The 57,671-nt window shown below is 68.1% G+C and carries 44 protein-coding genes (1 of these 44 running past the window's edge); 16 read left to right on the top strand and 28 right to left on the bottom strand.

What is annotated here, in order from left to right; all coding sequences use genetic code 11:
• The 6 genes from LQV16_RS07500 to LQV16_RS07475 form a co-directional block, all read left to right on the top strand.
• Positions 1 to 48, top strand: the 3' end of a protein-coding gene (locus LQV16_RS07500) for an SDR family oxidoreductase (RefSeq protein ID WP_229993281.1). 720 nt of this gene lie to the left of the window's left edge; the window shows 48 of its 768 coding nt (coding positions 721-768); its start codon lies off the left edge, out of view; it ends in the stop codon at positions 46 to 48.
• 111 nt (positions 49 to 159) lie between these two features.
• Complete coding sequence (locus LQV16_RS07495; RefSeq protein WP_229993292.1) at positions 160 to 1,248, top strand: low specificity L-threonine aldolase; 1,089 nt, start codon at positions 160 to 162, stop codon at positions 1,246 to 1,248.
• A 72-nt stretch (positions 1,249 to 1,320) separates the two neighbouring features.
• Positions 1,321 to 1,968 (top strand): DUF3000 domain-containing protein, encoded by a 648-nt coding sequence (locus LQV16_RS07490; RefSeq protein WP_229993280.1) that lies wholly within the window; start codon positions 1,321 to 1,323, stop codon positions 1,966 to 1,968.
• A 61-nt stretch (positions 1,969 to 2,029) separates the two neighbouring features.
• Entirely contained in the window at positions 2,030 to 3,388 is a 1,359-nt protein-coding gene (locus tag LQV16_RS07485) for an HRDC domain-containing protein (RefSeq protein WP_229993279.1), read from the top strand.
• 284 nt (positions 3,389 to 3,672) lie between these two features.
• Positions 3,673 to 4,935 carry an acetyl-CoA C-acyltransferase gene (locus tag LQV16_RS07480; protein ID WP_229993291.1) on the top strand — a complete coding sequence of 421 codons (1,263 nt, stop codon included), beginning with the start codon at positions 3,673 to 3,675 and terminating at the stop codon, positions 4,933 to 4,935.
• Complete coding sequence (locus LQV16_RS07475; RefSeq protein WP_229993278.1) at positions 4,932 to 7,109, top strand: 3-hydroxyacyl-CoA dehydrogenase NAD-binding domain-containing protein; 2,178 nt, start codon at positions 4,932 to 4,934, stop codon at positions 7,107 to 7,109. Before LQV16_RS07480 ends, LQV16_RS07475 begins: the two co-directional genes overlap by 4 nt.
• A 259-nt stretch (positions 7,110 to 7,368) precedes the next feature.
• Here LQV16_RS07475 and LQV16_RS07470 read toward each other — a convergent pair whose 3' ends face one another.
• The 5 genes from LQV16_RS07470 to LQV16_RS07450 form a co-directional block, all read right to left on the bottom strand.
• Positions 7,369 to 8,955 (bottom strand): ABC transporter ATP-binding protein, encoded by a 1,587-nt coding sequence (locus LQV16_RS07470; RefSeq protein WP_229993277.1) that lies wholly within the window; start codon positions 8,953 to 8,955, stop codon positions 7,369 to 7,371.
• Complete coding sequence (locus tag LQV16_RS07465) at positions 8,952 to 9,710, bottom strand: energy-coupling factor transporter transmembrane component T (RefSeq protein ID WP_229993276.1); 759 nt, start codon at positions 9,708 to 9,710, stop codon at positions 8,952 to 8,954. Before LQV16_RS07465 ends, LQV16_RS07470 begins: the two co-directional genes overlap by 4 nt.
• A 64-nt stretch (positions 9,711 to 9,774) precedes the next feature.
• Positions 9,775 to 10,596: an ECF transporter S component gene (locus LQV16_RS07460; RefSeq protein WP_229993275.1), complete on the bottom strand. Its 822-nt coding sequence runs from the start codon at positions 10,594 to 10,596 to the stop codon at positions 9,775 to 9,777.
• A gap of 144 nt (positions 10,597 to 10,740) precedes the next feature.
• A complete protein-coding gene (locus LQV16_RS07455; protein WP_229993274.1) occupies positions 10,741 to 11,769 on the bottom strand; it encodes a nucleoside hydrolase in 1,029 nt (342 codons plus the stop codon).
• Positions 11,770 to 11,840: 71 nt separating this feature from the next.
• Positions 11,841 to 12,818 (bottom strand): aldo/keto reductase, encoded by a 978-nt coding sequence (locus LQV16_RS07450; protein WP_229993273.1) that lies wholly within the window; start codon positions 12,816 to 12,818, stop codon positions 11,841 to 11,843.
• On the opposite strand from LQV16_RS07450, the gene LQV16_RS07445 reads away from it, so the two are divergent.
• Positions 12,817 to 13,128 carry a hypothetical protein gene (locus LQV16_RS07445; protein ID WP_229993272.1) on the top strand — a complete coding sequence of 104 codons (312 nt, stop codon included), beginning with the start codon at positions 12,817 to 12,819 and terminating at the stop codon, positions 13,126 to 13,128. The two genes, LQV16_RS07450 and LQV16_RS07445, sit on opposite strands and share 2 nt — an antisense overlap.
• A gap of 28 nt (positions 13,129 to 13,156) precedes the next feature.
• Here LQV16_RS07445 and LQV16_RS07440 read toward each other — a convergent pair whose 3' ends face one another.
• The 5 genes from LQV16_RS07440 to LQV16_RS07420 form a co-directional block, all read right to left on the bottom strand.
• A complete protein-coding gene (locus LQV16_RS07440) occupies positions 13,157 to 13,714 on the bottom strand; it encodes a hypothetical protein (protein ID WP_229993271.1) in 558 nt (185 codons plus the stop codon).
• Between the two features lie 74 nt (positions 13,715 to 13,788).
• Positions 13,789 to 15,762: a 1-deoxy-D-xylulose-5-phosphate synthase gene (gene dxs, locus LQV16_RS07435; RefSeq protein WP_229993270.1), complete on the bottom strand. Its 1,974-nt coding sequence runs from the start codon at positions 15,760 to 15,762 to the stop codon at positions 13,789 to 13,791.
• Between the two features lie 211 nt (positions 15,763 to 15,973).
• Entirely contained in the window at positions 15,974 to 18,787 is a 2,814-nt protein-coding gene (locus tag LQV16_RS07430) for an aconitate hydratase (RefSeq protein ID WP_229993269.1), read from the bottom strand.
• Positions 18,788 to 19,006: 219 nt separating this feature from the next.
• The gene (locus LQV16_RS07425; RefSeq protein ID WP_229993268.1) at positions 19,007 to 20,404 is read right to left on the bottom strand and encodes a TRAM domain-containing protein; all 1,398 of its coding nucleotides are present in this window, start codon (positions 20,402 to 20,404) and stop codon (positions 19,007 to 19,009) included.
• On the bottom strand, positions 20,401 to 22,377 hold the full coding sequence (locus tag LQV16_RS07420) for an APC family permease (RefSeq protein WP_229993290.1): 1,977 nt from the start codon (positions 22,375 to 22,377) through the stop codon (positions 20,401 to 20,403). The genes LQV16_RS07425 and LQV16_RS07420 overlap by 4 nt, the downstream gene beginning before the upstream one ends.
• Before the next feature lie 154 nt (positions 22,378 to 22,531).
• On the opposite strand from LQV16_RS07420, the gene LQV16_RS07415 reads away from it, so the two are divergent.
• Both LQV16_RS07415 and LQV16_RS07410 read left to right on the top strand, forming a co-directional pair.
• On the top strand, positions 22,532 to 23,203 hold the full coding sequence (locus LQV16_RS07415; protein WP_229993267.1) for a TrkA family potassium uptake protein: 672 nt from the start codon (positions 22,532 to 22,534) through the stop codon (positions 23,201 to 23,203).
• On the top strand, positions 23,204 to 23,947 hold the full coding sequence (locus tag LQV16_RS07410; RefSeq protein WP_229993266.1) for a TrkA family potassium uptake protein: 744 nt from the start codon (positions 23,204 to 23,206) through the stop codon (positions 23,945 to 23,947). It abuts the gene before it with no gap.
• Positions 23,948 to 24,030: 83 nt separating this feature from the next.
• Here LQV16_RS07410 and LQV16_RS07405 read toward each other — a convergent pair whose 3' ends face one another.
• The 4 genes from LQV16_RS07405 to dut form a co-directional block, all read right to left on the bottom strand.
• Positions 24,031 to 24,846 carry a DUF3159 domain-containing protein gene (locus LQV16_RS07405; protein ID WP_229993265.1) on the bottom strand — a complete coding sequence of 272 codons (816 nt, stop codon included), beginning with the start codon at positions 24,844 to 24,846 and terminating at the stop codon, positions 24,031 to 24,033.
• A complete protein-coding gene (locus tag LQV16_RS07400) occupies positions 24,843 to 25,298 on the bottom strand; it encodes a hypothetical protein (RefSeq protein WP_229993264.1) in 456 nt (151 codons plus the stop codon). The genes LQV16_RS07405 and LQV16_RS07400 overlap by 4 nt, the downstream gene beginning before the upstream one ends.
• Positions 25,291 to 26,022, bottom strand: a complete 732-nt coding sequence (locus LQV16_RS07395) for a DUF3710 domain-containing protein (RefSeq protein ID WP_229993263.1) — start codon at positions 26,020 to 26,022, stop codon at positions 25,291 to 25,293. Before LQV16_RS07395 ends, LQV16_RS07400 begins: the two co-directional genes overlap by 8 nt.
• Before the next feature lie 264 nt (positions 26,023 to 26,286).
• Positions 26,287 to 26,805, bottom strand: coding sequence for a dUTP diphosphatase (gene dut, locus LQV16_RS07390; protein WP_229993262.1), 519 nt, complete (start codon positions 26,803 to 26,805; stop codon positions 26,287 to 26,289).
• 155 nt (positions 26,806 to 26,960) lie between these two features.
• On the opposite strand from dut, the gene LQV16_RS07385 reads away from it, so the two are divergent.
• Positions 26,961 to 27,446, top strand: a complete 486-nt coding sequence (locus LQV16_RS07385; protein ID WP_229993261.1) for a DUF3093 domain-containing protein — start codon at positions 26,961 to 26,963, stop codon at positions 27,444 to 27,446.
• A gap of 71 nt (positions 27,447 to 27,517) precedes the next feature.
• Here LQV16_RS07385 and LQV16_RS07380 read toward each other — a convergent pair whose 3' ends face one another.
• Positions 27,518 to 27,817, bottom strand: a complete 300-nt coding sequence (locus LQV16_RS07380) for a DUF4193 domain-containing protein (RefSeq protein ID WP_229993260.1) — start codon at positions 27,815 to 27,817, stop codon at positions 27,518 to 27,520.
• Positions 27,818 to 28,149: 332 nt separating this feature from the next.
• On the opposite strand from LQV16_RS07380, the gene sepH reads away from it, so the two are divergent.
• Positions 28,150 to 29,574, top strand: a complete 1,425-nt coding sequence (sepH, locus tag LQV16_RS07375; RefSeq protein WP_229993259.1) for a septation protein SepH — start codon at positions 28,150 to 28,152, stop codon at positions 29,572 to 29,574.
• Between the two features lie 64 nt (positions 29,575 to 29,638).
• Here the strand turns inward: sepH and LQV16_RS07370 are convergent, their stop codons facing one another.
• The 3 genes from LQV16_RS07370 to LQV16_RS07360 all read right to left on the bottom strand — a co-directional run bounded on the left by LQV16_RS07370 (position 29,639) and on the right by LQV16_RS07360 (position 34,493).
• Complete coding sequence (locus tag LQV16_RS07370; RefSeq protein ID WP_229993258.1) at positions 29,639 to 30,934, bottom strand: nucleotide pyrophosphatase/phosphodiesterase family protein; 1,296 nt, start codon at positions 30,932 to 30,934, stop codon at positions 29,639 to 29,641.
• Between the two features lies 1 nt (position 30,935).
• On the bottom strand, positions 30,936 to 31,679 hold the full coding sequence (locus LQV16_RS07365) for a DUF5998 family protein (protein WP_229993257.1): 744 nt from the start codon (positions 31,677 to 31,679) through the stop codon (positions 30,936 to 30,938).
• Positions 31,680 to 31,781: 102 nt separating this feature from the next.
• Positions 31,782 to 34,493 (bottom strand): GNAT family N-acetyltransferase, encoded by a 2,712-nt coding sequence (locus tag LQV16_RS07360; protein WP_229993256.1) that lies wholly within the window; start codon positions 34,491 to 34,493, stop codon positions 31,782 to 31,784.
• Positions 34,494 to 34,560: 67 nt separating this feature from the next.
• Here LQV16_RS07360 and LQV16_RS07355 point away from each other — a divergent pair, with 67 nt between their 5' ends.
• Complete coding sequence (locus tag LQV16_RS07355) at positions 34,561 to 37,089, top strand: DNA topoisomerase IV subunit A (RefSeq protein WP_229993255.1); 2,529 nt, start codon at positions 34,561 to 34,563, stop codon at positions 37,087 to 37,089.
• A 223-nt stretch (positions 37,090 to 37,312) separates the two neighbouring features.
• Here the strand turns inward: LQV16_RS07355 and LQV16_RS07350 are convergent, their stop codons facing one another.
• Both LQV16_RS07350 and LQV16_RS07345 read right to left on the bottom strand, forming a co-directional pair.
• Positions 37,313 to 37,696 carry a VOC family protein gene (locus LQV16_RS07350; RefSeq protein ID WP_229993254.1) on the bottom strand — a complete coding sequence of 128 codons (384 nt, stop codon included), beginning with the start codon at positions 37,694 to 37,696 and terminating at the stop codon, positions 37,313 to 37,315.
• A gap of 242 nt (positions 37,697 to 37,938) precedes the next feature.
• Positions 37,939 to 40,047: a DUF222 domain-containing protein gene (locus LQV16_RS07345; protein WP_356815709.1), complete on the bottom strand. Its 2,109-nt coding sequence runs from the start codon at positions 40,045 to 40,047 to the stop codon at positions 37,939 to 37,941.
• 228 nt (positions 40,048 to 40,275) lie between these two features.
• Here LQV16_RS07345 and LQV16_RS07340 point away from each other — a divergent pair, with 228 nt between their 5' ends.
• On the top strand, positions 40,276 to 40,794 hold the full coding sequence (locus tag LQV16_RS07340) for a DinB family protein (protein WP_229993253.1): 519 nt from the start codon (positions 40,276 to 40,278) through the stop codon (positions 40,792 to 40,794).
• A 102-nt stretch (positions 40,795 to 40,896) separates the two neighbouring features.
• Here the strand turns inward: LQV16_RS07340 and LQV16_RS07335 are convergent, their stop codons facing one another.
• The 4 genes from LQV16_RS07335 to LQV16_RS07320 form a co-directional block, all read right to left on the bottom strand.
• Positions 40,897 to 41,949 carry a GNAT family N-acetyltransferase gene (locus LQV16_RS07335; protein ID WP_229993252.1) on the bottom strand — a complete coding sequence of 351 codons (1,053 nt, stop codon included), beginning with the start codon at positions 41,947 to 41,949 and terminating at the stop codon, positions 40,897 to 40,899.
• Positions 41,950 to 41,970: 21 nt separating this feature from the next.
• Positions 41,971 to 45,606, bottom strand: a complete 3,636-nt coding sequence (gene cydD, locus LQV16_RS07330) for a thiol reductant ABC exporter subunit CydD (RefSeq protein ID WP_229993251.1) — start codon at positions 45,604 to 45,606, stop codon at positions 41,971 to 41,973.
• A 7-nt stretch (positions 45,607 to 45,613) separates the two neighbouring features.
• Positions 45,614 to 46,663, bottom strand: a complete 1,050-nt coding sequence (gene cydB / locus LQV16_RS07325; protein WP_229993250.1) for a cytochrome d ubiquinol oxidase subunit II — start codon at positions 46,661 to 46,663, stop codon at positions 45,614 to 45,616.
• A gap of 62 nt (positions 46,664 to 46,725) precedes the next feature.
• Entirely contained in the window at positions 46,726 to 48,321 is a 1,596-nt protein-coding gene (locus LQV16_RS07320; RefSeq protein WP_229993249.1) for a cytochrome ubiquinol oxidase subunit I, read from the bottom strand.
• A 320-nt stretch (positions 48,322 to 48,641) separates the two neighbouring features.
• On the opposite strand from LQV16_RS07320, the gene LQV16_RS07315 reads away from it, so the two are divergent.
• Positions 48,642 to 49,028 carry a BlaI/MecI/CopY family transcriptional regulator gene (locus LQV16_RS07315; RefSeq protein ID WP_229993248.1) on the top strand — a complete coding sequence of 129 codons (387 nt, stop codon included), beginning with the start codon at positions 48,642 to 48,644 and terminating at the stop codon, positions 49,026 to 49,028.
• 6 nt (positions 49,029 to 49,034) lie between these two features.
• On the top strand, positions 49,035 to 50,024 hold the full coding sequence (locus tag LQV16_RS07310; protein ID WP_229993247.1) for a M56 family metallopeptidase: 990 nt from the start codon (positions 49,035 to 49,037) through the stop codon (positions 50,022 to 50,024).
• Positions 50,025 to 50,141: 117 nt separating this feature from the next.
• On the opposite strand, the gene LQV16_RS07305 is transcribed toward LQV16_RS07310, so the two are convergent.
• Together LQV16_RS07305 and LQV16_RS07300 are read right to left on the bottom strand one after the other, a co-directional pair.
• Entirely contained in the window at positions 50,142 to 51,668 is a 1,527-nt protein-coding gene (locus LQV16_RS07305) for a M20/M25/M40 family metallo-hydrolase (protein ID WP_229993246.1), read from the bottom strand.
• A 171-nt stretch (positions 51,669 to 51,839) separates the two neighbouring features.
• Positions 51,840 to 53,948, bottom strand: a complete 2,109-nt coding sequence (locus LQV16_RS07300) for a DNA topoisomerase IV subunit B (RefSeq protein WP_229993245.1) — start codon at positions 53,946 to 53,948, stop codon at positions 51,840 to 51,842.
• A 251-nt stretch (positions 53,949 to 54,199) separates the two neighbouring features.
• On the opposite strand from LQV16_RS07300, the gene LQV16_RS07295 reads away from it, so the two are divergent.
• A complete protein-coding gene (locus LQV16_RS07295) occupies positions 54,200 to 54,421 on the top strand; it encodes a hypothetical protein (RefSeq protein ID WP_026266251.1) in 222 nt (73 codons plus the stop codon).
• A gap of 272 nt (positions 54,422 to 54,693) precedes the next feature.
• Here LQV16_RS07295 and LQV16_RS07290 read toward each other — a convergent pair whose 3' ends face one another.
• The gene (locus LQV16_RS07290; RefSeq protein WP_229993244.1) at positions 54,694 to 56,031 is read right to left on the bottom strand and encodes an RNA polymerase sigma factor; all 1,338 of its coding nucleotides are present in this window, start codon (positions 56,029 to 56,031) and stop codon (positions 54,694 to 54,696) included.
• A 283-nt stretch (positions 56,032 to 56,314) separates the two neighbouring features.
• On the bottom strand, positions 56,315 to 57,671 hold a 1,357-nt coding region (locus LQV16_RS07285), incomplete at its 5' end, for a DUF4192 family protein (protein ID WP_229993243.1).

Below are 57,671 nucleotides of genomic sequence, written 5' to 3'. Positions count from 1 at the left end.
ACTCCTGCCGGCGAGCTGAACGGCCAGCGGCTGCTGCTCAGCCGCTGAACAGATCCGGATCCACTGACCCCGGCTCAGTGGCCCGGACTGCCGCCGGACTTAGCCCCTTGGCTTAGCCCTTGGGGCCCGACCTCTTAGACTGAAAGCGTGAGCAAAACGATGACCAGCACAGTTGAAACTGTCCCTGCCAGCACTTCGGTGCGGCTCCACGATCCTTCCGTCCGCGGCTTCGCCTCGGACAACTATTCCGGCGTGCACCCGGAGGTCCTCGCGGCCTTGGCCGCCGCGAACGAAGGCCACCAGGTCTCCTACGGCGAAGACGACTACACCGCGCGCCTGCAGCAGCTGATGGAAGGGCACTTCGGCGAAGGCATCGAGTGCTTCCCGGTGTTCAACGGCACCGGCGCTAACGTCCTGTCCCTGCAGTCCCTGCTGCCGCGCTGGGGCGCCGTCATTTGCGCCTCCACCGCCCACATCAACATGGACGAAAACGGTGCACCGGAGCGCATCGGCGGCATCAAACTGCTGCAGGTCCCCACCCATGACGGCAAACTCACGCCCGCGCTGATCGACCAGGAGGCCTGGGGCTGGGGCGACGAGCACCGCGCCCAGCCGCTGGCCGTCTCCATCACCCAGACTACCGAGCTGGGTACCTGCTACACCCCGGACGAGGTCCGGGCCATCGCGGAGCATGTCCACGCCAAGGGCATGAAACTGCACATGGACGGCGCCCGGCTGGCCAACGCCGCCGCGCACCTGGGCGTCCCGCTGCGGGCCTTCACCCGCGACGCCGGCGTGGACATCCTCTCCTTCGGCGGCACGAAGAACGGCCTGCTGTTCGGCGAGGTTGTGGTCGCGCTGAACCCCGAAGCCGCCCACGGCCTGGTCTACCTGCGCAAGATGAACATGCAGCTGGCGTCCAAGATGCGGTTCATGTCCGCCCAGTTCATTGCCCTCCTCGAGGGTGACCTGTGGCTGCGGTCGGCCTCGCACGCCAATGCCATGGCCGCCCGGCTGCGCGCCGGCGTCGAGGCGATCCCGGGCGTCGAACTGAGCCAGAAGACCGAGTCCAACGGCGTCTTCGCCGTCCTGCCTGCCGGTGTCGCGGACCGGCTGCGCACGTCCTTCCGCTTCTATGACTGGAACGAGGCTGCCCGCGAGGTCCGCTGGATGTGTTCCTTCGACACCACCGAGGAAGACGTTGATTCCTTCATTGCGGCCATCAAGCGCGAGCTCGCCGCGGCCTGAGCCCTGCACGGCTTCCCCTGCCCGGCGGCGAGTCTGCCGGGCGGGGGCCTGGCCGTTGCATAACCTTCCAAGGTGAGCTCCCTCGATCAGGTTCCGGCAGATTTCCTCTTCGCCTTGGGGACCCTTCGACATGCACGCTGCCGCAGCGAGCTGCACCTGGACGAAATTCCGGCCCCGTCGCGGCTGGCGCCGTTCGCGGTGGCCCTGGGTGCCGAGGTGATCGGACCGGGCGAGTCCCCCGCCGGCGGGCCGGTCCACGGCCCGGCTGCCGCGGCCCTGGAACGGGCGTCCGGCAGTGACGACGTCGAACTGGCCACCGGCCGCTTTATTCTGCTCCACGATCCCGACGGCTCCGCCGTGTGGGACGGGGAGTTCCGGATCGTCACCTACATCCGTGCCCAGCTGGAACCGGAGATGGGCAACGACGAACTCCTGGGGTCCGTGGCGTGGACGTGGCTGGTGGAGGCACTGGACAACCATCAGGCCCCGTACCGCTCCGCCGGCGGCACCGCCACGAGGGTGCTCTCGGAGAGCTTTGGAACATTGTCGGACCGGCCGAATTCAATCGACATTGAGCTCCGGGCCTCCTGGACCCCGGCCACTCCGGACATCACCTCGCACCTGGAGGCGTGGTCGGACATGGTCTGCACCTTCGCCGGACTGCCGCCGCTGCCCGAGGGCGTGACGCCCCTTCCCCGGCGCCCCCGCGGACACGCATGAGGCGCTTGTTCGGCCACGGTCACGGCCTTAGACGCCATGTTGTCGGTAAACTGTAGAGACCATGACCCCTCAGAATCCGGAAATCAGCACGGCCGCCGCCATTCGCAATACGGCCGAGGCTGCTGACACCACAGCCCACATCACCGTGGAAGGCTTCGACAGCCTGGTCCCTGAAGTGATCGACCTCGACGTTCCCCGCGATGGCGTGCCGCTGGTCATTGAAACCCAGTCCGGACTCGAACGCTGCGCCGCGGCCCTCGCCGCCGGCCACGGCCCTGCGGGCGTGGACGCGGAGCGGGCCTCAGGCTTCCGCTACGGCCAGCGCGCCTTCCTGGTCCAGATCCGGCGCGAAGGCTCCGGGACCTGGCTGATCGATCCAGAGCCCTTCGGGGACCTGAGCATCGTCAATGACGCATTGCGCGGCGTCGAATGGATCCTCCACGCCGCCAGCCAGGATCTGCCCTGCTTGTCCGAACTCGGGATGTGGCCGGACAAGCTCTTCGACACCGAGCTCGCCGCGCGCCTGGCCGGGCTGCCCCGGGTGGGCCTCGCCGCCGTCATTGAACAGCTCCTGGGCTTCGGCCTGGCGAAGGAACATTCCGCCGCCGACTGGTCCACCCGCCCGCTGCCGGAACCGTGGCTGCGCTATGCGGCCCTCGACGTCGAAGTCCTGACCGAGCTTCGCGAGGAACTGATCGAACTCCTCGTCGCGGACGAAAAGCTGGAATACGCCGAGCAGGAATTCGCCGCCATCCTCGAGGCCGGACAGGCCCCGCCACGCGTTGATCCGTGGCGCAAGACGTCCGGACTGCACCAGATCCGGGACCGCCGCCAGCTGGCCGCAGTCCGGGAGCTGTGGCTGGAACGCGATTCCCTGGCCCAGAAGCGCGACGTCGCCCCAGGCCGACTGATCCCTGACTCCGCCCTCGTCGCTGCCGCGAAGGCGATGCCCTCCACGGTTCCCCAGCTTCTGGGCACCAAGGGGTTCCACGGCCGCGCCGCCCAGCGCGAGGCGCCCCGCTGGCTGCGCTGCATCGGCATTGCCAGGGCCCTGGAAGACCTGCCGCCGCTGCACCTGCCCACCAACGCTCCCCCACCCCCGCGCGTCTGGGCAGACCGGGACCCGGAGGCGGCCGCCAGGCTTGCCACCGCACGTCCGAAACTCCAGGCCAGGGCCGAGGAGCTGAACCTGCCGGTGGAAAACCTGCTGACTCCGGACTATCTTCGGCGGGTCGCGTGGCGTCCGCCGGCAGAGCTCAGCGAGGAAGGCGTCGCCGAGGAACTGGCGAACCTCGGGGCGCGCCAGTGGCAGATCGAAATTACTGCCCCGCTCATTGCCGAGGCCTTCCTGCACCCCGAGCCGTTGCCCGTGAAGGAGCCCAAGGCCCCCGCAGAGGCGCCATCGGCTTCCACGCTCTAGCAGATCCTCCCGGGGCGGCACCCCTCCTCCTTGCCAGCTATGTTACTGACGAGTAACATAATTCATGATGTCGTTCGGATCCCTCCCGCCCGTGGCAAGCCCGGCCACCGGCGGGGTTCCGGCAACCATGTCTCAATGAGGAGTAACACGTGAGCCAAGCCCACAGCAGTGGAACCCCCGGCAGCGGAACAAACAAAAGCGGACAAAACAGCAGCGGAACAAACAGCGGCGCGAGTCCGCGCGCCGCACGTCCGCGCACCGCAGGTCCCCGCGCCGTCCGCGATATCGTCTTTGTCGACGGCGTCCGCACCCCCTTCGGCCGCGCGGGCGAAAAAGGCATCTACGCCGGCACCCGCGCCGATGACCTTGTGGTCAAGTGCATCCGCGAACTGATGCGCCGCAACCCCTCTCTACCTGCGGACCGGATCGACGAAGTCGCGATCGCCGCCACCACCCAGACCGGCGACCAGGGCCTGACCATCGGCCGCACCGCCGCGCTGCTGGCCGGACTCCCCCGGACCGTGCCCGGCTTCGCGATCGACCGCATGTGCGCCGGCGCCCTGACGGCGGTAACCACGACGGCGAGCGGCATCGGCTTCGGCGCGTACGACGTCGTCATCGCCGGAGGCGTCGAACACATGGGCAACCACCCGATGGGCGTCGGCGCGGACCCCAACCCGCGCTTCATGTCCGAACGGATCGTGGACCCCGCCGCCCTCAACATGGGCAACACGGCCGAGAACCTGCACGACCGCTTCCCGGCCATCACCAAGGACCGCACGGACGCCTACGCCGTCGCCTCGCAGGACAAGCTCGCCGCCGCCTACGCCAGCGGCCAGATCCAGCCCGACCTCGTGCCCGTCGCCACGATGAAGCCGGGCAGGGGCTGGACCGTCAACACCGTGGACGAACCCCCGCGCCCCGGAACCTCACTGCAGGACCTGGCGGCCCTCAAGACCCCGTTCCGCGCCCACGGCCGGGTCACGGCGGGCAACGCCGCGGGCCTGAACGATGGCGCAACGGCGGCCCTGCTGGCCTCCGCCGATGCCGCCGAGGAACTCGGGCTGCCGGTCAGGATGCGCCTGGTCGCCTACGCTTTCGCCGGCGTGGAACCCGAGGTCATGGGCATCGGCCCGGTCCCGGCGACCGAAAAGGCCCTCAAGAACGCCGGACTCGGCATCGGGGACATCGGCCTCTTCGAAATCAACGAGGCCTTCGCCGTCCAGGTCCTCAGCTTCCTGGACCACTTCGGGATCGCCGACAACGACCCCCGCGTCAACCGCTACGGCGGCGCGATCGCCGTCGGGCACCCGCTGGCGTCCTCGGGGGTCAGGCTGATGAACCAACTGGCCCGGCAGTTCGAGGAGGACCCCTCGGTCCGCTTTGGCATGACCACGATGTGCATCGGCCTGGGCATGGGCGCCACCATCATCTGGGAGAACCCGCATCACGCGGACTACGGCACCGACGCCCACAGCACCGAAACACACAGCACCGAAGCAGATCAGGCAGAGACTACGACCACCGAGACTGGAGCCACAGCATGAGCGCCGCTGATTTCCGCAAGCTTGCCGACCTCTTCCCGAACGAGACGGTCACCCACTCCTATGTCCAGGACATCGAACTGCCTCCCGTCGACGGCACAAGCCCCGGCACCTTCGCACTGGTCACCCTCGACAACGGCCTGGACCACTCCAAGCCCACCACCCTCGGACCCAACACCCTGATCGAGCTCGGCACGGTGCTCGAGGGGCTGAAGGAACGCGCCGCCCGCGGCGAGATTGCCGGCGTCGGCGTCACCGGCAAGCCGTACTTCCTCGTGGCCGGCGCAGACCTGTCAACGGTCAAGTCGGTCAGCGGACGCGAGCAAGGCAAGTGGATGGCCCAGCTCGGCCACGACGTCTACTCCACCCTGGCCACCCTGGGCGTGCCGAGCTTCGCGTTCATCAACGGCATTGCCCTGGGCGGCGGCCTGGAGATCGCACTCCAGTCCACCTACCGCACAGTCTCCACCGGCGCCGGAGCGCTGGCCCTTCCCGAGGCGTTCATCGGACTCATCCCGGGCTGGGGCGGGGTCTACATCCTGCCGAGGCTGATCGGGCCGGAGAACGCCCTCAAGGTCATGATCGAAAACCCGCTGACCAACAACCGCACCCTCACCGGGCCGCAGGCCTACCAGCTCGGCATGGCGGACGCGATGTTTGAACCGGCTGACTTCGTGGAACAGTCCCTCGCGTGGGCCGCGAAAGTCATTGCCGGCGCCGTGGCGCCGGAGCGGGCGAACGCCGTGGACCCGTCCGCCCCAGAGGTCGCCGCACGCTGGTCGGCCGCCGTCGCCAAGGGCCGGGCCTTCGTGGAGGCCAAGACCTCCAACGCCTCACCGGCGCCGGCCAAGGTCCTGGACGTCATGGAAGCCAACCGCACCCTGACCCAGGCGCAATCCGCCGGGCTCGAATGCGAGACACTGGCGGACCTCATGCAGACTGACGAGTTCCGCTCCACCGTCTACGCCTTCCTGGACCTCGTGCAGCGCCGCTCCAAGCGTCCCGCCGGCGCCCCGGACCGCAAGCTCGCACGCCCGGTCACGAAGATCGGCGTCGTGGGCGCCGGACTGATGGCGAGCCAGCTGGCACTGCTCTTCGCCCGCCAGCTCAAGGTTCCGGTTGTACTGACGGACATTGACCAGGCCCGCGTGGACAAGGGCGTGGGCTACGTCCACGCCGAGGTGGACAAGCTCCTTGCGAAGGGCCGGATCAGCCCCGACGCCGCCAACCGCACCCGCGCGCTCGTCACGGGATCCGTTTCCAAGGAGGCCTTTGCCGACGCCGACTTCGTCATTGAGGCCGTCTTCGAGGAACTCAACATCAAGAAGCAGGTCTTCAAGGAAGTCGAGGCGATCGTCTCGGCCAAGTGCATCCTCGCCACGAACACGTCCTCGCTGTCCGTCACCGCGATGGCGGAAGATCTGGAGCACCCGGAGCGCCTGGTGGGCTTCCACTTCTTCAACCCGGTGGCCGTGATGCCGCTGCTGGAGATCGTGCGCGCACCGAAGACCGACGACGCCGTGCTGGCCACCGCGTTCGAGCTCGCCAAGGGCCTCAAGAAGTCCGCCGTGCGGGTCTTGGACGCCCCGGCGTTCGTGGTCAACCGCGTCCTGCTGCGCCTCATGGGCGAAGTCACCGCGGCCTTCGACGAAGGCACGCCGGCCGAAGTGGCGGATAACGCGCTGCGGCCGATGGGCTTGCCCATGACTCCCTTTGTGCTCGGTGCCATGGTGGGCCTGCCCGTGGCCCAGCACGTCCAGGAATCGCTGCACGCGGCGTTCGGGGACCGCTTCAGGGTTTCGAGGAACCTGCAGGCGCTGATCGACAACGGTGTGACGTCCATTTGGGCCGTGCAGAATGGGGCGCCGGTGCCGGGCCCGGACGGCAAGCCATTCATCCCGGCCGAGACCCTGGCGCTGATGTCCTTTGGCAGCGCACCGTCCACCGGCGAGGAAGTGCTGCGCCGGACGCAGGACGCGCTGGCTGAGGAAATCGGACTCATGCTCGAGGAGGGCGTCGTGGCCGGCCCCGAGGACATCGACCTCTGCATGATCCTTGGCGCGGGCTGGCCGATGTTCCTGGGCGGCATTACGCCGTACCTGGACCGGGTGGGCGCCTCGGAGCGGGTCAACGGGAAGAAATTCCTGGCGCCGGGCGTGGCGTCCGAACCAGCCTAACTCCGGCGTTCGGCGGTCAGGCGCCAGCCTGAACCGGCCCTGCCTTATGGCGCCGCTGCCTGGACTTTGGTCCGGGCGGCGGCGCCGCTTTCGTTGGTGCCGCGCGTGTTCAGGCTGCGTGTGCCTGTGCCGCGTGATTGTCAGGTACGGCGATCATTTTCCGGGTGCCAGCGAGGCATCGATGCGCTGGCGGATCTGGTGGAGAGCGTGTGCAGCGATCGCTCCCTCGAACGCGAGTAGCGGAGAAACCCCGCCGGAGTCAGATCTCGCTCAGCCGGCCGTCCGTGAGTTCCAGGACGCGGTGCGCGTTCATCCGCGCGTAGGCCAGGTCATGGGTGACCATGACGACCGCGGCGCCCCGCGCGGCGGCGCGGACAACGGCGGCCTGCAGCGCCTCGAGCCCGTGCCGGTCCAGCCCGACGGTGGGCTCGTCCAGGGCCAACACTGCCGGTTCACGGGCCAGGACCGTGGCCAGGGCGAGCAGACGTTGCTGGGAGGCCGACAGTTCAGCCGGGTGGACCTCCCCGGTACCGGACAGCCCCACCGCCGCCAGCGCCGCCCGGGCCTTGCCCTCGGCTTCGGCTTTCCCGAACAGCTGCCGGAGTCCGAACGCGGCTTCGCGCAGGACGGTCCGTTCGAACAGCTGGTCCCGGGGGTGTTGGAACAACAGGCCTATGGAGGCCGCGACGGTTCCCACCGGCACGCCGGCAATACTGCGCCCGCAGACCCGCACGTCCCCGGCCGAGGGCCGGAGCAGTCCGTTGAAGTGACGCAGCAGTGTCGACTTGCCGGCGCCGTTGGGCCCGGTCACGGCGATGATCTCGCCCCGCTGCACGGCGAAGTCCACGTCCCGGAGGACCCGAGCCTGCGTAGCGGTGCCTGGCCGCCGCGGGTCCTGGCCGTAGCCGAACCCAACCCCGTGCAATTCCAGCGCTGCCGGCCCGGGGCCGGGCGCAGCGACAGGCACCGGACCGGGGCCGCGGGCTCCGGCGGTAACACCGGGCCCCAGAACGCCGGGACCAGATACAGCAGGACCAGATACGGGAGGGCCAAGAATGCCTGGGCCGCGCACGCCAATCACACCGGCCCGCTCCAGCTCGGCCGAGCCGGACAGCTGCGCCGGCGTTCCCGCAGCGGTGACCGTCCCGCCGTCGAGAACTGTCCAGTGCGTGGCCTCGCCGGCGAGGCGGTCCGCCGCCTGGCTCAGCAGGACGACGCCGGTCCCGGTGCCCCGGAGGCTGCGGACCAGATCCTCAACCTGTGCGGCTCCGGCCGCATCCAGCGATGCCAGCGGCTCGTCCAGAATGAGGATGTCCGGCTCCGCGATGACGGCGCAGCCCACGGCGAGCCTGCGCAGCTCTCCCCCGGAGAGCGTGGCCGGGTCCCGGTCCAGCAGGTCCGAGAGCCCAATGCGCGCAGCCGTCCGCCCCACCGCGCGGAGCATGTCGTCCCGCGGCGTCGCACGGTTTTCCAAGCCGAAGGCCAGCTCTTCGGCGACTGTGGCGCGAACCGAGGAGAGCATCGCGGCGGGGTCCTGCGGGACGAAGGCCACGCGGCGCGACCATTCGGCGGGGTTGATCCGGGGATCGTCAGGGGCGCCGCGGAATTCCAGCAGGGTGCCGTCAAGCTCCAGGCTGCCGCGGAATGCTCCCGCGTGACCAGCCCGGAGCCAGCCGGCCATGAGTTTGCCCAGCGTGGATTTTCCGCTCCCGGAGCCGCCCAGGACAGCGGTCAGGGAGCCGGGCGTGACCGAGACCGACGCACTGCTCAGCACCGGGGTGCCCTCGCCGTGGAACGTGAACGCCTCGATCCGGATCTGGAGCGCCGTTCGAGTGATGGCCGTCACGACGGCACCCCGGCAGGCCAGGAGGCCACAATCCGTCCGGCGACGGCGGCTGTCGCGAAGAGCAGTGCGGCAGTCCGGAAGCGACGCTGGCCGGGCGGGTCGGCGACTTCGCGGTAACTGGTGCGGGGTCCCGGGCTGCCGAAGCCGCGGGCGTCGAGCGCCTGGGCGCGGCTGCCGGCGTCGTCGATCAAGGCCAGGACCAGAGGCACCATCTGCAGGCGGAGCGCGCCGAGGCGGGACAGCAGGCCGCGCCGGACCACCATCCCGCGCGTTTCCTGGGCCTGCCGGATCCGGTCCAGGCGGACGGCAACGGCGGGCAGGAGGGTGAGGGTGGATGCCAGGACAAAGCCGAACTGCGGCGGGATCCCGCGCCCGGCGAGGGCTGAGACAAGGTCGGGAACGCTCACGGCGAAGGAAAAGAGCAGGAAAACCAGGACGCAGGCGGTGGTCCGCGTTCCGAGTTCCAGCGCGAAGCCCAGGCCCTCGGCCGTGACCCTGGCAGGGCCCCAGCGGGCCAGCACGGTCTGGCCTTCGGGGAAGAACAGGCCGTGCAGCACCAGCAGGGACAGGCACAGGGGCGTCAGGATCACCGCCGCGGCAGGCAGGACCCGGCCCGCAACTCCGCGACGCACCGCGAGAAACACCGCGGCGAGGGCCATGGCGACAGACAGCGGCCAGTAAGCAGCCGCCGTCGTGACGACGGCGGCACTGGCGGCGGCGGTCAGCGCGGTGAAAGGGTGGAGACGCGGTTTCATAGGCACGGTCTCATAGGCACGGTGTCAGGGTCTCACTGTCACGAGGTCACAGTGGTCACAGGGCTCAGGCCTCCGGCGCTGCCGGGGCCTTGCCGGCGAGCACCCGGTAGCGGCGCACGAAAGGGAACTGGAAGGTGGTGCGGCGGGGCAGGGCGTAGGCGAGCAGCGCCGCGATCGTGAAGACGATCGCCTTGTCCATGGGATCGGAAATCAGCGCCTGCTTGGTGATGGCGGCCAGGAGGGTGTCCCCCATGGCCCGGAAGGCGCTGACGATCGCCCCGGTGCCCAGGCCCGAGGTACCGCCAAAGACGAAGGCTGCGATCGGGGCGGAGACGACGCCGGCCAGGATGCCGGTGACGAACCCGGCGATGGGGGCGAAGTAGAAGCGGCGGAACAGGCCGCCGCGGGCGGCCATGCCGGCCAGGAAACCGATGAGCGCAGCACCGGCGGCGAAGGGCAGCACGGTGGGGTTGAAGAAGGACCAGACGATGCTGCTCAGCGCGCCCGTCGCGGCACCGGCCGCGGGGCCGGCGAGAACGGCGATCAGGACGGTGCCGATCGCGTCGAGGTAGAACGGCAGGCCAGTGCTGCCCATCAGCTGTCCGAGGACCACGTTCAGGACCAGCGCCACCGGGATCAGGACCACGGTGGAAGTGGGGAGAACGGGCAGGACGGCCACAATCAGCAGCACCGCGCCGAGCAGGAAGCCGCCGAGGGCCACGAGTGCGGAGAAACTGGCCGGGCCGTTGGCAATGTCCACAGGCTGGGTCAGCACCAGGAAGATGTACGTGGCGGCGATGGCGGCGGCGCCTGCGATTTCGAGCAGGCGGCGCCTGCGGCCGGCCGCCTGTCCAGGGGCAGTGACGGTGAGGGCTGGCTGTGACATGGGCGGTGTTCCTTTGGCTGGGTGCAACAAGTTCCGCCTCATGTCACCTCGGCGCAGCTACCATCCTAGCGAGCAGCGACGGTTCTAGCGATCTGCAGACCCGCCCGGGAACTCCCCGCGTTGACCCAGCAAAAATGTCCGGCGTCAGGGCGTCGGGGACCGGGGGCCCACCGCGCGGGCAAGGGCGCCGACCGAGGAAATCAGTTCGTCGAAGCAGTGCCCGGGGTTGTTGTCCGAGACAATCCTCGCGTTTGGCGGTAGCCCCCACAGCCCGCGGAAGTCGGCCACCGTGGTGCCGATCAGCAGCGGGGAGTCCGTTTCGACGTCGACCGTGGCCAGCCGGGTGGCGAACGGTGTGCGCCCCGCGGCAGCGCAGGCCGCGAAGGCGTCGTGCACGTGCGCCACATAGCCCTGGTCGTAGAGCCGGTGAAATTCCATATAGAAACGCAGGGCGTCGGACAGGCAGGCGACGAGGGGGTTGCCGGACTGGCTGCGCTGGCCTTCGGGCTGGTCCGGGAGGACGAGTTCAGGCTCCGGCGCGCCCGCGGCCTCGCCGAGGCGGCGCAGGTGCTCCGGGCGCATCTCAATCCGCTCCGTCATTTCCAGGGCACACAGGATCGGCAGTTTGTCCTCGGGCATCCCCCGGTAGGCGGCAAACACTTCCTTGGCGGCATGCGGGTCCACCGACGTGTTCCATTCGGCCGTCGGGGTCGTGTTGCCCTGGTAGTAGAAGCTGCCGCCCATGATGACGAGTCCCTTGAGCAGCCGCGGCAGCTCCGGCTCGCGGCGCAGGGCCAGGGCGAAATTGGTCAGCGGGCCGGTGATCAGCCCGGTGAGCTCCCCCGGGTGCGCCCGTACCTCCTCCACCCAGACGTCGACGGCGTGCCGCGCCGAGATCTGCTGGTGCGGCGGCGGCAGCTCGGCGTAGCCGATCCCCTGCGGCCCGTGGGTCTCCTCGGTGGTGACCAGCGGGATCTCCAGGGGGACCTCGGCGCCGATGGCCACCTCGATGCCCACGCGGCCGCACAGCTCCAGCAGGGCCAGGTTGTTCAGCGCCACCTGCCGGGCCCCGACATTCCCCGCGGTGCACGTGATTGCCTGGAGGCGGACCTCGGGCCGGGACAACAGGTAGACCAGGGCCAGGGCGTCGTCGATCCCGGTGTCGACGTCCATCAGGATCGAATGCGTGACCTCAGGACCGGCCCCGGGGGCGCCCAGGGCCGGCTCATTCAGGGGCGGACCGTTCAGAACAGTGCCACCTTGGGCGTGCGCGGGAAGAGGACGTCCAGCTCGGCGAGGTCGGCGTGGCTGGGGACCCAGGCCACGGCAGCGGCATTCTGGCGCACCTGCTCCGGCGTGGTGGCTCCGGCGATGACGCTGCTGACGGACGGCTGGGCGGCAAGCCAGGAGAACGCCACCTGGACTTCGTTGAGCCCGCGTTCGGCCGCGAACTTGCCGAAGGCACCCAACTGTTCCCAGTCGGCGTCGTGGACCAGATTGGTGCGGGTGTGGCTGAGCCGGGTTCCCTCAGGGGCCTGCCCGGACGAGTATTTGCCGGTCAGCAGGCCGTTGGCGAGCGGGAAGTACGGCAGGACGCCCAGGCCATAGGCCTCGGCCGCAGGGGTCACCTCGAGCTCGGCGCGTCGGTCCAGCAGGTTGTAGTGGTTCTGGCTGGAGATGAAGCGGGCTCCCCCGCGGGCGCGGGCCACGTACTCGGCCTCAGCGATCTGCCAGCCGGCCCGGTTGGAGTGGCCGATGTAGCGGACTTTGCCGCTGGTGACGAGGTCTTCGAGGGCCGAGAGCGTCTCATCGATGGGCGTGAGCGGGTCCGGGGTGTGGAACTGGTAGAGGTCGATCCAGTCCGTGCCGAGCCGGCGCAGCGAGGCTTCCGCAGCCTTGATGATATAGCGGCGGGATCCGCGCGCACCGAAGTCCTCGCCGTTGGCGCCGCGCATGTCCATGCCGAACTTGGTGCCGATGACGGCGTCATCCCGGCGGGCGCCGAGGGCCCTGCCGAGCATCGTCTCGCTGAGGCCCGGCTCCCGGCCGTAGGTGTCCGCGACGTCAAAGAAAGTGATCCCGGCGTCGAGGGCCGCATGGACGACGGCGTCCGTGCCTTCCTGCGATTCGGTCACGGTTCCGGGGCGGCCCAGGTTGTTGCAGCCAAGTCCCACGACCGAGACGGACAGTCCGGAATTTCCTACGCGGCGGTATTCAGTCATGGATTTAGCCTATATCGCCCGGGCGGGCGTGCCGGCCAAGGCCGCGGCAGCACTACCCTGCGGGCAATTCCAGCCCGTGCTCGTCCATGGCATCCTGGAGCTGCGCGACCGTGCGCGGGCAGACACCAGGCATCCCCGCAAGCCGGCGCTGGCCAAGCTGCACGAGGTTTTCGAGGGTTTCGACCCCCGCGTGTGCAAGCGACTTGCGCGCGGGCGCCGCCAGTCCTGCGGGGAGTGGAGTGCTGCCTGGTCGAGAGGATTTTCGCGTCACTGCGTTGCCTTCCAGTCGGTTGCCCCCAAACTGATGTGAGCCGTGCCCGGCTCCTTACCGGTGTGGCCTAGAGCGTGAAGCTGTTGGCCGGTTTCGGTGAGTGCTTGAGCTTATAAGTGTCCTCGCCAAACGGCGCGGCGCCAATGCTCAGCTTGGTAAAGTCCAGGTCCTCGCCGCGGATGCAGACCTTGATGGCGCTGACCGTCTTGTTGACGTCCGGGGTGAGGCAGAAGATATTGAGCCTGGAGTCGGAAAACTCGCTGCGGTCCACAATCCCCAGGCCACGCCAGGCCAGGTGGCTGATCAGGGCGTCCTTGGCTTTTTCCTCGAGGTAGCGGTCGCGGCTGGTTCCGTCCTTGGTCTTCAGCGCATACTGGGCCACCACCCAGAACTGTTCCTCCTCGGGGATTTCGGCGTACCCGTCCTCGGCGCACTGCACCGCGAAGGCGTCCATGAGGCGCTCGGCGGCTTCGGCATTTTCGACGTCGGTCTCGTCGGTGGTGCTCTGGTGTCCAACGACGCCGTGGTTCATCACGAACTGGCTGTAGTCCTCGTCAAACCAGGCTTCCCTAAACTGCAGGGCGCCCTCTTCGTCGCGCCTGTAAACCCGGATAATTCCACTCATATGCCAGTTCCTTCCTGGGCCGTCCCGCCGCCAAGGATGGCGCCGCACGGGGTAATGCTCAACAGATGTGCTGGCTACAGCGTCGGCAGGCTGCCGGTGCTGGGGTGTTCCTGGCCGGGCAAGGGGCGCGCAAACGGCACCTTTGTGCCCAGGACCTGGGCGACGACGTCGTGCGTGATCTTCTGGGCGGTCAGCCCGACGCGTTCGAGCACCTGGTTGCGGGTGCCGTGATCGAGGAACTCCACCGGGAGGCCGACCTCGTTGAGGGCGGTGTCCACGCCCGCGGCACGCATCTCCTGGCGGATCCGGGAGCCGACGCCGCCGGCCCGCACACCATCCTCGATGCAGATGACCAAGCGGTGGCGTGCGGCGAGATCGATGATGGAACGCCGGACCGGGAGGACCCAGCGCGGATCCACCACCGTGGAACTGATGCCTTGGGCACCGAGCCGGTTGGAGACGTCCAGCGCGAGTTCAGACATGGCGCCCACGCTGACGATCAGGACGTCGTTCTCGCTGGAGCCCGCGGGACGGCGTGCCAGCACGTCCACGCCGTCGTCCAGGCGTTCGACCGCCTCGATTTCGGCACCGACGCTGCCCTTGGAATAGCGGATCACGCTCGGGGCGTCTTCGATGGCCACGGCCTCGCGCAGTTCCTCCCGCAGCCGGGTGGCGTCGCGCGGTGCCGCGAGGTGCAGCCCGGGGACGATCTGGACCATGGCCATGTCCCACATGCCGTGGTGGCTCGCGCCGTCGGGTCCGGTGACGCCGGCCCGGTCCAGCACGATTGTGACGCCGGCTTTATGCAGGGCCACATCCATCAGCAACTGGTCGAACGCACGGTTCAGGAAGGTCGCGTAGACCGCGACCACCGGGTGCAGTCCCCCGAACGCCATGCCGGCAGCCGAGGTGAGGGCGTGCTGCTCGGCGATGCCGACGTCGAACACACGCTCCGGGTGCCGGGCGGCGAACTTGTGCAGCCCGACCGGAATCAGCATGGCACCGGTGATCCCGACGATGTCCTGGCGCTCGTCGGCGATGTCGGCGATCTCGTCGGCGAACACGGCGGTCCAGGATTTGGCGCCGCCGGCCTCGGTGGGTGCGCCGGTCTCCGGATCAATAATGCCCACGGCATGGAACTGGTCAGCTTCATGGGCGCGGGCCGGGGCGTAGCCGTGGCCCTTTTCCGTCATGGCGTGCACGATCACGGGGCCGGCGTAGTTCCTGGCTGTGGAGAGTGCGTTTTCCATGGCCTGGAGGTCATGGCCGTCGACGGGACCGATGTACTTCATGCCAAGGTCCTCGAACATGCCCTGCGGGGCCCACCAGTCCTTGAGGCCCTTCTTCATGGCGTGCAGGCTCTTGTAGGTGAACTGGCCCGCGGGGCCGCCGTTCTGCAGTTTGCGCTTCCACCACTCGAGGGTGCCCTCGTAGGAGGGGGCGGCGCGGAGGGAATCGATGGTGGGGCGCAGGGACGCGAGGTAGTCGGCGAACCCGCCGACTGTCGCGGCGTAGGAACGGCCGTTGTCGTTGACCACAATCACGACGCGGCGTTTCTTGTCCGCCGCAATGTTGTTGATGGCCTCCCAGGCCATGCCGCCGGTCAGGGCGCCGTCGCCCACCACCGCGACGACGAAGCGGTCGCCGTCGCCGGTCAGCTGCCGGGCGCGGGAGATGCCGTCGGCCCAGGACAGCGACGAGGACGCGTGCGAGCTTTCGACGATGTCGTGCTCGGATTCGCCGCGGTCGGGGTAGCCGGACAGGCCGCCCTGCTGGCGGAGCGTGCTGAAATCCTGCCGTCCGGTGAGGAGCTTGTGCACGTAGGACTGGTGCCCTGTGTCGAAGACGATGCTGTCGCGGGGGGAATCGAAGATCCGGTGCACCGCGATGGTGAGCTCGACGACGCCGAGGTTGGGGCCCAGGTGCCCTCCCGTCTGGGAGACGTTGCCGATCAGGAAATCCCTGACCTCGGCTGCCAGTTGATCCAGCTGCGCCCCGGACAACTTACTCAGGTCCTGCGGATTCCGGATGGTGTCCAAGATTCCCAACGGCCCCTCCTTCGGGTGGTAGACATACCTTTTAACTCTAACGCCTCCGGGCGAGCCGCCGCGCCGGAGCCTGCACCGGTCCCACGCCCCGTCCCGGAACCTGTCCAAAACCGGTCCAGACCGGTCCAGGACCGGGAACGCAAAGGCCCCGGCCGGTCAGTGACCGGCCGGGGCCGTTGCGTGCGTTACCGAAACTGGCCGGCAGCTCCGCTTAGTGCGCGGAGATCTGGCGCAGGACGTACTGCAGGATGCCACCGTTGCGGTAGTAGTCCGCCTCGCCCGGGGTGTCGATGCGCAGCACGGCGTCGAAGGACGTGACGGTGCCGTCCTCGGCCGTGGCTGTGACCTTGAGGGTCTTCGGCGTAGTGCCTTCGTTCAGGGCGGTGACGCCCTCAACTGCGTAGGTTTCCGTGCCGGTCAGGCCCAGGCTGGCAGCGTTCTGGCCGGCCGGGTACTGCAGCGGCAGGACACCCATGCCGATCAGGTTGGAGCGGTGGATACGCTCGTAGCTCTCGGCCACAACAGCCTTGACGCCCAGCAGAGCGGTGCCCTTGGCGGCCCAGTCGCGGGACGAACCGGAGCCGTACTCCTTGCCTGCCAGGACCACCAGCGCGGTGCCGGCGGCCTGGTAGTTCTGCGCGGCGTCGTAGACGTAGGCCTGCGGGCCGTCAGCCTGGCTGAAGTCGCGGGTGAAGCCGCCCTCCACGCCGTCCAGGAGCTGGTTCTTGATGCGGATGTTCGCGAACGTGCCGCGGATCATGACCTCGTGGTTGCCACGGCGTGAGCCGTAGGAGTTGAAGTCCTTGCGCTCCACACCGTTGGCCAGCAGGTACTGCCCGGCCGGGGTGTCGGACTTGAAGGAACCGGCCGGGGAGATGTGGTCCGTGGTGACGGAGTCGCCGAGCTTCAGCAGCACGCGCGCACCGGTGATGTCCTGGACCGGCTCCGGCTGGGCCTTCATGCCCTCGAAGTACGGGGGCTTGCGGACGTACGTGGACTTCTCGTCCCAGGCGAAGGTGTCGCCGGCGGGGGTGTCGAGCGCCTTCCAGCGGTCGTCGCCCTCAAAGACGCCTTCGTAGCCGCGGGCGAACATTTCCTTGTCGATCGAGGAATCGATGACCTGCTGGACCTCGACCGGGTTCGGCCAGATGTCCTTCAGGAAGACGTCGTTGCCGGCTTCGTCCTGGCCCAGGGCGTCGTTGTCGAAGTCGAAGTCCATGGAGCCGGCCAGGGCGTAGGCGATGACCAGCGGCGGGGAGGCCAGGTAGTTCATCTTCACGTCCGGGTTGATCCGGCCTTCGAAGTTACGGTTGCCCGACAGCACGGCGGTGACGGAGAGGTCGTTGGCCTGGATGGCCTCGGAGATCTCGGCGTCGAGCGGACCGGAGTTGCCGATGCAGGTGGCGCAGCCGTAGCCCACGATGTAGAAGCCGAGCTTCTCCAGGTACGGGGTCAGGCCCGACTTGTTGTAGTAGTCGGTGACTACCTTGGAACCCGGGGCCACCGAGGTCTTGACCCACGGCTTGGACGTCAGGCCCTTGTCGACGGCGTTGCGGGCCAGCAGTGCGGCGGCCAGCATCACGGACGGGTTGGACGTGTTGGTGCAGGAGGTGATCGAGGCGATCGACACTGCGCCGTGGTCCAGCTCGAATTCGCGTCCGTCCGCGGTCTTGACGCTGACCGTGTTGGACGGGCGGCCGTCGGACTTCGGGCCATGCCCGTGCGGGGCCACGTCACTCAGGTGCGAGGCTGAGGCGGTGAACGCGGGCGAGTCCGAAGCCGGGAAGCTTTCGTCGATCGCTTCGTCCAGGCTTCCGCCGGCCAGGTCTTCCTTCACGTAGTTGCGCAGGTCCTCGCGGAACTGGGCCTTGGACTCGGTGAGGATGATGCGGTCCTGCGGGCGCTTCGGGCCGGAGATCGACGGAACAACCGTGGACAGGTCCAGCTCGAGGTACTCGGAGAACTTGATCTCGCGGGAGGGATCGTGCCAGAGGCCCTGTTCCTTCGCGTAGGACTCCACCAGGGCGACGTTCTCCTCGGACCGGCCGGTGAGGCGCAGGTAGTCAAGGGTGACGTCGTCGATCGGGAACATCGCGGCCGTGGAGCCGAACTCCGGGCTCATGTTGCCGATCGTTGCACGGTTGGCCAGCGGCACAGCCGCGACGCCTTCACCGTAGAACTCGACGAACTTGCCGACCACACCGTGCTTGCGCAGCTGCTCGGTGATGGTCAGGACGACGTCGGTGGCGGTGGCGCCGGCCGGGATGGAGCCGGTGAGCTTGAAGCCCACGACGCGCGGGATGAGCATGGAGACGGGCTGGCCGAGCATGGCAGCCTCGGCCTCGATGCCGCCAACGCCCCAGCCCAGCACGCCCAGGCCGTTGACCATGGTGGTGTGCGAGTCGGTGCCGACGCAGGTATCCGGGTAGGCGCGGACAACGCCGTCAACTTCGCGGGTCATGACGGTGCGGGCCAGGTACTCGATGTTGACCTGGTGCACGATGCCGGTGCCCGGCGGGACGACCTTGAAGTCATCGAATGCCGTCTGGCCCCAGCGCAGGAACTGGTAACGCTCACCGTTGCGCTGGTATTCGATCTCCATGTTGCGCTCCAGTGCGCCGGAGTTGCCGAAGGCGTCAATCTGGACCGAGTGGTCAATGACCATTTCGGCCGGTGCCAGCGGGTTGACCCGCTTCGGGTCTCCGCCGAGCTCCTTGACGGCCTCACGCATGGTGGCGAGGTCAACGACGCAGGGCACGCCGGTGAAGTCCTGCATGATCACACGCGCCGGCGTGAACTGGATCTCGGTGTCGGGCTCGGCGCTGGGATCCCAGCCTGCCAGCGCACGGACGTGGTCGGCCGTAATGTTGGCACCGTCCTCGGTCCTCAACAGGTTTTCAAGCAATACCTTGAGGCTGAACGGAAGGTTTTCTGCACCTTCGACGGAGTTCAACCGGAAAATTTCGTATTCGGTTCCGGCTACATTAAGTTTGCCTTTTGAACCGAAGCTGTCCACAATGCTCATCGCAGGACTCCTCTCGCAACAGTTTCATCTTTGTCGCGCCGCAGGACCCTTGCTAGTTAGGTCGGCCTAACTAATACAGGCATCAGTACATCGTGGTACGCAATGCAGGTAAGAAACGCAGGGAACGGCCGATTAACGCCAAGTCATTAACAGCTGTGGTGATTTAACAGCTGTGGTGATGGAGCGCGACGACGGACTACTACGCCCATCCTAGTGGCATCACGGTTGGGGAGTCAGTAACGCCACAGTCTCCATGTGATGGGTGTGCGGGTACAGGTCGAAGGCACGCAGCCCGGCCATCCCCCAGCCGCCCTGCCGGAAGTAGCCGAGGTCGCGGGCGAACGAGGCCGGATCGCAGGAGACATACGCGATGGCCCGGGGACCGGCATCGATCAGCTGCTTGACTACCGCTTTGCCGGCGCCGGCACGCGGCGGGTCCAGGATCAGTGCGTCGAAGTTGCGCGGTTTCTGCCGCAGCACCCGTTCCACGCGGCCCTGGACGATCTCCACCTGGGCTGCGTCGTGCAGGTTCTTGCGTGCATCACGGCTGGTTCCGGGTGCCCCCTCGACCGAGAGCACGGATCCGGTCACGCCCACGGCATCGGCCAGCGGTGCCGTGAACAGCCCGGCACCGGCGTACAGGTCCGCCACCACCGAGCCCGGCTCGAGGTAGCCGCCGTCGTGCAGGAAGCCGGTAACGGCTCCGACGAGCGTCTCCGGGCCGTCCCGGTGGATCTGCCAGAAACCGTCGCCGGTAACCCGGTAGTCGTGGCCCGCCGCAGACTCCTGGACATAGGTACGGCCGCGCAGCTGCAGCACCTCGCCGGTGGCCGGGTCCAGGCTGGCCACCGAGACGTCGTCGGGCAGCTGGGCCAGGATGCCGCCGAGCCGCTTGGACCGGGTTCCCGGGGCGGGCACCAGCAGCACCAGCGGCCGGGAGCCGTTCGCCGGGGCGGCGACCTCGACCCGTTCGATGCCCTGCAGGTCGATTTCCCAGAGCCGGAGGGCGTTGATGCCCGCCACGGCCAGCGGCATTTCGCGCACGGGCAGGACGGCATCGGAGCGGTGGGCGTGCATGCCGAGCTTGCCCGCCGGCGTCACGGCAAAGCCGGCACGCGTCCGCCAGCCCAGGCCGGACACGGCGGCGCCAGCAGCGCCGTCAGTTGCGCCGCCGGCCCCGCCGTCGCCGGCCGCCGTGCCGACGGCTTCGACTGTGATCTGCCCTGCGGGCGAAAGGTCGACGCCGGCCAGCCGCTTGAGCTGTTCGGCCAGGACGTCGGCCTTGAGGCTGCGCTGGCGGGCCAGCGAAATGTGGCCAAGTTCGGCGCCGCCGACGGGCGGATGCCGGTGCGACCAGGAGCGCGCGGAATCGGCGAGGTCCCAGAAGTGGGGCACCCGGTCCGGCGAGGGCTCCAGGACCTCCACCACATCGGCGCGCCAGAACTTGGCGGCGGGGCCGTCGTCGGTGAGCCTGACCCTGACCCTCTCGCCGGGAATGCCGTGCCGGACGAACACGACGCGTCCCTCGTGCCGGGCAACGCAGTGCCCGCCGTGGGCGACGGGTCCGACGTCGACGACGAGATCGGTGTGGGCGTGCGTCCGGGTGTCGGGGGTCATTGGATATCCTGCAGTTTCTTGGCTTCTTCGGACGATTTCAACTGCCATGGCACGCTACACACCATGACGCCGGGCTCGAAGTGCAGCCGGGTCTTGATGCGCAGCGCGGTCTGGTTGTGGACCAGCTGCTCCCACCATTTGCCCACGACGTACTCCGGGATGTAGACCACGATCAGGTCGCGCGGCGAATCCCGGCGCATGTTCTTGATGTACTCCATGATCGGAGTCACCGTTTCGCGGAAGGGGCTGGCAAGCACGGTCAGGGGCACCGGGATTTCGAGCTTCTCCCAGTCCGCGACAGTCGCCTCGGTCTCCTCGGAACTGATGTCCACGGTAATGGCGTCCAGCCGCGACGGGCGGGAGGCCCGGGCATAGGCCAGGGCGCGCAGGACCGGCTTGCGCACGTGCGAGACGAGCAACACGGCGTGCACCCGGGTGGGCAGCGCGCGCGGCGAGGAGTCCTCGTCGACGGCGAGTTCCTTGGCCACGTTGTCATAGTGCGCCCGGATGCTCCACATGATCAGGAACAGCACGAACATGGCCAGCAGCGCGATCCAGGCCCCCTGTGTGAACTTGGTGATCAGGACGATCACCAGGACCAGGGCGGTCATGCAAAAGCCCACCGTATTTATGGTCCGGGACTTGATGATGCGCCGCCGCACGGCGGGGTCCTTGGACAGTTTCAGTTCCCGGCCCCAGTGCCGGATCATGCCCAGCTGGCTCATCGTGAAGGAGATGAAGACGCCCACGATGTAGAGCTGGATGAGCTTTGTGACGTCGGCGTTGAAGGCGAGGATCAGGACGATGGCGCCTGCCGCCAGTGCCAGGACGCCGTTGCTGAAGGCCAGCCTGTCGCCACGGGTGCGCAGCTGGCGCGGCAGGTAGCCGTCCTGGGCCAGGATGGAGCCGAGCACCGGGAAACCGTTGAACGCCGTGTTGGAGGCGAACACCAGGATGACGCCGGTGGCGGCCACCACGATGTAGAACGGGATGGAGCCTGGGCCGAAGACGGTCTGCGCGATCTGGCTGATGGCCGGATTCTGGATGTACCCCTCCTCCAACGGTTTGCCGTCCAGGAGGAATTCCGTTGCCGGATCCAGCACGATGTGCACATTGGTGGCGTTGGCCAGGTAGATGATGCCGGCGAGCATGGCGGAGGCAATCACGCCGAGCAGCAGCAGCGTGGTGGCTGCGTTCTTGCTCTTGGGCTTCTGGAAGTTGGGCACACCGTTGCTGATGGCCTCGACACCGGTCAGGGCCGCGGCGCCGGAGGAGAAGGCCCGCAGCAGCAGGAAGGCGCCGGCGAGCCCGACGAGTCCTTCGTCGAAGCCCGGCTCCGGCACGATCTCGAACGCCGCCGACGGCGCCTGCCCCAGCTGGCCGGTTACCGACTGGAAAACCCCGACGGCGGTCATGCCGAGGATGGAGGCCATGAAGATGTAGGTCGGTACGGCGAAAACGCTGCCGGCTTCCTTGATGCCGCGCAGGTTCACGAGGGCCAGGATGATGACGCCGATCGTGGCAATCGCCGCCTGCTGTCCGTGCAGCGAGGGCACGGCGGTGGTCAGGTACGTCGCGGCCGAGGACATGGACACGGCCACGGTCAGCACGTAGTCAACCAGCAGCGCCGAGGCCACGGTCAGGCCTGCATACTTGCCGAGGTTGACGTTGGCGATCTCGTAGTCACCGCCGCCGGAGGGGTAGGCGTGGACGTTCTGGCGGTAGGAGGCCACGACGGTCAGGAGCACCACCATGACGGCGAGGCCTACCCACGGCGAGAGGGCCACTGCGCTCACGCCGGCCAGGGCCAGGGTCAGGAGGATTTCATCGGGCGCATAGGCCACGGAGGACAAAGCGTCCGAGGCGAAAATGGGCAGCGCGATCCGCTTCGGCAAGAGGGTGTGGGCCAGACGGTCGTTCCGGAAGGGCTTGCCTACCAGCACCCGCTTCACGGCATTGAAAATTGTCAGCACCACACAAAACTAGTCTGATTCGGACGCGATGTCATGACGGCGAAGTTGGCGTCCGCAAGGACGTCGCCCGGCGCCCCGTGGCCGTGGCCTCCCGGCGCCGCGTGGCCGGTAGAGTTTTACGCAGTATCAGACGCAGAACCAAGAGGAGGCCCATGTGGCGCACTTCGTGATCATGGGTTGTGGCCGTGTCGGGTCAACCCTGGCACACACGCTCGAGGACGCCGGCCATTCGGTGGCCATCATCGACCAGGATGACCGCGCCTTCCGGCGGCTCCGCACAGGGTTTTCCGGACGGAAGGTCACCGGGGTCGGGTTTGACCGCGAGACGATGAAGCGGGCCGGCGTCGAGGAAGCCTATGCCTTCGCCGCCGTTTCCAGCGGCGACAACTCCAACATCCTCGCCACCCGGGTGGCGAGGGAGACGTTCCACGTTCCTCATGTGGTGGCCAGGATCTACGATCCGGGCCGCGCCGAAATCTACCAGCGCCTCGGCATTCCCACGGTCGCCGCGGTCCGCTGGAGCGCCGACCAGGTACTGCGCCGCATCCTGCCCGAACAGCACATCGCCGGCGACTACCGGGAGCCCTCGGGCCGGCTGGTCCTCGCCGAGGTTGACCTTAACCCCGACTGGATCGGGCACCCGATCTCCTCGATCGAGAAGGCGGCCGGCATCCGGATCGCGTATCTGACCCGGTTCGGTGAGGGCATGCTGCCCGCTGCCAGCACGTCATATCAGGACGGCGACACCGTCCACGCCATGCTGAACGTGGACCGGAGCTCCGAGATCGGCCATATTCTCGCCAAATCCCCCGCCAAGGAGTCCTGAGTGAAAGTCGTCATCGTCGGTGCCGGAAGCGTCGGTTCCTCGATTGCCCGCGAGCTGTTGGCCCACAAGCACGAAATCCTGCTGATCGACGAGAAGCCGGAGGTCATCGGCCGCAGCGGGCTGCGCGGCGCGCACTGGCTGGTCGGTGATGCCTGTGAGCTGAGCACCCTGCAGGACGCCAAACTCGAGGACGCCGACGTCGTGGTCTCCGCCACCGGTGACGACAAGGTCAACCTCGTCGTCTCGCTGCTGGCCAAGACAGAATTCGGCGTCGGGCGCACCGTCGGCCGGGTCAACAACCCCAAGAACGACTGGATGTTCGATGACTCCTGGGGCGTCGACGTCGCGGTCAACACCCCGCAGCTCATGACCGCCCTGGTGGAGGAGGCGGTGGAGATCGGTGACCTCGTCCGGCTGCTGACGCTCCAGACCGGAGTGTCCTCGCTCGTGGAGTTCACTGTCCCGCACGACTCCCATGTGATCGGGCTGACCGTGGGCGATGTCCAGTGGCCCGAGGACTCCACCCTCGTGGCGATCCTGCGGGACCAGGCGCCCATCACGCCGAGCCGCGACGACGTGATCGACGGCGGCGACGAACTGTTCTTTGTCACCACGATCGCGGCCGAGGACGAACTCCGCGCCCTGCTGGCACCCGAATCCCCGCTTGAGGACCAGCACCCGGTGACCTCGGACCAGCACCGCCACGGCACCCAGCCGGCCGCGGACGACGGGTTCGACGGCTAGGGCAGTTCCGCTCTCAATAGTTGCGCTATCAGTTATGGCCGTTCCCAAGGCTGGGGAACGGCCATAACTGATAGCGCATCAGGTCAGTTGGGCTCTTTGGCTCCGGCGGGCACCGGGGCCGGCCGGGTGAGCAGCCAGGCAATCCAGATGCCGAGGATGTAGAGCGGGGCGCCCATGAGGAGCCGGGTGGTGGCGAGGGCGGCGAAGCCCTGCTCCCCCATGAAGTACAGCGGCACCTGCACCACGAGCCGCAGGACCAGCACGGAAACTATCACCCAGGTGCCGATGCTGTAGGCCCTGACCCGTTTCGGGTCCTTGCGCCATTCCAGGCCCTCGTTGCGGATGAAGCCGAAGAGCAAGCCGGCGATCGGCCAGCGCACGAACACGGAGATGGACATGGCCAGGATGTAGCCGATGTTGGTGAAGAACCCCAAAACATAGAAGTTCTCTGCCTTGCCGGTCGAGGTGGCCAGCCATGCGGAGAGTCCGACGCCGATGAAACCCGCCAGCGCCTGCGTCAGCGGTTTGCGCTGGAGAAGCCGTGCCACGGTAAAGGCGGCGGCCACCGCCAGGGAAGCGATGACAGCCAGCGTCAGGTTTTCCCTGTCGATGGTGAAGGCAATCAGGAAGACGAGGCCCGGCAGGATGCTCTCGGCGATGCCCTGGATGCCGCCGGCGCTCTTGAGCACGTCGATGTTGCCGTTGCTCGACCGGTGCAGGCCGGCCTTGGCCGCGTAGTCCTGGGCAAGTTGGGCGACGCTTGGCTGGGCTGCGGCGGGCTGGGCTGCGGTGGGCTCGGAAATGTCCCGGTTGCCGCCCCCGGCTTCCCCCGGCTCCTGCCGGCCGGTGTCCCTGTCTTCCCGCTGGGGGGCCAACTCGGGGGGTTCTGGCAAGGTCATTGCTCCTCCTGGCGGGAGAGTATTTCGTAGCGGGGATTGAAGATCGTGGGCAGCCCGTCGCGCATGGTGACCATGCCCTCGAGCCGGAGCTCCGTTCCGGCGTCGACGCCGGGGATCCGGCGCCGGCCCAGCCACACGACGCGCAGCCGTTCCTTGGGCCCGGTGGGCCGCTGGCGCTGCGCGCTGGGACGCACCCGGTGGGTGGACACGCCGTTGGCGGGCAGGCTGCTGGCCGTTCCGGCGCCGGCTCCGGCTTTGGCACTCAGGCCCGGGAAGCGGGTGACGGGGGCGGGCGTATCGTGATCGATCAGGATCGCGATGAAGGATGCCACCTGGTTGGCGGGCATGTACGTGACGGACTCGATGAAGCCATGGCACAGCACCCGCCCGCGGTCCGGCAGGTCCCGGACCGACACAGCGGCGGCGGCTTTCCTGCCGGCGGCATCAGCCAATCTGGGTTATCTCCGGTCCGCGTTCGGGCTGTTCGAACTCGGGGGCCGCCTGCGGCGACGGGGCGGCCGCGGTGTCCTTGGGCAGGCGCAGCTGGAGCAAATCGCGCGGCGGCATGGGGTTCTCGCCGCGGACCACGACGATCTGCCGGAACAGCCCTTCCAGCCCGGCCGCGGCGTCGCGGTCCAGGGCTGCCTCGCCGCCGAAGACGCCGCGGAGGAACCAGCGCGGGCCGTCGACGCCGATGAAGCGGGCCACGCGGTACCCCTGGCTGCCGTCCGCGCCGCCGGCGGGAAGCTTGGCCACGAGTTCGGTGCCGAAGCTGCCCTCAACCTCCTCGACCTGGCCGCCCTGGCTGCCGACCGACTGGCCGATCTGCTCACGGATTTCGTCCCACAGGCCCTCGGAGCGGGGGGCGGCGAAGGCCTGCAGCTGCAGGCTCGAGCCCTCCAGGTCCATGGTGACGGCGACGACGCGCTGGCTCGCCTCTTCAACTTCCAGGCGGAGCTGGAGTCCCTCACGGGGTGCGATCAGCAGCGCACCGAGGTCCACGTACCCGTCCTGGTCGTCGATTTCCGAGACGTCGAAGGGACCGGTCGCGGCCCGGCCGGCGGTTTTGGCTGCGTTCCCGGCCGGCGTCGCGGCGGCGTCAATAGCAGCTTCCGTGGCCTCGCCCGGCTCTGTCGGTTGCTCCTGCTTGGCTTTCCTGCCGCGCCCAAAAACCATGGGGTGTCTCCTTCAGTTGTGATCCTGTGCCGCCGCCCGGCGCCGTCCTGGCGCCTGTCCGCGTGGCCGCCCGCTACCCTGCGGCCGCCTGCTCATTTTTTCTGCACCGCTGATCTTGCCTCAGCGCCTGCCTTGCTTCCGTGTCTCATTGCTTCAGTGCCTGTGTTGCTTGGGTGTCTGTGTTGCTTTAGTGCCTGTATTGCTTTAACGCCTGTGTGGCACGGCAAACCCTGAACGGCTCCCGTGGCCAGGCCGGGCCTGCGCTCAGGCCGGTCCGCCGAAACCGCCGGTCGAGCCGAAGCCGCCCCCGCCGCGAACCGAGCCGTCGAGCTCCTCGACCGGGAGGAATCTGGCGTACTCCACACGCTGAATGACCATCTGTGCAATTCTATCGCCGCGACGGAGCTCGATCGCTTCCTCCCGGTCCGTATTGAGCAGTGTCACCGCGATTTCTCCGCGGTAGCCGGCGTCTACCGTGCCAGGGGCGTTCACAACTGTCAGTCCGTGCTTGGTGGCGAGGCCGGACCGGGGGTGGATCAGCGCAACGAAGCCATCCGGGAGCGCAATCGAGACGCCCGTGGGAACGAGGCGGCGCTCCCCCGGTGCGAGGACGACGTCCTCGCGGGCGCGAAGGTCGGCGCCGGCGTCCCCCGGGTGTGCATACGACGGCGGCTCAAGCCCGTCGTCGAGCATTTTCAGCTGTACCGTCAAGGTGGGCGTTCCGTAGGCTGCGTCGCTGGCCGTCAATGCGGCACTGGCGACGGCGGTGTTTTCTTCAGTCACAGTCCCTCACTCTAACTCCCGTAGGGATCATCGTCCTAGCCGCCGCTGGCCTGCCCGCGCACGCCGCCCACGGGATTGGAGCGGGCTCGATGCGGCGTTGGAGCCGGCCGTGGGGCCGAGATGAAATACCCCGGGAAAGATGAAAAGCTGTGCTTATGCCCGAATCCAGCGCAGCTGCGCCTGCACCAAAGAACGCCCCGAGCGACTCCACTGTCCTTTACGCCGAGAAGCTCTGGCCGAACTTCTGGATCTGGCTGGTGTCGGCAGGGTTCTCCAGCGCCGGGATCCTCATGCTGGCACCCATCAGCATCTGGGCCGGCATTACCGCGGCGATCGTGCTCTTCGTCGTCATTTCCGTGCTGCTGGTGCTGTCCACGCCGTCAATCACTGTCACCAGGACCACTCTGAAGGTGGGCCGGGCCTCGATTGAACGCGGGTTCCTGGGCAAGGCCACGGCGTTCCGGGGCAAGGAAGCGACGGCGGAACGGGGCACGCGGCTCAATGGGCTGGCGTTCTTGTGTATCCGCGGATGGGTGGATCCGGTGGTCCGGATCGAGATCGAGGACCCCTCGGATCGCACCCCGTACTGGCTCACGTCCACCCGCCACCCGGAGCAACTTATCGCCGCGCTCAACTCCTAGTTCCTCTCCGCCTCCTACCCGCCGGGCACAGGGTTTTGAGATCCGGGTTCCTGATCAGGGCTGCCGCCTGCCTAGCCCTCGCAATCCCTGCAGTACTTAAGGCCGTCCTTTTCGCGGGCAATCTGCGAACGGTGGCGGACGAGGAAGCAGGAGGCACAGGTGAATTCGTCTGCCTGGGCGGGCATGACCCGGACCAGCAGTTCCTCCCCGGACAGGTCAGCGCCGGGAAGTTCGTAGCCTTCGGCGAGGTCGGACTCATCTTCATCCACCACTGCGGAAGGCTTCTCCGTACGCCGCGCCTTCAGAGCCTCAATCGAATCCTCGCTGAGGTCTTCTTCGGTCTTACGCGGCGCATCGTAATCAGTCGCCATTATTTGTTGCTCACACTCCGCATTCGTTCGATTGATTCGCCGCTCCAGGTTGGCCCGTCGGGATGGTAACCCTGGGCTCCGGGAGCGGTTCACCGATGTCAACGCCGGACATGCGGTTTTTGTGCCCGGTGTCGGTCATTTTTGCTTAAGCGCCTCCCGAATGCCAGAGCCCGCCGGTCCCCTTCCCACGATCTCTTCCGCACACCGGCCAAAACCGGCGGAAAGACGCGGAAAGTCGCGGAAAATCACGGCGCGCCTGCCGTCCTAACCCGAAATGTGTCCCGCTGGTGGCAGAGTTTCGATTGTTAGCAATGCCAGGGTGGAGGATTTGTATGCAGGATCTACGGCTTGTAGGCGTCCACGACGACGGAGAGCATCTCCTGTTGAGTGGCACCGGCGGCGAGATGTTCCAGCTGCCGATCGATGAAGCACTTAGGGTGGCAGCCAGCCGGATGTCGGCGAAGTCCGCGTCCAGCGCGGCCGCAGCCCCTATTGCCATGTCTCCGCGCGACATCCAGACCAGGATTCGCAACGGAGCCACCGCCGCCGAGGTGGCGGAGCTGTCCGGAATTCCGCTGGAGAAAGTCCAGCGCTATGAGGGCCCAGTCCTGGCCGAACGCGAGTACATCGCCCAGCAGGCCCGCAAGGTGGAGGTTGCCTCCCCCGCCCCGGGCCACGACGTCTACCGCTCCGTGTTCGGTGAAAACCCGGCGTCGCTCAGCGACATGGTCGAGCACCGCCTCAGGGCTTACGGCGTCGAACCCTCAACGCTGGAGTGGGATTCCTGGCGACGTCCCGACGGCAGCTGGAACGTGGTGGCCCGCTTCGAGCCCAAGCCCGGCGGTCCGGCCGGGATCGGCGAGGAGCCGCCGGCCATGTGGACCTTCCACCCCGCCCGGAAGTCCCTGCAAAACGCTAACCGCTGGGCCCAGCAACTGAGCGAACTCGAGCCGCTCGAGGGTCCCGTGCCGGCCCGGCGCCTCACGGCCGTCTCCGACCGGCCCTTTGACTTTGAAACCGATGCCGAGGCCGCAGCCCGCACAGCGACCGGCCAGCACAGCATTATTCACCAGATGCTTCTTCAGCAGGACAGGATCCACCAGGAACAGGACGCCGACGGGCTGCTGGACATGCTGCGTTCCCGCCGCGGCCAGCGGATCGGGGTGGACGAGGACGCGGATGACGCCTTGGCCACGCTCCTGACCACTGGCGTTCCCGCGGCCCACCCCCGTCCGGCAGAGGTGCCCGAGGCGCCCGAGGTTCCACAGGCGACGGAACCGCAGTCCATCTCCGAAGCCGCTGCGGCCGACGAACCCGACCCTGCCGAAGCTGACGCTGCCCTCATCCAACCCGGGCAGCCAGAGGTTCCGGCCCTGGAGGCCGCAGCCCCGTCGGAAACCGATGCCTTCGCCCGGCGCCGCGATGGAAGGCCGTCAATGCTTTCCCGCCTGAGCCTCGCTCCGCGCCTCCCGGAGGAGGACGATGCCCTGAGACTGCACGACGGCGTCAGCACCGAGACCCGGGAAGTCACCATCGCGGCCTCGCAGCTGCGCCCGGCGGGCAAAGCCCCCACCGCAAGCCCGGGCCTGGATGAATTGATCGGCGGCGGATCATCCCGGCGTCAGCACCGCGAGTCCCACGGCACTACCCGGAACGACGCCGGCACCGAGCAGCCGGAGCGCCAGCCGGCCAAGCCGAAGCGGTCCAGCGTTCCCAGCTGGGACGAAATCGTCTTCGGAACCCGCAACGACCAATAAGGGCGTCAGTCATGACGCCCAGGAACGCCTACGAACGGCTGCGACCCGCCGGGAAACCGGCCAGTCAGCCGCGCGGCGCTTTCTTGCCATCAGCCTGGAAGTAGAGCAGCGGCACTTCCCGCTCGGCTTTCGTCAGGGACCCGTGCTGGCCCACCACCTCCAAGGCAGTGGGCCGGACCCTGCGCGTATCGTAGAGCGCCAGCGAGTCCCGGGCCGCGATCATGATGTCACCGATCCGCAAGGCGGCCTCGGCCCGCACGTCACCGAACAGCCCGCCCGCGATCGCTTCCTCACGGGTGAAGGCCCATATTCTGTCTCCGAAACGGGACCGCCAGTTTGCCAGCAGGCGGGCGCGGGCGGCGTCGTCCCTTCCATCCTCGAGGTACAGGTGGACCATCCGCGGCTCCCCGGCGGTGTGGCGGACACCGGCCAGGAGCGCCGGCTCCGCGGAGTAGTCGATCCGCTGCGACTCGGGCACGTCCACCATGCCGTGGTCCGCCGTCAGCAGCACGGTGGTGCCGGCCGGCAGCGTGGCGTGGAGCCGCCGCACCGTGGCATCGAGTTCTTCGAGCTGGTGCTCCCACTGCGGTGACTGGCAGCCGTGGCGGTGCCCGGCCTTGTCGAGCTCATTGACATAGAAGTACATCAGCGAGGGCCCGGCGCCGGCCATGGCCTCGGCGGCCGCTTCGGTCCGGGCGTGCGATGTGGTTCCGGTGATGAAACGGCCTCCGCGGAGCGCGGCCTCGGTCATAGCCGAGGTGCTGAACTGCGGGAGGCTGACGGTCGTGACATCGACGTGCTCCGCGGCCCTTTCGAAAACGGTGGGGAACGGCTGCCACGTCCGCGGGTCCACGCCGGCGTCCCAGTTGCCAAGCATGTTCACTACCCGGTCCTGATCCGGGTCCAGGACGTCGTAGCCCACCATGCCGTGCTGGCCCGCCGACAGTCCGGTGCCAAAGCTGGCGAGGGATGCCGCGGTGGTGGACGGGAAGGCCGAGTCCAGCGCCACGGGCACCTGGCCCTGGCCGGCCTGCACGAGGGTGCGCAGGAACGGGGTGTGGGCGATCTTCTGCTTCAACAGGCTGCGGCCCAGTCCGTCGGCCAGCACCACGCACACGCGTTTGGCGGGCGGAAGATTCAGTTTGTTTTCGAATCCCGGGACACCCAGGCTCGCCGCCGCGCTGGTCAGCACCTCGGCGATGGAGCGGTGCCCAAACGCCGGAGCGGCCGGGAGCGGGGACTGACCGACGCCGGCGGCCAACGGGGCGGGCAAGGCAGCACCGGCGGCGGCTGGCGAGGGACTTAGCAGCGGCTCTGGAAGCTGATCTTGGGCAGACGCGGGCTGACGGAGGTCAGCCATGTCAGCGCTGGTGGCCGCGGCTGAGGCGGTTCCCGAACACACCCATCCGCGGGCGGGGCGGCAGGCCGGGCCCGTTGTGCGGGACCGGGGCGGCGGAGCCGGTGTTCACTGCGCGCAGGGCACGGGCGAATAGCTTGGCGTCCTGCACGGCCTGCAGACCGTCCGCTTCGGCGCTGATCCGCAGGACGATGTCTTCCTGCGCGATGGTGCCGCTGTAGCCATGGTCGGCCTCGCACTGCGGGTCCCCGCAACTGGCCGGGCCCATATCGAGGCGCTGGCCGCCGGACCACGCGATGGACAGCGTCAGCTCCCGGACAGGGTCGGAGGGCTTGTAGTCCTGCGGCTGGGCGTAGACGTAGCTCAGGACCACCGAGCGGATCTGGGTGACGGGGACGGACTCGGTCGACACCTGGGCAACGGTCTGCTCACCGGCATCATCGAGCTGCTGGTCATCGACGTGGGTGATGACCAGCATGTCCTCGGTCAACACCAGGACAGTGATATGGCGGCGGACCTCGGCGCGGTCGAAGTGGGTCTCAAGATGCACCAGATGGGCCACGCAGTCGCGGCCATCCAGGGCATCGGCGACGACGTCAGCCACGAGCCGGGGGTAGAAACCGGCCTGCTGGAGCGACCCTTCCAGGCTCTGGCCCTGCGCACTGTGGTCATGGAGGCCGTGGTGGTGCGCGGTCTGGCGTGCGGGGGCGGTCGCCAGGGGCTTGGGTGTTGGAGGCTGGGAGCTCATAGTCTCCATTTTCACAGATCGGCTGGGGACTTGCTAACTGCACGGCCCCGGACGCGGGCGTCGGCTGAGGCGGCTGACCGGGCCGGACCCGCAACAACGGGCCTAGCTGCGCATCGCCCGTCGCGCACTGTCCGTCCGCTGGGCGGCGTTCGCGATCCTGACGTCGGCGGCAAGGATCGAGGCGCCGTCGGGCCCGGCTAGGACGGGATTGAAGTGCACCAGCGCGATCTCCGGATGGTTGTCCTTGAGCCTGGTGAGGCGGGCGGCGAGATCCTCCAGGGCCGTGACGTCTACGGCGGGGAGGCCCTGGTACCCGAAGAGCTTCCGCGACGCCCGGGGCGCCCGGATGAAGTCCTGGACGTCGGAGCCGGAGAGCGGCGGCACGCGGTGGGCCCAGTCATCGAGCAGGTTCACGGCGTCGCCGGCCAGGCCGAAGGAGATCACGGGCCCCAGCAACGGATCTTCAATGGCACGGAAGGTGCAGGCCTGCCCCACGGGCACCATCGTCTGCACTTCGAGGGACGGGGAGCCGTACCGCTCGAGCGACTTGCGCATCTGGTGCACGTTGTCCCGCAATGAATCGGCGTCCTGGATGTCCAGCCGCACGCCGCCGAGGTCCAGCCGGTGCCGCAGCGCCGGATCCGTGGTTTTCAGCGCCACGGGCCAGCCGAGCTGCTCGGCCGCTGCCACGGCCTCCTCCGCCGTCTCGAACCCGACGGACGGGACCAGCCGGATGCCGTAGTGGCCCAGCAGCCGCGCGGCCGTGTCCTGGTCCAGCCGGACGAGCTGCTCGCCGCCCACATTGCGCAGCAGCTGCTCCAGGTCCGCCCGGGCAGCCTCCGGGTGGCAACCTTCGGGTTCCACGAACAGGCCCTGATCCCGGTCCAGCCACTGGGCGTAACGCACGACGGCGGCCAGGGCCGCCACCGCCGCACCCGGGTTGGAGTAGCACGGAACAGGTGGAGCCAGCCGGGGCTGGTGTGGTTGCTCCGGTTCGGCGCCGACCATGCCTTCCACGTAAATGGAGGGATCAAGGATTCCGCTAAAGGCAGCAACCACCGGTTTGCCCGCCGCCGCGGAACATTCGGCCAGCACGCCCGCGATCTTTTCGACCGTGAGACCGCGCGCCGGAAGCAACGCCACCACCGCCGCATGCACAGTGTCCGCGGTGAGGGTTTCCTGCAGGCTCCGCCGCAGCGCCGGCAGCGCCCGGGACATGCCGGCATCGAGGTCCACGTCGGCAACAATCCGCTCCACCCCAAGCCCCTGGCGGGCGGCGCTTTCCGCGACCACCTTGCCCAGGGCGCTCGAGTTGCTGAAAACGGCGATCCCGGCGCCCTTGGGCAGCGGCTGGCTCGACACGATCTGGGCGACGTCCATGAGCTCTTCGATAGTCTCGACCCGGATCACGCCGGCCTGCCGCATCATGGCGTCCAGCGCTTCCGGGGGCGCCTGGGTGGTGCGGACGGCGTGCCCCGGCGGCAGGTTCAGGCCCATGGCGTCGGACTTGGCCACAATCACCGGCTTGGTCCGGGCCAGGCGGCGGGCCAGCCGGGAGAACTTGCGCGGGTTGCCGATCGATTCCAGGTACAGGCCCACCGCCGTGGTGTCGGCGTCGTCCTCCCAGTACTGCATCATGTCGTTGCCGGAGACGTCGGCACGGTTGCCGGCGGAGAGGAAGGTCGAGATGCCGACCCGGCGGCGGCTGGAGGCGGCGTAGAGGGAGACGCCGATCGCGGCCGACTGGCTGAACAGCCCCAGCCCGCCGCGGCGGGCCAGGGCCGGTGCCATCGAGGCGTTGAGTGACACGGCGGGATTGGTGTTGACGATGCCCAGCGACGCCGGACCGATCACGCGCATGCCGTTGGCGCGGGCCTGCCGCACGAGTTCGCGCTGGCGGGCCAGGCCGCGTTCGCCGTCGTCCGCGTACCCGGAGGTGGCCACGACGACCCCCTTGACCCCGGCGGCGGCGCATTCCTGGACCACTTTGGGGACCTCGTCGTACGGGACCGCGATGATGGCGAGCGTGACCGGGCCGGGCACGTCGGAGAGCCGGGCGAAGGAGAGCATGCCGGCGAGTTCCAGGGCCTCCGGGTTGATCGCATAGACCGGGCCGCTGAACCTGCCTTCGATGACGTGCTCGAGGAGCTGGTAACCCACGGTGCCCCATTTGCGGCTGGCTCCGATCACGGCCACGGACGACGGGGCGAGCAGTTCCTGGATACTGCGGGCCTCGGCGCGGTGCTCGCGGGATTCCATCACGGCACGGGACTTGTCGGTGGGGTCGATGTTGAACTCGAGGCTGACCACGCCGTCGTCGAAGTGCCGTTTGACGTCGTAGCCGGCATCGGAGAAGACCATGAGCATCTTGCGGTTCTCCGGGAGCACCTCGGCGCTGAACTTGCGGATCCCGTTCTCGCGGGCGGCGGCGGCGAGGTGTTCGAGCAGGATCGAGCCGATGCCACGGCCCTGGTGGGCGTCGGCGATGTTGAAGGCAACCTCCGCCTCCGCCGGGTCATTCAGCCGGTCGTATCGGCCGATGCCCAGGATTTCGCCGCCAATGGTGATCACCAGGGCCACCCGGTCCTTGAAGTCCACCTCGGTGAAGCGCTTGAGTTCCTTGCTGGAAAGCTTGGACTTGAAGGCGAAGAAGCGCATGTAGATGGACTTTTGGGATTGGCCTACGTGGAAGGCCTGGACCGCGTCTGCATCGGAGGGGTGGATGGGGCGCACATGCGCTGTGCCGCCGTCGCGCAAGACAACATCGGCTTCCCAATATTCCGGATATACGCCGTCCGCCGGCTGATCCACCATAGGCTTAGCCTAGTCATAAACTTACGCAGTACCCGTTCAGCACCCCTCAGAAGGATCCACCAGCCTTATGGCACGCCGCCAAACCACGCCCCCGGCAGGGGAAGCCAGTCAGGATTTCACCGAGAACATCGTCGATATCGATGTCACGTCCGAGATGGAAGGCTCGTTCCTCGAGTATGCCTATTCGGTGATCTACTCGCGGGCCCTCCCGGACGCCCGCGACGGGCTGAAGCCCGTACAGCGGCGCATTCTCTACATGATGTCCGACATGGGGCTGCGCCCGGACCGCGGCCACGTCAAGAGCGCCCGCGTGGTGGGCGAGGTCATGGGCAAGCTGCACCCGCACGGCGACGCCGCGATCTACGACGCCATGGTGCGCATGGCCCAGGACTTCTCCCTGCGGCTGCCGCTGATCGACGGGCACGGCAACTTCGGCTCGCTCGACGACGGCCCCGCGGCCCCCCGCTACACGGAAGCCCGGCTGGCAGCCGCGGCCCTGACCCTCACGGACCACCTCGACGAGGACGTCGTCGACTTTGTTCCCAACTACGACAACCAGCTGACCCAGCCGGAGGTGCTGCCGGCAGCGTTCCCCAACCTGCTGGTGAACGGCGCCACGGGCATCGCCGTCGGCATGGCCACCAACATGGCCCCGCACAACCTCATGGAAGTCATCGCCGCCGCCCGGCACCTGATTGAGAACCCGGACGCCACTCTTGAGGACATCATGAGGTTCGTCCCCGGCCCGGACCTGCCCACCGGCGGCCGGATCGTGGGCCTGGACGGCATCCGCGACGCCTACGCCACGGGCCGCGGCTCCTTCAAGACCCGGGCAAAGGTGGACATCGAGCAGCTCTCGGCCCGCCGCACCGGCCTGGTGGTCACGGAACTGCCGTACATGGTGGGCCCGGAGAAGGTGATCGAGAAAATCAAGGACGCCGTCAACGGCAAGAAGCTCACCGGCATCAGCGACGTCGTGGACCTCACGGACCGCAAGCACGGCCTGCGCCTGGTCATTGAGCTGAAGAACGGCTTCAATCCCACAGCCGTGCTCCAGCAGCTCTACCGCTACACCCCGATGGAAGACTCATTCGGCATCAACAACGTCACGCTGGTCGACGGCCAGCCGCAGACCCTCGGGCTGCTCCAGTTGCTCTCGGTCTACGTGGACCACCGGATCAATGTCGTCCGGCGCCGCACCGCCTTCCGGTTGGGCAAGAAGAAAGACCGCCTGCACCTGGTCGAGGGCCTCCTGGTCGCGATCGTGGACATCGACGAGGTCATCCAGATCATCCGGTCCTCCGACGAGGTTGCCGCGGCCCGGACCCGGCTGATGTCCATTTACGATCTCTCCGAGATCCAGGCCAACTACATCCTGGAACTGCGGCTGCGGCAGCTGACCAAATATTCACGGGTCGAGCTGGAGAAGGAGCAGGAGGAGCTCCGCCGGGAGATCGCCGAGCTGGAGGCGATCTTGGGCTCCCCCGCGCTGCTCCGTACCCTCGTGTCGGACGAGCTCGGCGAGATCTCTGAGAAGTACGGCACACCGCGCCGGACCGTGCTGCTGGAATCCGAGGCCGTCTCCCCCACCGTGGCAGCCGCAGTTGGTGCAGCCACCGGGGCCAAGGGCAAGGCCGCACCGCTGGCCCTTGAGATCGCGGACGATCCTTGCTGGGCCATCCTCACCGTGTCCGGCCAGATCGCCCGCACCGCCAGCCAGGACAGCCTGGCCGAGGCCGGTCCGCGGACCCGGCATGACGTTTTCTCCTCCGTGGTCAAGACCACCGCCCGCGGCGAGATCGCAGCAGTGACCTCGCAGGGCCGCATGCTGCGCCTGCAGGTCATGGACATGCCCGTGCTGCCGCCGACTTCGGGAACCCCGAACATGGCCGGCGGCGTACCGGCCAAGGATTTCATCACGCTCCTCAAGGGCGAGTCGCTTATGGCCTTCGCGCCGCTGGACCAGGTCCTCGCGATCGGAACCGCCCAGGGAGTGGTCAAGCGGGTGCAGCCGGACTATCCGCTGAACCGCGAGGACTGGGAAGTGATCGCGCTCAAGGACAAGGACACCGTGGTGGGCGTTGCACCCGCCGGTTCCGACGACGACGACCTTGTCTTCATCACGCGCCAGGCCCAGCTGCTGCGGTTCAGTGCCTCCGCCGTCCGCCCGCAGGGCCGGACAGCGGGCGGCATGGCCGGGATCAAGCTGGCCGCCGGTGACCGGGTGATGTTCTTCGGGGCCGCCAGTCCCGCGGACGCCGCCGCCGTCGTCGTGACCATCGCGGGGACGGACGGCGCCCTGCCGGGCACGGCCCCCGGGGCTGCGAAGGTCACCGCCTTGGCCGAATACCCGGTCAAGGGCCGGGCCACTGCCGGGGTGCGGGCACACCGCTTCCTCAAGGGCGAGGACACGCTGCTCCTCGGCTGGGCCGGTCACGGTCCGGCCAAGGCTTCCTCACTCGCCGGCGTGGCCCGCTCACTCCCCGGCGAGCACGGCCGCCGCGACGGCTCCGGAATCCCGCTGTCCCAGGCGATCGACGCCATTGGACCCAGCATGGCGTGGTCAGAGGAACCCGCAGCCGGCACCGACCCGTAGCCGCGGGCACGCACGAAGCCCCGGGGATGCACGAGGCCCGGGGGTTGAATGAGGCCCGGCCGGAAACGCTTTCGCGATCCGGCCAGGCCTCGTGACCTTGGGTTGTGTTCGGGCCGCCTGCCCGGGGTCTCTGTCCGTTCGCCGTCTTCGGGCTCAGGGACGTGGCACCGTGTCCGGCAACCTCAGTCCCGGCAAGGCCGTGCCAGCATCCACCGGCCAGGCGCTAGGTCAGGGAGACGAGGCTCAGGATGTTGCCCTCCGTGTCCAGGAACCACGCGGCCGAGCTTCCGTCCGGAGTGGTGGCGATGCCGCCCTCGGTTTTTAGGCCCGGGAAATCGTATTCCTCGAAAACGACTCCCTTGGCGCGGAGTTCCGCAACGGCGCCCGGCACGTCATCGACCATCCAGCCGATCTGCGTGTTCTTGGCTGTTCCGGCATTGGGCGTCTGGTACAGCAGGAACGCGGTTCCTCCGCCGCATTTGTACTGCAGGTTGTCCTCGGCGTCCGGGTTTTCGGGTTCGAGCCCGAGCTTATCCCGGTAGAAATCCCGTGCACGGGCGATGTCCGCTGCCGGTAGCACTGCGCCGACTTGCTTGTCCTTGAGCATGGCTATTCACTTTCCAGGCCCGCCCCCCGGAAGGAATAATACTCCTCCACGTGCCGCACGTACCTGAGAAACTGAAGGGCGTTTCCCGCGGCCGCCGGCGGCATGGCCGGGACGCCAGTCCGCGGTGCAGCGGACTGCTGACTGAGGTGCGGCGGTCACTGCACAGGTACCGCCGTCTAGCTGTCGTGGAGCCGTCGCGGAGCCGTACAGGGGTGCCTTTGTCACCTCCGCCCGGGCCGTGGTCATGCGGCCGTCACGAGGTCGTCTGGTCGGAAGTAGTGGTTCCGTCTGGGTTGCTGGCGCGGGTCGAGGTGGGGTGGCGGGATGAACCAGGGAATCCCGGTTTTGAGCCGGATGGTCCAGTGTTCCTTGTGGATCACGTGGTGGTGGTGGGAGCAGAGCAGGACCCCGTTCTCTGTCCCGGTGGTCCCGCCGCGGGACCAGTAGGTGATGTGGTGGGCCTCGCACCAGGGTGCGGGGATGGTGCAGCCGGGAAAGGCGCAGCCCCGGTCCCGGGCCGTGATGGCTTTGCGGAGGTGCGGCGGGAAGACCCGGGAGGCGCGGCCGATGTCCAGGACCCGGCCCTCGCCGCCGAGGACGACCGGGATGATGTCCGCGTCGCAGGCGATCTTCCGGATCGTGGAGGCGGTGACGGGCCCGGTGAACAGCAGCACCCCGGTACCCGTCCCGGTGCCCGTCCCGGGCTGTCCGGTGTTTGCTGTGGCGCCGGGGGTGTTCTGCAGCCGGGTGAGCAGGTCCCGGTAGTCGATGGTCGCCATGACCTGGGGGCGGAGCCCGCCGGCGGCGGGCAGCGTTCCGGCGGCGAGGGCGACCTTGCACGCGCCGACCAGTCCGTCGAGCAGCCTCTGGGCCCGGGAGCGGAGGTCCAGGGCCGGCAGCGCGGGGTCCTCATCCGCGGCGGGCTCATCGCCGGGGCCGGGCTGGTGCTCCGGGCTGGTCGCGGCAGCCGAAGCGCCTGCACCGGTCGAAACGTCGGAAGCAGAAGCGCCTGCACCGGACGGGGCGTAGTCGGCACGGGATACGCAGGCCGATGCCCCGGCGGCAGCAGCACTGACCGAAGCCTCACCGGAGGCCGCGCCGGCGGCCCAGCCGCCGCCGCCCGAAGCGTCACCGGAGGCCGCGCCGGCAGTCCAGCCGGCGCCGGCGACCGAAGCCTCACCGGAGGCCGCGCCTGCGGCCCAGCCAACACCGAACGCCGTGCCGGCAGTCCAGCCGTCACCGGCGGCAGTGGCGCCGGCGGCGGACCTCTCGGCGGTGTCCGTGGCCGGGGAGGTTCCGGTGTTGCCGGTGCGGGGGTTGGTGGCGGTGTTCATGACGGTCAGGAGGTGTTCGAACTGTTCGGTGGTCGCGAAGATCTCGAGGTGGTGCAGGCCGTGGCGCCGGCGGCGGATGAAGGCGCCCTGGAGCTGGCGCAGCAGCTCCTCGGAGGGCTCGGCGCCGTCCTGGTCCAGCGCGTCGGCCCAGCTGCGGGTGACGCGGACGAGGAAGTCGGCGTCGTTCTCGGCGGCCGTGCGGGTCAGGGCGTGTTCCATCCGGGCCGCGGCGTCCGCCTCGCACAGCGGCCGGACCCGCTCGAGCGCGGCGGTGATGACGCTCGCGGCCCGGGACGCGACCTCGCCGGCCGCGACCGCGGCACCGAGCTCCCGGTGCAGGGGCGGCACCGGCCGGCCGGCGAGTCCCTGCCCGGGCAGCAGAGCCTCGGCCAGGGAGAGCCGGCGCCGGGCCTCCGCGGCGCCGATCCGCAGCCGGGCCCGCAGGAACTCCACGGTGTTCCGGTACCCGTCATCCAGGACCGACGCCGGCACGGCTGACCCGTCAGCCACGTCAGCCGCGGCCGCCGTCGCAGAGGCAGGAGGCGCCGCCGCGGCCGCCGATCCCGATCCGGCAGCCGTCACGGCCGCCGCCCCGGACGCGCCGCCTGCGGACGCGCCTGCCGCGGCGGTACCGGCAGGCTCCGCGGCTCCGGATCCGCCGGTCTCCCAGCCGGCCGGGCTCTCCCGCCAGCCCGTGGTCCACGAGGTGACAGCCCCCGCGGCCCCGGCATCGGCCGCGGACTGCTTCCGGGTCCGGTCCACAGCCGAAGCCGCCACCAGCTGCAGAAACTCCACCGTGCGCGAGAACTCCTCCACCCGTCCGGCGAAGTCCGACGCGGCCCGGAATCCCCACGACCCCGCGTCCAACACTGCCGTCGCACTCAACGCCTGCAACGCGGCCAGCGCCCCGTCCAAGCCGTCAATCCCGTCCACACTGGGTTGCTGGACCGGGGCTGGGCCCCGGTCCGTGTCCTGCCCTTCTTCCTGGCAAGCAATGAAATCCCTGACGGCTTCCATAACCAGAGTCTCCCAAAGGGGTGTGACATTTTTAGGCAGGACCCCGAGTGTGCACTCTGGCAACAAAGGCGACATCGCCATGGCCGGTTTGTCGTCAGGAAGATCCTCCGCGACAACTCTGCAGTGAACGCGGCGGCCAGGTGGGCATGACCTTGCGGGTCGCGGCCCCCACCGGCTGTTGCACCGAGTCGGCATGCCCGGCGGAACAAATGCACCTACACTGCTGGAATGCCTATCATTCCCGATTCCAAGGACTGGACCTGGGTCCTGTCACGGCCCTGCCCCGAGTGCGGTTTCGATGCCTCGGCTGCGACCCCTGCCACGGCCCCGGGGATGGTCAGCAGCATGCTCCCGCGCTGGCGGGCGGCCCTCCGACGGCCGGACGCGGCGGAACGCCCCAATGAGGCCACGTGGTCCGTCCTCGAGTACGGATGCCACGTCCGGGACGTCTTCGCGCTTTTCGATCACCGCCTGTCCCTCATGCTGACCGAGGACGATGCCCGGTTCGATGACTGGGACCAGGACAAAACGGCAATCGAGAAGGACTACGCCAACGCCGACCCAGCTGAAGTCGGTGTTGAATTGACCGCCGAGGGCGAGCAGATTGCCGCGTCCTTCGCGCGGGTCCCCGAGGAGGATTGGGGGGGCAAAGGAACGCGGAGCAACGGCTCGGTGTTCAATGTCCTGACTTTCGCGCAGTACTTCCTGCACGACGTCGTCCATCACCTCCACGATGTGGATGGCTAGCGTGTGGACGGCTAGCGCGAAACACGGCCAGCACGCCGGCCGGCTGGCACCCACACGGCAAGTCTGCGGTCCCCTAGATAAAGCTGTCCCCTAGAGCATTCCCTAAGGCGCCGACCGCTGGAGATCCTTGTCCCAAGCCATGCTTCGGTTGACCGCCACATAGCCCATCTTGACGTAGAGCGCGAGGGCTCCGGTGGGGTTCTCCGAATCGACGTCCAGCGAAGCCACGTCCATCCCCGCGGCGGCGAAGCGGCGCATGGCATCGGCCAGGAGCACCTGCGCGATGCCCCGGCCCCGGAATTCCCGCCGGACTCCGAGGAGCTCGGTGTATCCCTCGCGGAACCCCCGGGTCAGGGCGGCCTCGGCGTCGTGGGTGGCCAGCTGGTAGCCGGCCACAATCCCGGTGGAACGGTCCAGTACGACGCCGCTCAAGTCCGGCCGGGCCTGCGGATCGTTCACCACAAAGCCCCAGGCCTCCTCGTCGCGGGGCTCGCTGCCCCAGTGGTCCCGAAATGCCGCGTTGTGCGCCAGCCGCACCGGCTCATGCAGCGCCGGTCCAAACGTCACGAGCTCCAGTGCCGGGTCCAGGATGGCCTCAGGCACAGTCTGGGTCAGCGGCCGGTGCATCTCGTTGTAATAGCGGACAATGCCGTAGCCGGAACCGGCGAACAAGGCGGCCTGGTGTTGGTGCTGCTGCTCCATGTAGAGCCGCAGCCTCGGGCGCGGGACCGCGCTCCGTGCGTCCCCGTCCTCGTCGGCAGTCCCCGCCGCGCGCGCGTCCTCGGCGAAGCGGTCCCTGGTCCGCTGTTCCATCCAGCCCAGCAGTCCGGTGCCGATCCCGCTCCCCTGCCACTCAGGGTCAACGCAGCCGGAGCCGTTCGCCTTGTCACCGTCGCGGTTCTTGGTGATCCGGCCATATGCCCGGGCAACACCGTCCGGATCGAAGCCGAGGAGGGTGTTTGCCGCCACCGGGTTGTTCTTCGACTCCAGGATCTGTTCCAGATCCGCCCGGCGTTCAAACCAGACGGGCTGCTCGACGGCGGCGGTCCGGGCGATCAGCCTGGCCCACGAGTCGAGGTCGCCGTGCTCCGCCGCCCGCCAGGACAGCCGGGGATCGAGTGCGGGCCGGGGCAGGAGCTCGCCGTTTTGGTTCATGGCAACAGGCTAATCGGCCGGCTACCCCCGCGCCAGCACAGCCGCCGGCGCCGGACCGTCGCCCGCGGCGGCCGCGGCAGCCGCGGCGTCGAGGTCGAGTCTGGTGTCAGCGGGGTCGATATCGTTCGGGTTGTGGGTGACAAGGACAACGGTCCGGTCGCGCAGCCCGTTCCGCAATTCGGCGAGCATGAGCCTGCCTGATTCCGCATCGAGGTGTGCGGTCGGTTCATCGAGCAAGATGATATCGGCCCCGGTCATGAGCGTGCGCGCAACGGCCAGACGGGTACGCTCCCCGCCGCTGAGGAACGCCCCGCCCGGGCCGATCCGGGTGTCCAGTCCGTCCTCAAGCCGGGCCAGCACCGGACCAAGTCCGACGGCGTCGAGGGCAGCGCGCATCTGCTCGTCGCCTCCGGCGGCCGCGGACGTTCCGCCCGCCGCGGCATCCCCGGCCGCACCCGTGGCGCTGTCCGTGCCGGCGCGAGCGGGCTCAGGCCGCGCGAGTTGAAGGTTGCCCCGGATGGTCGAGTCGAAAAGGTGCGCCTCCTGCGGGCACCAGGCGGCGCGCCCGCTCAGGTACAGGTGGCCGCCGGCCGCCGGCAGGAAACCCAGGATCGCTGCCAGCAGGGTCGATTTGCCGGAGCCGGAGGCGCCGGTGACGGCCAGCCAGCGCCCTGGGCCGGCCTCGGCAGTGAGTCCGGTAAAGACGTTGCCGCTGCCAGGCCACGCGGCTGCGAGGTCCACAAGTTCGATCCCGGGCCCGCCGCCGGGTCGCGAAGGCACGTGCACCAGGCCGCCCGTTGCGGCGTCGTCGCCCTCCGGTTCACCATTGGCCCCCGGCTCCAGGACACCTGCCTCGCTGATCCGCCGCATTACGGCGCGCAGCGCCGGGTATTGCCGCACGGCCGTGGTGATGGCCGCGTAGGGGTCCACCAGGGCAAGCTGCACCAGGACCACGACGGCGACCGTCTCCGCTTCGACCGCGCCGCTCAGAGCGAGCGGGGCGGCCAGCACGGCACTGGCCAGGGCGGCTCCGGCGCAGGCCAGGACGGTCAGGGCCTGGCCGAGCCCTTCCGCCCACGCCGACCGCTGTGAAGCAGCCGTCGCGGCCCGGTCCGCCCGGCCTATCGCACCAAGCACGGGGGCGCTCACGCCGTTCGCATTCAGTTCTGCGCGGGCGTCCAGGGCGGCTGCCACGTGACGGAGCACGCCGGAGCGGAGTTTTTGTTCGGTGCCGGCAGACATGCGGTCGGCGGCCAACGCCAGTGCCGGGGCAACGACGATGCTCAGCAGCGCTGCCACAACCACGGCGGGCAGCGCCGCGGGAAGCAGCAACCCGATCCCGCACACTGCGGCCACGGCAACAGCCATGGCAGTCACGGGCGGCAGCACGACGCGCGGCAGGAGCTCGCGGACAGTGTCGACGTCGTCCACCACCGTGCCCAGGACGTTGCCACCCTGCAGCAACCGGCGGAGGGACAGTGCCCGCCGGCTCAGCGACTCCCACAGCCGGCCCCGGAGCCGGGTCAGGGCGGCGAACACGGCGTCATGCAGCAGCAGCCGTTCGGCGTACCGCAGGCCCGCCCGGCCGACGCCGAAGAACCGCACGCCGACGATCGCGGTGAGCAGGTACAGGATGGGGGGCTGCTCGCTGGCGCGGATGATGAGCCAGCCGGAGAGCCCGGCGAGGGCGACCGCGAACAAGGCCGCCAGAGTGCCTACGGCTCCGGCGGCGGCAAACCGGCCCGTTACCGGGGCCAGCAGGCGACGCAACTGGGAGGTGACTGAGCCGGCCGGGCCGACCGAGCCGAATGAGCCGACAGAGCCGACGGCCACGGCAGGCGCGGCGCCAGCTTCAGGGCCGCCAGGCGTTGCGCTCGGCGTTGCGCCCCGGCTCGGACTCGGCGTCGCGGCAGCCGCGGCGGAAGGCGGCCGGATGGCCGCGGCCTGGACGTCCGCATCGATTGATGCCGGCAAAGGCGTGGCGATGGACGGATATTCGACTCCGTGGCGCCCGGAGCCGTGCGGAGCCACCGCGACGAGCATGTCGGCAAGCTCCCGGGTCTGCCGGTCGTGCGCGACGAGCAGCACAGTGACCTGTCCCCGGAGCCCGGCGAGGGTCCGATTGACCTTTGTGGCCGATTCCCGGTCCAGATGGGCGGTGGGTTCATCCAGGAGCAGTACGCTGGCGCCGGCCTCGATCCGTGCCAGCCCGCGGGCCAGCGCCACCCGCCGCAGCTCCCCCGGGCTCAGCTCGGCCGGGTGCTTGGCGGCCAGGTGTTCCGCGCCCACGGCCGCGAGGCACCGCTGCGCTGCCGCATCGTTTTCCGCGCTGGCCGAATCGCCGGTGGCAGCGCTGGCCGCGGCGGCGTCGGGTCCGTTGGCGGGAACACCGAGATACAGGCGGATCTCGTCCAGCACCGTGGAGGCCACCATGACGGGGTGCTGGGGCACCCAGGCGAGATCCGCCGTCGTGAATCCTCCGAGGCGTCCCGATACGACGGTCCCCGAGCCCGTCCCGACGGTCCCCGCGAGGACTCCGAGCACGGTGCTCTTGCCCGCACCGCTGGCCCCGTCGAGTGCCGTAATCCGGCCGGCAGGGGCGGTGAAGCTCAGCGGACCGACGGCGGCATCCCTGCGGCCGCCGAACCGAACGCTCAGCCCGTCCACGGTGATGGAGGGCGGTCCAGCGGCAAATCCGGCGTCGGGCGCCGGAACCAGTGGCGCGGTTTCCGGCACTGAAAGGACCGCAGTGGTTTCGGCGAGCGCTGCCCGGCCTTCGTCGCTGGCGTGGTGTGCGGTGCCAAGCTCCCGGAGCGGCAGGTAGCAGTCGGGGGCCAGGATGAGGGCAAGCAGCCCTGCCTCCAGCGCCATGTCGCCGTGAACCAGGCGGACGCCGATGAACACAGCGACCACCGCCACGGAAATGGTTGATATGAGCTCAAGGGCCAGGGCGGAAAGAAAGGCCGTGCGCAAAGTCCCCATGGTCCGGGAGCGGTATTCCTCGGACATGTCCTCCAGTGCCTGGCGCTGGGCGGCGGCCCGGCCCAGGCCCACCAGGACGGGCAGGCCTTTGGCGAGTTCGAGCATGTGGCCGGAGAGCCGCGCCAGTGCGGACTGGGCTTCCCTGACGCGTTCCTCTGTGTACCGCCCGATCAGCACCATGAACAGCGGCACCAGCGGCACCGTCAGCACGATCACCACGGCGCTGATCCAGTCGGCGAACAGGATGCGGGCCCCCAGCAGCAGCGGGATGGCCGCGCAGTTGACCAACGCGGGCAGGAACTGGGTGTAGTAGTTATCCAGGGCATCCAGCCCACGGGTGGCCAGCACGGCGAGGCCGCCGTCGGCGGGCCCGGACGCCCGCGTTCCGTTCCTGAGCGCCTGCTCCAGCAGCTGAGAGCGCAGCTCCTCCTTTACCCCGAGTGCCGCCCGGCGCGAGGCCACCGACTGCGCCCACACGGTCAGTGAGCGCAGCACGGCTCCGGCGGCCCCCAGAACCAGCTGGTCGGCCCAGGCGGGGTCATGCGCCGCGAGCCCGGCGAGCATCGATGCCACGGCCTGGGCCATCAGCACAAGGGACAGCGCCTTCAGGGCGGCCAGCAGTCCCAGCAGGTAGAGGGCGGAACGGGTCGCAGGGCCGGCGGGGAACGGTCTCATCAGCGAGTTAGTCCTTCGGTGCCAGGGCTTTGGCGGCGATCGCGGGAAGGAAGCTGTGGGCCTCGGGGATGTGCGCCGCGCTGACCCGGCGCCGGAACACCCAGTACGTCCAGGCCTGGTACGCCAGGACCAGCGGCAGCCCGATGCAGGCCACAATGCCCATCAGGCCCAGGGTGTAGTCCGAGGACGAGGCGTTGGAGACTGTCAGGTTGAACGCGGGATCCAGGGTGGACGGGAGCACCACGGGGAAGGCGGCACCGAAGATGGATGCGCTGCCAAGCAGGAGGAATGCCCCCAGCGACAAGAAGGCACGGCCTTCGGCATCCTTCCGGGCAAAATTCCACGCCAGGACTGCCGCGACCACGGCGGCGACGACGGCAGCGATGGTCCAGGCCTCGCCGCTGAGAAGTTGGAGGCTCACGGCCCAGCCGGCGATAGGCAGCAGCAGCACGGGCAGCAACCGGACGAACCATGCCCGCGCCCGGTGGCGGACCTCGCCGTCGGTCTTCAGCGCCAGGAACCCGAGCCCGTGCAGGAGGGAGAACCCGACGACGGCGAACCCGCCGAGCACGGCGTAGCCGCTGAACCAGGCGAACGGGCCGCCCTCGCGGTCACCGTTGGCATCCAGCGGCAGTCCCGTGGTGGTCAGGGCCAGTGCGGCGCCGACGCCGAAGGCAGCGACGAACGATCCTGCCGCGATGGCCCAGTCCCAGCGGGCGCGCCACCGGGGGTTGTCCACTTTGCCGCGGTATTCGAAAGCGACTGCACGGAAGATGAGCGCCACGAGGACCAGCAGCAGCGGCAGGTACAGTGCGGAGAACAGCGAGGCGTACCACAGCGGGAAGGCCGCGAAGGTGGCACCGCCGGCGGTCAGGAGCCAGACCTCGTTGCCGTCCCAGACCGGGCCGATCGTGTTGATCAGGACGCGACGCTCCGTGTTGTTCCGGGCGAATACCTTCATCAGCATCCCGACGCCAAGGTCGAAGCCCTCGAGAAAGAGATAGCCCGTCCACAGCACCGCGATGGCGACGAACCAGATGGTGGGTAGCAGTTCCATGCTGAGAATCCTCTGCGCTTTTTGTGTGGGGTTGCTGGGTAGGTGGGTTGCTGGGCGGGCGCCTAGTAGGCGAAAGCCAGGACGTCGTCGTCGGGCTTGCCTGGACCGCCCCGGGGGGTGCCGTCCTCGTTTTCGTCAACGGGGGCATGTGCGAGTTCCGGCATGGCCGAGGCCACGCCGCCGCGGATGTACTTGACCAGGAGCTTGACCTCCACCACCAGTAGCACTGCATAAATGCTGGTCAGCACCACGAGGGAGGTCAGGATCTCGCCGGCCGAGACTCCCGGTGAGACGGCCGCGGCGGTGAACATGAAGACCTGATCGATTCCGCTGGGGTCCGGGTTCGGGGCGACGACGAACGGCTGGCGGCCCATCTCGGTGAAGATCCAGCCCGCGGCGTTGGCACCGAAGGGTGCGAGGATGCCGAACACCGCCAGGCGCATGAGTCCGCGGGAGGCCGGCACGGTTCCCTTGCGCGTGGCCCACAGGGCCACCAGGGCGGCGAGGGCGGCCACGCCACCGAAGCCGATCATCATCCGGAAGCCCCAGTAGGTGACCTCCATGACGGGCACGTACTGGATTTGCTGGCCGGCGCGGTCCCCGTAGATGGGGTTGTCCGGCAAAGTGGTGCCGTACTTGGCCTGGTACTCATCCAGGAGGCTGTTGACGCCCTTGACCTCCGTGGTGAAGTCGCCCTTGGCCAGGAAGGACAGGATGCCGGGGACCTCGATCACGGCCACGATGTCGTCGCAGTTCTTGGCGCCGACGTTGCCGACGCTGAGGACCGAGAAGCCGGTGCCGTCGTGGCAGGCTGCCTCGGCGGCGGCCATCTTCATGGGCTGCTGCTCGAACATGAGCTTGCCCTGGAGGTCCCCGGTGACGGCGGTGCCAGCGAAGGAAATCATGGCGACGACGGCGCCGATCCGCAGCGAGCGGATCCAGACGGTGTGGTCTGCGCGGTCCCGACCGAGGATGCCGGCGGCCTCGCCGGGAATCACCTTGCCATCGGCCCCGATCGTGTCGATGCCGTCGTGGCGGCGGCGCCACAGGTGGTACCAGGCGATCCCGAGGAGGAAGCCTCCGGCGACGGCGAGGGCGCCGAACAGGGTGTGCGGCACGGCCACGAGGGCGGTGTTGTTGGTGAAGACGGCCCACGCGTCGGTCATGACGGGCCGGCCGTTGACCATTTCGACGCCGACGGGGTGCTGCATCCAGCTGTTGGCCACGATGATGAAGTAGGCCGAGAACACGGAGCCAATCACGGCAACCCAGAGGCAGGCCAGGTGGACGCCGGGTTTGAGTTGTTTCCAGCCGAAGATCCACAGGCCCAGGAACGTTGACTCGACGAAGAAGGCCAGGAGCGCTTCCATGGCCAGCGGGGCGCCGAACACGTCACCGACAAAGCGGCTGTACTCGCTCCAGGCCATGCCGAACTGGAATTCCTGCACGATTCCGGTGGCGACGCCCATGATGAAGTTGATCAGGAAGAGCTTGCCCCAGAACTTCGTCATGCGCAGATATTCCGGCTTGCCGGTGCGGTACCAGAGCGTCTGGATCACAGCCACCACCAGCCCGAGGCCGATCGTGAGCGGCACCATCATGAAGTGGTAGACCGTGGTGATTCCGAATTGCCAGCGTGCGATTTCCAAGGCGTCCAAGGCAGTCCCTACTTTTGGCTAGGTCCGAGCAACTTCTACGCGGCGTAGAAGTAAGTCTTCTACAGAGTGTAGAACACAACGGCGCTTCCCCGTAACTCAGACTCCCACGGCGCGTCACGGCCTGCAATGGTCGGACTGGCGCCGTCCCGGCGCTCCAGACCGGCCGTCCGACACGCCGAACGGCCGTGTTCTACTTCATGTAGAAAGAATGCGCAAAACACGCTAAATTTGTAACTGAAGTATTCACATATAGCGCACCGGCAGGCACCAGCATTTTCCCAGCACGACGCCGGTGCTGCAGTCATAGAAGGATGTACGCAATGGCAAGTCTCGGTGAACTGGAACGGGCAGTGATGGACCTGCTCTGGGCAGGCCAAGAAGCTGCGACGGCCAACACGTTGCGGGACCTCCTCGCGCAGAGCACTCACCCCCAGGACGGCACGGCCGGACACGTGGGCAAGGACCTCGCGGTCACCACGGTGCTGACCGTGCTCTCCCGCCTCGAGCGCAAGGGCCTTGTTGAACGCGAACGCGGCACCCGCCCGCACCGCTACCAGGCTGTCTCGAGCCGCGCGGACCACACCGCGGAGCTCATGCACGAGGTCCTCGGCTCGGCCCCGGACCGCGAGGCCGTCCTTGCCCGGTTCATTGGTTCCGTCACGGACAACGAAGCAGAAACCCTGCGCAAGCTATTGGGCCGCAACTAGCGCCCGATGTTCTGGACCTCATATTTTCTGGCGGTCCTGGCGATAGCATTGGCGTGGCCGGTGCCTATCCTCCTCTCCCGTGCCCAGTGGCCGGCCCGCTCCCCTTTCACGGCGATGCTGCTGTGGCAGGCGATCGCCCTGGCCGGTGGCCTGTCCATGATCGGTGCCATGCTGGTCTACGGGCTCGAGCCGATCGGGGATAGCCTGCTCTCCGGCCTGCGGGCCCTGGCGGGGATGGTCTTCAACAATGCCCCCACTACCGATCTGGGCTTCTGGCACATTTTTGCGCTCTCGGCCGCGGCCCTACTGACGGCGCACCTTGTTTTCACCCTGCTGCTGACCTACTACAAGATCCAGCGACAGCGCCGGCGCCACCGCGAACTGCTGGACCTTCTGGCCTCACCGTCCTCTGACGGCCCGGGGACCATGGTCCTGAACGTGGACTCCCCCGTGGCGTACTGCCTGCCCGGCGGCGCACGGTCCGTGACTGTTCTCTCCGACGGGCTCATGGCCGCCCTGGAGCCCGATGAGCTGCGTGCCGTGCTGATTCACGAGAACGCGCACCTGAGCCAGCGCCACCACCTCCTGCTGTGGGCCTTCGCCGCGTGGCGCCAGGCCCTGCCATGGCTCCCCACCACCCGGCTGGCGCAGGAATCGGTCAACTCCCTGATCGAAATGCTGGCCGACGACGTCGCGCTCAAGACAGAGAGCAAGGCGACCCTCATCAAGGCGATTGCCATTGTGGCCAGCGGTTCACCGGCCACCCCCGCGGCACGCTTGGCGTTCGGCGAGCCCGGCCTGTCCGACGTCGACTCCAGCCAGCCCGGCGCCACTGGAGGCACTGGCTCGGCCGGTACGACGGCGTCCCGGGTCAGCCGCCTGCTCTCGCCCCGGCCGCCGCTGTCGGAACCGCTGCGCGCCGTCGTCCTGGCCTGCTGTGTGCTGCTGCTGGCCGTGCCGACGGCCCTGCTGCTGGTCCCCGGCCTGCTCGGCTAGGGCCGGCCCCAGCCAATCTGATCATCGCGCTCAAACGCCGGGCCGCCCCGCCAGAAGAACGGCGAAGCGGCCCGGCTTAGCGGCCGGCGAAGCGGCCCGGCTTGGCGGCCTGCGCTGTTATTTCAGCAGCTTGCTGGCCTTGAACTGGAGGTCGACGTTCCCGGAGCCGTTGCCCTTGGCGGATCCATTGACCGCCGAGGTGGTCATGGCGAAGGTCAGTGTGGAGTGGGCGATCGCGTCGGCCATTTGCTCCAGCACGGTGGTGTTGACGTTGCCGATCGTGTCGCAGGCCTGGTGGTAGCAGGAGTCATGCGCAACATTCGCTGTCCCGCCGAACACCGCCGCCTCCTCCACGGTCTTGATGCCTTCCGCGCCCGTGAACAGGCCGCCCGCAGGAATCCCGTTGTTGATGAACCCGGAGTAGTCCGAGCGCCCGTCAAACTCCGTCGGCGCGGTGGGCAGGTTCTGGGACTTGAAGTAGTCCACGAAGACCTTCTCGACGAGCCCGGAGCCGTTGGGGCCCTTCGTGCCGAAGGAGGAACCGTCGCCGTCGTAGACGTACCGGACAAAGTTCGGCGAGCCGACCATATCGAAGTTGAGGTTGACCGCGTGAGTCTTTATCTGGCTCGCCGTCAGCTGGGAAGCGTAGTAGTCCGAGCCGATGAGTCCGGGCTCCTCTCCTCCCCAGAAGGCGAAGCGGACCCTGTTGACCGGGGTCTGGCGGGACGCCTTCAACTGGATCGCCGTCTCCAGGATGGAGGCGGTCCCGGTGCCGTTGTCGTTGATGCCGGGCCCCTCAGGCACGGAATCGAGATGCGCCCCCACCAGGACGGTGCGGTCCGCACGTCCGCCGGTGTCGGCCAGGATGTTGAAGGACGTCAGTGCGGTGACGGTGGCGTTCACGGAGAGGTGCATGCTGACGCCTGTCAGCCCGGCGAGTTCGGCGCCGGTCGCGAAGCTGGTGCTGACCACAGGGAGACTGGCCTGAGGCGCGTCCAGCGTGCCGCCGAACAAGGCAAAGCGCTCGTCGCCCGGGTCGTCATTGCCCTGGTTGAAGATGATGACGCCGGCTGCTCCGGCCGCGGCGGCGTTGTCCGCTTTGATCCGGAAGGTGCACGTGCCGCGCTGGATCAGGGCGATGCTGCCCGGTGTGAACGCGCCGAAGTCAGCTGCCTCGCAGCCGCTGGTGGAGGCCCGGTCACCGGCCAGGTTGATGTCGACGGCGGCCAGCGGGGCAGTGACGTCGCCGGAACCGGAGTAGACCATATCGAGGAAGCCGTCCGGGGCGTCATAGGTGTAGCTTCTTGGGGATGGCGATAGCCGCTCCATGGAGGCCGAGACCGTGTCATAGCGGTCGTAGGGGAAAGTTTGGCGGACCGGGGTGTAGCCGGCGGCCCGCAACTTCCGCTCGATGTACCGGGCGGAGGCTTCATAGCCGGGAGTGCTGGCAGCGCGGGTGCCGCCGTTGGCGTCCGCGACCGCCTGGAGCGATGCGAGATGCTTCATGATGTTCTTCGCCGACACGGCGGCACGCAGGGATGCCGTGTTTGTTCCGTTGTCAGCGAGTGCGGGCGGCGCAAGGCTGGCCGCCAATCCGATCGAGGCGGCGATGGCCGCGCGGCGGATATTCCGGCGTTGCTTCATAGGGGTCTCCTGGATTCGGCTGCGGAATCCGAATCCGGGCGTCCTTTGCCCGCATCGGTGAGATGAAGCTATCGGAAGCACCTTGGGCAAAGGTTGGGCGAGCCAGGTGCCGGCGGGGCAGCCGCGACGGGAGGGATCTCTGTCGCACGGCCCGTACCCGCCGGCGGGACATCAGGCGTCGATGCGCTCCCGGTCCAGGTTTGCGGCGCCTGCAATGATGAAGTCCTTGCGGGGCGCCACGTCCGAGCCCATAAGGAGGTCGAACGTCTCTTCGGCCTGCTTGGCGTTCTCGATCCCGACCTTGCGGAGAGTCCGGTGACGGGGGTCCATGGTGGTTTCGGCCAGCTGCTCGGCGTCCATCTCACCCAGACCCTTGTAGCGCTGGATCGGCTCCTTGTAGCGCTTGCCCTCTTTTGCGAGCCGCGCCAGCAGGACATGGAGCTCGGCCTCGGAGTAGGTGTAGATCATCTCGTTGGCCTTCTGGCCGGCGTTGACCACCTCCACCCGGTGCAGCGGCGGGACGGCGGCGAAGACTCGGCCCTCGTCGATCATCGGGCGCATGTAGCGGAAGAAGAGCGTCAGGAGCAGGGTCCGGATGTGGGCGCCGTCGACGTCGGCGTCGGTCATCAGGATCACCTTGCCGTACCGGGCGGCGCTGATGTCGAACGTCCGGCCCGAGCCGGCTCCCACCACCTGGATCAGGGCCGCGCACTCTGCATTGGAGAGCATGTCCCCCACAGAGGCCTTCTGGACGTTGAGGATTTTGCCGCGGATCGGCAGGAGCGCCTGGAAGTCGGAGGACCTCGCCAGCTTGGCGGTGCCGAGTGCGGAGTCACCTTCGACGATGAACAGTTCGGAGCGTCCGACGTCGTCCGTGCGGCAGTCGGCGAGCTTGGTGGGCATGGATGAGGTTTCCAGTGCATTCTTCCGGCGCTGGGTTTCCTTGTGGACCCGCGCGGAGATGCGGGACTTCATCTCGCTGACGATCTTTTCCAGCAGCAGCGCGGACTGGGCCTTGTCGTTGCGGTTCGCGGACGTCAGCTTGGCGCTGATCTCCTGTTCCACCACCTTGGCCACGATGGCCCGCACGGCGGACGTGCCCAGGATTTCCTTGGTCTGGCCCTCGAACTGAGGTTCGGCCAGCCGGACGGTCAGGACTGCGGTCAGGCCGGCGAAGATGTCGTCTTTTTCGATCTTGTCGTTGCCGGCCTTGAGCTTGCGGGCATTGGTCTCCACGGCCTTGCGGAACGTCTTGAGCAGGGCCTGCTCGAAGCCGGACTGGTGGGTACCGCCCTTCGGCGTGGAAATGATGTTGACGAAGGTGCGGACCGTGCTGTCGTAGCCGATGCCCCAGCGCAGCGCGACGTCGACCTCGCAGTCGCGTTCGACCTCCGCGAGCTGGCTGTGGCCCTTTTCGTCGAGGACGGGGACGGTTTCCTTGAATTTCCCGGCACCGTGGAGGCGCCAGATGTCCGTGACGGCCGGGTCGGCGGCGAGGAAGTCGACAAACTCGGAGATGCCGCCGTCGTGGTGGAAGACCTCCTCGTGCGGGCCGGATTCGCCGGGCGTGCCGGCAACCCGGCGTTCATCCCGGACCGTGAGCTTCAGTCCGGGGACCAGGAACGAGGTCTGGCGGGCACGTGCGGCGAGGTCATCGTAGGAGAATTTGGCGTCGGGCGTGAAGATCTGGCGGTCCGCCCAGTAGCGGATCCGGGTTCCGGTCACACCGCGCTTGGCCTTCCCCACGACATCCAGCACGGAGCCGTCAATGAAGGGTTCGAAGAGGGTCGCGGGGTCCGGCTTCGTGCCCGGATCCTTGAACCGGCCAGGCTCCCCGCGGCGGAAGGACATCTTGTACGTCTTGCCGCCGCGGTCCACTTCGACGTCGAGGCGGGCCGAGAGCGCGTTGACCACGGAAGCGCCAACGCCGTGCAGACCGCCGGAAGCGGTGTAGGAGCCGCCGCCAAACTTTCCGCCGGCGTGCAGTTTGGTGAATACCACCTCGACGCCGGTCAGCCCGGTTTTCGGTTCGACGTCCACCGGAACGCCACGGCCGTCGTCGTGGATCTCCACCGAGTTATCCGCATGGAGGATGATCTTGATGTCGTGGCCGAAGCCGGCCAAGGCCTCGTCGACGGAGTTGTCGATGATTTCCCAGAGGCAGTGCATGAGTCCGCGGGAGTCCGTGGAGCCGATGTACATACCCGGGCGCTTACGGACGGCCTCGAGGCCCTCCAGCACGGAGAGGTGCCGGGCGGTGTAATCAGAACTGGGTGCCACGGGTCGTGAACTCCTTACAGGATCGGGACCGCCCCTGCAGCGTGCAAAGGTGGGCAGTCACAGAATTTGACGCTCTTCCTAGATTAGTCGGACTCCGGGTCATCGACGGTTTGCCACTCCCCGCAGGCGCTCTCCGCCCACTCGCCGTTACTGAGACGTGATACGCGGACAGCGAAAGAAGGCCATCCGTGCCATGGTTTGGCCACGAATGCTGGTTATATAGGTATACCGATCTACTAAGGAGGCCGAACATGACAACAGCAGTTGCGGACCGCACACTGACCGCCGCAGACCGGTGCGATCGTTGCGGAGCACAGGCATATGTCCGAGTTGTTCTCGGTGCCTCCGGCGGTGAGCTTCTTTTCTGCGGCCACCACGCACGCGCCGTAGAGCCGACACTCAAGCCGCTCAGCTCAGACTGGCATGACGAGACTGACCGCCTTCACCAGAAGGCCCCGGTTCCGGTCGACTAGACCGCACACCGGTTTCGTTTCGGCGCCCCACAGGGTTCCGGGCGACCTGAGACACTGAATCAGGGCCCCTCCATACCGGAGGGGCCCTGATTCGTTAAGTGACGTTTTCCCGTGGGCTACGCTCACCAAGCAACGTGGCGGCATCAACAGCGACCTACTTGGCTGCATCAACAGCAACGCGGGGCCACGTCCGGCCCGTTCCTCCGATGAGGACGGGCGGGATGTGACCCCGCGTTGGTGTGAACTTCGCCTGGCCTGTGGCCAGTGGGCGCTTAGTCCAGGTAGTCGCGCAGGACCTGTGAGCGCGACGGGTGCCGCAGCTTGGACATGGTCTTGGATTCGATCTGGCGGATGCGCTCGCGCGTCACGCCGTAGACCTTGCCGATTTCGTCTAAAGTCTTCGGCTGACCGTCGGTGAGGCCGAAGCGCATCGCGACCACACCGGCTTCACGCTCGGACAACGTGTCCAGCACCGAGTGCAGCTGTTCCTGCAGCAGGGTAAAGCTCACGGCATCCGCGGGAACCACGGCTTCGGAATCCTCGATGAGGTCGCCGAACTCGGAGTCGCCGTCCTCGCCCAGGGGGGTGTGCAGCGAGATGGGCTCGCGGCCGTACTTCTGGACCTCCACGACCTTTTCCGGAGTCATGTCCAGCTCGAGGGCCAGCTCCTCCGGTGTGGGTTCGCGGCCGAGGTCCTGCAGCATCTGCCGCTGTACGCGGGCCAGCTTGTTGATGACTTCCACCATGTGCACCGGGATGCGGATGGTGCGGGCCTGGTCGGCCATGGCGCGGGTGATGGCCTGGCGGATCCACCAGGTGGCGTACGTGGAGAACTTGAAGCCCTTGGTGTAGTCGAACTTCTCGACCGCACGGATCAGGCCCAGGTTGCCTTCCTGGATCAGGTCCAGGAACAGCATGCCGCGGCCGGTGTAACGCTTGGCCAGGGAGACGACGAGCCGGAGGTTGGCCTCAAGCAGGTGGTTCTTGGCACGCTTGCCGTCGTGGATGACGAACTCAAGCTCACGCTTGAGCTTCGGATCCATGGTGCCGTCGTCGGCGGCGATCTTCTCCTCGGCGAAGAGTCCGGCCTCGATCCGCAGGGCCAGGTCCACTTCCTGCTCGGCGTTCAGCAGGGCGACCTTGCCGATCTGCTTCAGGTAGTCCTTGACGGGGTCGGCGGTGGCGCCGGCCGACATGACCTGCTGCACGGGGGCGTCATCGTCGTCGGCGTCGGAGTACACGAAGCCGGAGCCGGTGGCGGCCGCGGCCTTGCCGGCGACTTCTTCGCCTTCTACTTCTTCGCCGAGCTCGGCGGCGTCGGGCGTGATGTCGTCGAGATCCTCTTCGGCGTCGACGTCGTCGTCGGACGCACTGGCTGAGTTGCCGGCGGCTTCTGCCGCGGCTTTAGCGCCGGGCTTGGGCCCGCGCTTCTTGGGCTCAGGCTTGGCGACCCCGGTAACGGTGTCGCCACCCTCTGCGGAAGCGGCGTCCTTGACAGCCTTGTTGGCTGCACGGGTGGCGGCGCGCTTGGCGTTGGTCGCCGCCTTCTTCTCCTCAGGGGACAATTCGGCCTGGTCGGCGGGTTCCTTCTTCGCGGAAGACGGGGTCACTGAAAACCTTTCTAGCTGCGGTCTGCGGAATCACCATACGGGCAACACCACTATGACCCTGTCAAGTCCGTGTTCAACACCAGGTGCAAACCACGACCAGCAGAGCCACTTAGTAGAACTGCTGGGATGGCCTAAATGTTCCCTGTTTCCAAGGAACATTTAGAGCACTTGATACACGGACCCAACCGGGTCTCGGCAACCATTGTCTCACGGTTTTCACGCTGAGTGCCTTCGGGACACCGGGTCCACAATTTTGCGGCGGCTTCCCGGCCGCGTCAGTTGCTCATGCCGCGTCGGGCGCAAATTTCTGCCAGGCGGCCTCACGCCTGGCCGCCCAGCCGCACAGGGTGCCGCGCCGGCCAAGCTCCGCCAGCAGTTCCGCGAGCCTGTATCCCGGGTGCTCCTGCAGGGCCTGCTTGTACAAGGCGTCGGCGTAGGAGCCGCGGCCACGGCACCATTCGATCCAACCCCGTGCCGTCACGGCAGCTGCAGTTGACTCCCCGTCACCCAAACCGCCGAGCCGCTCCAGGACCCGCTCGAGCCCGACCATCAGGGTCCAATCCGGGACTGATGGCGCCAGTCCGAGCAGGACTTCCCCGTAACCCGGGACCGCCTCGGCAACCGGAACCGTGCCAGTAGTGGGCCCGCCGGTGGCAGACGCCTCCGGCAGCGGTGACCCCGGAACGGACATGGAACGGGAGGCGGGGTCGGAAGTGCGATCGGGCATGCGGTCCGACACGGGCCCTGACAGAGGACTAGGCGTCGGTCCGAGCCGTGAGCCGAACGTGGATCGGGGGAAGGCGTCGGACCCGGCCTCCGCGTCGAACATGCCGAAGTCCTCAGCGCCGCATTCGGCTGCGGACCGTCCGGCCGCCGCCATGACGAGCACGGCGTCCCGCCATGACGGAATGCACAGGCTGGCCCGCAGGTAGCCCGCCAGTTCGGGTGAGAGCTGAAGTGGCTGAGCCGCGGTCCTGGGATCGAAGTTGGTGGGATCAAGATTCCCGGCGGGGTGACTCCCTGCGTCGGGCGTCCCGGCGTCGGGGATGGCGGCCCCAGGGGCCAGGGGGCTCTGCGCCGGGCCGGGGGGATTCTCGCGGACAGTGCCGGCCTGCATGGCCATCGTCCAAACATCGAGCACCTGATCAAATTGTGTCCGGTCCCGCCGCCGCGGGGAGAATTGTTCCGCCCAGCCGCACTCGGCCGCGCGCACCGCGGGGTCCACAGGCAGCGGCGCCGGGTGAGTCCCTTGCGCGCCGGGGACGGCTCCGACGCTGCTGCCGCGGTAAACCATCTCGGCGTTGAGCCGGCTGTTCTTGATCTGCTCGACCGGCCGGCCGGGCGTCCCGCAGCACTCCGGATCATCGCAGTACGCGTTGCGCCAGAACTCAGCACCGATAATCCAGGCGTCCCGCAAAGGCAGGCCGGCTGCCTCGAGGGCCAGCTCGAGCTCCTTGAGCAGGCCCGCCCACGCACTGCTTTTGCCGGGAGTGTTCGCATCGGTGTCAGTGAAAAGGGCAAGCAGCGAACCGTCAGCTGCGTCATCCGCCTGCAGGTAGGCCACGACATTTCGTGCGAATTCTGCCAACATATCCCTCCGGCCCGAGCCGGAGCGTCGTTTGGGGACGGCGCTCCCGCGC

The organism is Arthrobacter sp. Bi26 (assembly GCF_918697925.1).
Classification (GTDB): domain Bacteria; phylum Actinomycetota; class Actinomycetes; order Actinomycetales; family Micrococcaceae; genus Arthrobacter.
This window is presented reverse-complemented; position numbering and strand designations above follow the sequence as displayed.

Excerpts from the sequence above, each read along its gene's own strand:
- LQV16_RS07495 (WP_229993292.1), top strand. The coding sequence starts at position 160 with ATGACCAGCACAGTTGAAACTGTCCCTGCCAGCACTTCGGTGCGGCTC.
- LQV16_RS07485 (WP_229993279.1), top strand. The coding sequence starts at position 2,030 with ATGACCCCTCAGAATCCGGAAATCAGCACGGCCGCCGCCATTCGCAAT.
- LQV16_RS07475 (WP_229993278.1), top strand. The coding sequence starts at position 4,932 with ATGAGCGCCGCTGATTTCCGCAAGCTTGCCGACCTCTTCCCGAACGAG.
- LQV16_RS07465 (WP_229993276.1), bottom strand. The coding sequence starts at position 9,710 with ATGAAACCGCGTCTCCACCCTTTCACCGCGCTGACCGCCGCCGCCAGT.
- LQV16_RS07460 (WP_229993275.1), bottom strand. The coding sequence starts at position 10,596 with ATGTCACAGCCAGCCCTCACCGTCACTGCCCCTGGACAGGCGGCCGGC.
- LQV16_RS07455 (WP_229993274.1), bottom strand. The coding sequence starts at position 11,769 with ATGGACGTCGACACCGGGATCGACGACGCCCTGGCCCTGGTCTACCTG.
- LQV16_RS07445 (WP_229993272.1), top strand. The coding sequence starts at position 12,817 with ATGGATTTAGCCTATATCGCCCGGGCGGGCGTGCCGGCCAAGGCCGCG.
- LQV16_RS07450 (WP_229993273.1), bottom strand. The coding sequence starts at position 12,818 with ATGACTGAATACCGCCGCGTAGGAAATTCCGGACTGTCCGTCTCGGTC.
- LQV16_RS07440 (WP_229993271.1), bottom strand. The coding sequence starts at position 13,714 with ATGAGTGGAATTATCCGGGTTTACAGGCGCGACGAAGAGGGCGCCCTG.
- LQV16_RS07430 (WP_229993269.1), bottom strand. The coding sequence starts at position 18,787 with ATGAGCATTGTGGACAGCTTCGGTTCAAAAGGCAAACTTAATGTAGCC.
- LQV16_RS07425 (WP_229993268.1), bottom strand. The coding sequence starts at position 20,404 with ATGACCCCCGACACCCGGACGCACGCCCACACCGATCTCGTCGTCGAC.
- LQV16_RS07405 (WP_229993265.1), bottom strand. The coding sequence starts at position 24,846 with ATGACCTTGCCAGAACCCCCCGAGTTGGCCCCCCAGCGGGAAGACAGG.
- LQV16_RS07395 (WP_229993263.1), bottom strand. The coding sequence starts at position 26,022 with ATGGTTTTTGGGCGCGGCAGGAAAGCCAAGCAGGAGCAACCGACAGAG.
- LQV16_RS07385 (WP_229993261.1), top strand. The coding sequence starts at position 26,961 with ATGCCCGAATCCAGCGCAGCTGCGCCTGCACCAAAGAACGCCCCGAGC.
- LQV16_RS07380 (WP_229993260.1), bottom strand. The coding sequence starts at position 27,817 with ATGGCGACTGATTACGATGCGCCGCGTAAGACCGAAGAAGACCTCAGC.
- sepH (WP_229993259.1), top strand. The coding sequence starts at position 28,150 with ATGCAGGATCTACGGCTTGTAGGCGTCCACGACGACGGAGAGCATCTC.
- LQV16_RS07370 (WP_229993258.1), bottom strand. The coding sequence starts at position 30,934 with ATGGCTGACCTCCGTCAGCCCGCGTCTGCCCAAGATCAGCTTCCAGAG.
- LQV16_RS07365 (WP_229993257.1), bottom strand. The coding sequence starts at position 31,679 with ATGAGCTCCCAGCCTCCAACACCCAAGCCCCTGGCGACCGCCCCCGCA.
- LQV16_RS07360 (WP_229993256.1), bottom strand. The coding sequence starts at position 34,493 with ATGGTGGATCAGCCGGCGGACGGCGTATATCCGGAATATTGGGAAGCC.
- LQV16_RS07355 (WP_229993255.1), top strand. The coding sequence starts at position 34,561 with ATGGCACGCCGCCAAACCACGCCCCCGGCAGGGGAAGCCAGTCAGGAT.
- LQV16_RS07350 (WP_229993254.1), bottom strand. The coding sequence starts at position 37,696 with ATGCTCAAGGACAAGCAAGTCGGCGCAGTGCTACCGGCAGCGGACATC.
- LQV16_RS07345 (WP_356815709.1), bottom strand. The coding sequence starts at position 40,047 with ATGGAAGCCGTCAGGGATTTCATTGCTTGCCAGGAAGAAGGGCAGGAC.
- LQV16_RS07340 (WP_229993253.1), top strand. The coding sequence starts at position 40,276 with ATGCCTATCATTCCCGATTCCAAGGACTGGACCTGGGTCCTGTCACGG.
- LQV16_RS07335 (WP_229993252.1), bottom strand. The coding sequence starts at position 41,949 with ATGAACCAAAACGGCGAGCTCCTGCCCCGGCCCGCACTCGATCCCCGG.
- cydD (WP_229993251.1), bottom strand. The coding sequence starts at position 45,606 with ATGAGACCGTTCCCCGCCGGCCCTGCGACCCGTTCCGCCCTCTACCTG.
- cydB (WP_229993250.1), bottom strand. The coding sequence starts at position 46,663 with ATGGAACTGCTACCCACCATCTGGTTCGTCGCCATCGCGGTGCTGTGG.
- LQV16_RS07315 (WP_229993248.1), top strand. The coding sequence starts at position 48,642 with ATGGCAAGTCTCGGTGAACTGGAACGGGCAGTGATGGACCTGCTCTGG.
- LQV16_RS07310 (WP_229993247.1), top strand. The coding sequence starts at position 49,035 with ATGTTCTGGACCTCATATTTTCTGGCGGTCCTGGCGATAGCATTGGCG.
- LQV16_RS07305 (WP_229993246.1), bottom strand. The coding sequence starts at position 51,668 with ATGAAGCAACGCCGGAATATCCGCCGCGCGGCCATCGCCGCCTCGATC.
- LQV16_RS07295 (WP_026266251.1), top strand. The coding sequence starts at position 54,200 with ATGACAACAGCAGTTGCGGACCGCACACTGACCGCCGCAGACCGGTGC.